Genomic DNA, 57671 nt, shown 5'->3' on the forward strand with positions numbered 1-57671 from the left:
GGGGGCGGAGAGCCTGAAGGCTCTTAGGTTGGCCTGACGGCCACCCCCCCCACGGGCCTGACGGCCCGTAAGGTGGCGCGTCATCATGCCTGGCGGCATGACTGTTAGTTGGTGTCAGGGTGGGCCCTGCCGGGCCCACGTGCATGGCTCCGTTAGAGCGGTTCCAGCCTGACGGCCCTAAAGCTGATGAGACGTCATGCCTGGCGGCATGACTGTTAGTTGGTAGTTGTGCTGATACCCGTCCCTGACGGGCCGGGGTTGAAGAGCATTGCTCATTGAATCTCGCTCGGGGGTGGTGATGTCCTAGTGGTTAGTTAGGCAGTTATTTGAGTTGGCCCTCCCCTGGCGGAGAGGGGTTAGTTGTGACGGTGCCTCATGGTTCGTAAGTCACCTGGAACCCGCGCTGAGTGACGGCTTGAGAGTTGTACCGGGTGGTGGCATGGCTGTGTGGCCTATCGGTCAGACGGGCTTTGGGTTGTTGGCCTGCCTGGCGGCAGGAGGCGAGTAGGCGGTTTCGTCGGAGGGTTTGACGACTGTGAGCTTGCCCTTCCCGGAGTCACTGCTTGGAATGGCTTCTCGGGTCGACTGAGATTCTGGCCCCTGGCTGAGCAACCGGCCGGTTCTGTACGCGGGATCCCGTTCTTCTGAGGCATCCCGAGCTGACTGTGGCGAGGGGGGAGCGGGTGCGATCGTCTGGTGTCGGCCTGGCGTGCCCTACGGAAGGTACTCAGCCTGCAGCAGAACGATGGGATCCGGTCAACTATGACCGGCCACGGTGAGACTCTATGGGACACAGGCGGACACCCATGGACAGTGATGAACGACGAGGGCCGCCGACTCGCCTGGCTTGACCTGGCCGGGTTACCTCTGGCTGTCGTTTCGAACCGGTGCCGATGCGCCACACTCCCTCGTATGCCGAGCTTTCAGCACAGGAAGGCCGTCGGCGACGCCCACGAGTTGCGCGTCGCCCAAGAACTCAACCGGCGCGGGTGGAGCGTCAACGCGTGGGGCCAAGGCATGTGGACCGACACCGTTCGATCCGCTCTTCGGGGAACCAGCAGCGCGTTGCGTTGGACACCCGACCTGATTGTGGCCCAAGGCAAGCAGATCGCACTGATTGACTGCAAGAGCCGGATGACCAGCCGCACTACCAATCGTCATGTCGTGGAACGCGCCGCAGTCACAGCCCACCTCCAGCTGGTGGCGTGGACTCAGCTCCCGGTCTACTACGTCTTCGACAATCTCGACGTGCTCACGCCCCATGACGTGTTGGTGGCCGGCCATGGTGGCCCGCACTCACGTGCTGGATCGGGCTCTCCCTACTATCTAGTCGCCATGGCACGCTCCGTTGCTTTCGACGACGCCTTCGGGTCCCTGCATCCCGGTACTGGACTACACGCCGCTGCCTGAGAAGACGGTCGTCGGTTTCGACCTGGCCTGCCTGGAAGTGCTTACGGGGTTCTCGTGGCATCGGACACGGATCGCGGCAACGGGCAGAAGGGCAGAAGGGTCCGTCAGCTCTTGGTATCACCGTCTGTGGGGTCGTGAGCAGGGGGCCTGATGCCAACGGCCTGCAGGGCCTGTCGGCGGCCGGGGGTGAGACTGCGCCAACGACGTCGGACGTTGCTAAGCCATTGGCCCAGTCTCATCGGCTCTGCATCCACGTCTTCGACATGGCGCTGCGGTACGTCGAGGTGCCCCTCACGTGCGCCGAACGCCTGCGCCGCGGCAAGTCCACGACGGAAGGCTCGATCGCGGGCTGAGAGCCCGTCGAGAGCCGGCTGCCGTCCTGGCAGGCTACCTCCGGTCAGACCCAGGCGGGTGAGAAGCTGCTGCTGTTCGGGGGCTCCTGGGGGTCGGTTGCGTTGGGTATAGAGCCACTCCCCCAGACGCAAGCCGTCGTCGGTGGAGTAGTCCCGGGGCAGTTCGGTCAGTGAATGGCCGGCTTCGCTGTGTCGGCGGGCAGCGTGGTAGGCACGCTGCCAGGTCAGTGGCCAGGGCGGGTTCCAGTGCGGATCCAGGTCTAGCAGTGCCTGCGTGCGGGCGGGGGTGAGCTGGTCAGCGCGTTTGCGCTGGGTAGCGAGCCAACGACCGAGGGCAAAGCCGTCATGGTGCTGGTCGACGGGCACGGCCAGGTGTCCGTAGGTTGCGGCGTAGGCGGCCGCGTGGGCGAGTCCACGGTCGAAGGCCTGCTGACGGGGGTTCCAAACGATGTTCAAACGTTCCAGGGCTGCGGTGCGAGCGGAATCCAGGGCGCCTGTGATGTGCAGGTGGCGCTGCCAGGCCAGCCACCGTCCCAGCGGGTAGCTGGTGTCGTCCTCGTAGGCCTGGGGGACGTCAAGGTGGCCGTGCTTGCGGTGGTAGCGGCGGGCAGCAGCCAGGCCGCGGCGCCATTCGGCGCTCTTAGGGTTCAGGACCCGCAAGGTCAGGGCGAGAGCGACTTCCTCTTCCTGGGTGGGTCGGTCGAAGCGGAGCCAGGCGCCGGGGTCGTGACTGGGGATGGTCGGGCGCTGGGTGCGGGGGTCGGCAAGGCGGGCGGTGAGGCGTTCGTCATGGGCACGCAGGGCCTGAATGGTGCGCCACAGGGGGGTGTAGGCGTCTGCGCCGAGGAGGTCGTCGGGATCTTCGTCGGGGGTGAGGTAGACGGGGACGATCAGGGTTGCTTTCTTGCCGGCGCCGGGTGGTTGGCGCAGGGCGCGGCCGACGGCCTGGACGGTGTCGATGGGGCTGTTCTTGGGGTCGGCGAAGACGACGGCGTCGATGGAGGGGACGTCGATGCCTTCGCCCAGGACTCGGGCGTTGGCAAGGACTGCTGGGGTGTGCGGGGCAGTGTGCTGAGCGAATTCGAGCAGGAGGCGGCGTCGGATGCGGGGTGGGTGGGTGCCGCTGATCCAGTTGGCCCATAGGCCGTCGGGCTGCAGGTCGGTGGGGAGGGCTGCGGCGGTGTTGGGGAGGGTGGTGGCGAAGGCTCGGGCATCGGCGACGCGGTGGTGGAAGGTGAGCACGCGGCGCAGTTTGTGGTCGTGGATGGCTCTGAGGACGGCGACCTGGCGGCCGGCCAGACGCAGGCCGTCGACGCCAGCGCCGGGTCCGGTGGCGAGCCAGTCGCGCAGGTCTGTGTTGTCGACGACGGGGACGAGGATCTGGTAGTCGGCGAGCAGGCCGAGGTCGATGGCGTCGGAGAGGGTCAGGCGCCAGGCGACGGGGCCGAAGAGAGTTTCATCGTCCATGGAGGCGACGGGGTCGTCGGCGCGGTCGCTGTCGGGGTCCCAGATGCGGGGCGTGGCGGTGAGGTAGAGGCGGCGGGCGGCGGGGACCTGATCGTCGTGGTGGATGGCGGCCCAGGCTTTGCCGAGGCGGCCGGCGGTGCGGTGGGCTTCGTCGACGACGATCAGGTCCCAGGCGGGTAGGCGGTGGGTGTGGTGGGCGGCGAGCAGGGTGGGCAGGGAGGCATAGGTGGCGTAGACGGTGACTGGTCCGTCCTCGGCCGGGGTGAGGGCTGTGAGGTCAGCCGGATTGGTGGTCATCGGGATGTCGCCGGCCGAGGGGTGCTCGACTGCCTGGCGGGCCGAGCAGACCGCCACGGCGCGGCCTTTGCGGCCGGCCGCATGCCAGGAGCGCACCGTCTGGGACAGCAGGTCCAGAGTGGGGACGAGGACCAGGACGCGGCCGCGGGCAGCCAGTCGGTAGGCGGTGCGGGCGGCGATGAGCGTTTTCCCGGTGCCGCAGGCGGCCACCACGCTGGCCCGCGGGTGCGTGCGCAGTGTTTTGGTGGCTGCGGTGACGGCCTCCTTCTGGTGCGGCCGGAGCTCGAGGTCTGCGGTCGGCATGCTCTCCTGCTGGGGGACGTAGGCTATGGGCGTGTCTGTTGGGGATTTTCCCTTCCCTATCTTCCTCGGTGACCTGGGCGCCGCAGGCAAGTCTGGGCTTGTAGGTATTCGAGCTCGTGTGAACAGGTGAACGAAGGGTCCGGCCAGGCGGTCCTTGCCGCGGGAGAAGACCTCGGCGCGGCAAGGGTGAACCCGGGGGTCACAGGTCAGTGTCGACTACGGGGCGCAGCGTGGACCCGTTGCGTTGCTTGATCACTCGGAGTTGGCTGGGGATTCGGCGGCCGAGTTCGGCGACGTGGCTGACGATCCCGACTGTCCGGTCTCCGGCGCGCAGTTGGTCGAGTACATCCATCACGTCCTGCAGGTTTTGCTCGTCGAGGGTGCCGAAGCCTTCGTCGATGAACAGGGTCCCCAGGGGACGGCCACTGGCTTCTTGGGTGACGACGTCGGCCAGGCCGAGGGCCAGGGCGAGGGAGGTGGTGAAGGTTTCGCCGCCGGACAGGGTGGAGGTCTCGCGTTCGACTCCCGTCCAGGTGTCCAGGACTCTGAGACTCAGTCCGGCCTTGAGGCGTCCGCGTCGGCCAGCGTCCTTTTCGTCGCTGTGGACGAGGAGATAGCGATCGGAGGTCATGGCTTGTAGGCGAGCGTTGGCCGCTTCTGCGATCTCCTCCAGGCGGGCGGCGAGGACGTAGGCCTCCAGTTCCATGCTGAGCGTGTTGGCCCCGTCGGTGGCCGATGCGATGCGGGCCAGGCGGTCGGCCAGGGTGTAGCGGGCCTGTAGGGGTTCGAGGTCGGTCAGGCGGGCGGCGAGGTTGTCGACGAGCCCGGTCAAGTTGGTGACGCGGTCGTGGGCTTGCTGCGACGCGCCGGCGGTGGTCTTTACCCGTGTCTCGGCTTCTTTGAGTGTGGCGGTGGCGGCCTTCGGGTCCGCGGGGGGCTGGAGGCTGGCCTCGATCAGGACGGGTGTCTTTAGGGTGCTGGTGACTACCGTGTCGTCCTTGTCCCACTGCTCGAGTTCTTCCCGCCACTGCTGCAGGAGGGCTGCGGGTTGCAGTGCGGCGGCGGCTTCCTCGCGGGTGGGAAAGCCGGCTTCGTGGGCCACGTGATCTGCGGCGGTGCATGCGTCGCCGTGGCGTTCGGCGGCAGCGACGGTTGCCTGTGCGGCGTCGATGGCGCCCGACAGGTGTTCCGCAGCACGGGTGAGCTCGATAATGCGGGCGCCGAGGGTCACGGCGCTGCCGCGGGCGGCGTCCACGGCGAGGGCTATGGTGCGCTGCTGCTGCGCCAGAGCCTTGTGGCGGGTGTGGCATTCGGTCAGCCGGTCTTTGGCCTCTTGGCGTAGCTGGGTGCGGGTGTCGCACTCCCTGCGGAGCCGGGCCAGTTCCTGTTGAGCAGCATTCAGCATTCCGGCCTGGTCGCAGGCGGCCCGGTGGGCTGTGTGAGCAGCCAGAAGCTGCGACTCGAGCTCTGCGACCGGGGTGGTTCCGGCGGCTCCGAGGGCTTGGGCGTGCTGTTCGGCGAGTTCACTGCGCGTACGTGCGGCTTGGCCGTGCGCAGCATCGGCTTGTTCGTAGGCGGTTCGGGAGGTCTGCTCGTCCTCGCGCGTGGGCTGGTCATCCTGTAGCTGTGCCGGGGTCGGGTGGACCGGGGAACCGCACACCGAGCAGGGTGTGCCTTCGGCAAGTTCGGCAGCTAGTTCGCCAGCCATGCCGTCCAGGCGACGCTCGCGTAGGTCGAGCCAGGACTGCTTGGCAGCTAGCGCTGCCTTCTGGCGTGTGGTCTCAGTCTCTTCGGCCTTGGTGAGATGGGTGGCCAGCGTGTCACGGCTGCGTGCGGCCTGGAGTTTCGTGTCCAGGGTTTGGGCGTCCCGTTCGAGTTGGGGGATGAGATCCGCTGCCTTGCCCAGGGTCTCTACGAGGGCGGTGTGTTCGGCCTCCGTTGCCGGCCATGTCTCTAGCCACCGCATGGCCTCGTCGTGGTCGGCTTGCGCCTGCTCCTCCTTCTCACTCAGTTCGGCCAGCTGGGCGCTCAGCTGTGCATGGCGTTCCTCGTCCGGGAGCAGCGCTTCGACGCGGCCCCGCTGGCTGTGGTGCTCGTCGTGGGCAAGCTGCAGCCGTGCTATCTCGGCGTGGTTGTGAGCGGCATCCAGCAGTTTGCGGGCGAATTCCTCGGTCGTTTGGAATTCCTGGAGTGCGAGCGCGGTGCGCTCCACGCCATCCAGCAAGGAGCGCAGCGGTTCGGCGCGTCGGCCCCGGTCAAGCTGTTCACGCAGTCGCGCATGGTCAGTGGCCTGCTGGTCCAGTGCGGAGCGCTGGGCGAGGGCTTGTTTGTACTGGTGTTGGTGGGCGGCGAGTTCGGTGGCTGCCTGGCGGTCTCGTTTGGCCGCCTGGTGGGCCTTGTCACTGTTCTCTTCCTCCGCCTGGGCGTTGGCGTGGGCGTCGCGGGCGCGGGTGAGCAGGCTTTGGCCCCATGTAAGAGCGTCGGCGGGGCCCCGAGCGTCGGGACGGACCGGCTGGCCCTCGGCGACGTCGTCCTGCAGGGACGGGCCGGCCGCCTGGTCGATGCGTTCACTGAGGTGCTGTACGGCGGTGGTGACCTTGTCCAGGTCGTCTTTGGCGTCCTTGCTGCGCTTGACGAGCCAGGTCTGCAGCTCTTGGAAGCGTCCGGTGTCGAAGAGCCTTCGCAGTAGGGAGGCGCGGTCCTTGGCGTCTGCCCGCAGGAATTTCGCGAAGTCGCCCTGGGGCAGGAGGACGACCTGGCAGAACTGGTCTTTGGACAGTCCCAGTGCCCCCTCGATCTCCCTGTCGGCGTCCCGGTGGTTGGCACAGACCGGTTCCCAGTCACCGGGGGTGTGTGAGCTTCCGATCTGCTCATGGAGTTGCACGGTGGCTTCGGCGGTGGCGACGCCGCTTTTAGCGCGGGAGCTGGGGTAGCGCTGTTTGGGGGTTCGTGTGACCTTCAAGCGGCGGCCGGCGACGCTGAACTCCAGAATGACCCGGGTCCGTGTGTGGGAAGGCGCGTGGTCGCTGCGCAGGCGGTGGGTGGGCCGGATTCCGGGCACGTTGCCGTAGAGGGCGAAGCAGACCGCGTCCAGGACGCTGGTCTTGCCCGCGCCGGTGTCTCCGCGCAGCAGGAACAGGCCCCCGCCGGTCAGGTCGTCGAAGTTGATGTCCTCGGTGTGCGCGAACGGTCCGAAGGCCTGGATGGTCAAGCGGTGGAGATACATCAGTTGGCCTCTCGCGCGGCGGCTTCGGTGCGGACGCGTTCCAGGCCCTTGTGCAGGAGGTCCTGCTCCGAGGGGGTGGCCGGGATGCCGGTGACGTGGTGGAGGAAACCCAGGGTGATCTCGTGGTCGGAGCGGCCGTGTACGCGGGTCCGGTAGGACTCGCCGTCGATGTGGCGCTCCTGGGAGAAGCTGAGCTTCAGGGTGTGCGGGAAGCGTTGGCGCAGGCGTTCCATGGCCATGTGCGGCCGGTCCGGGTCGGTCAGTGTGATGTGCAGCCAGCACTCCTCGTACGGGGTGTATTCCGTGCTGGTGAGTAGGGCCTGCAGAGCCCCGGTCAGCTCGTGCAGGGCACGGGGCACCGGGCAGGGGAGCTTGCGTGCTGTGAGGGCGGCGTCGGCGGCCAGGTCGATCAGCCACATAGCCTTGGGGTACTTGGCCTCAGAAAAGGAGTACGCCAGCGGGGATCCGCTGTAGCGGATGCGGTCGCTGATCTGCTGGCAGCGGTGCAGGTGTCCCAGCGCCACATAGTCCACCCCGGAGAAGACCGAGGCGGCGACGGAAGGTACGCCTCCTGCGGTGATATCGCGCTCGCTTTCGCTGGTGTCCGCCCCGGTGACGAATGCGTGGGCGAGGATCACCGAGCGGGTGCCTGCGGGTTGTCCGGCAAGGTCAGCGCGGACTCGGTCCATGGCCGCAGTGAGCACGGCCTGATGGCTGGGCCGCTCCGCGTCCAGGTGGGCGTGCACCAGCCCGGGCTCCAGATAGGGCAGGCCGTAGAAGGCCACCGGTCCGTGCTCGTCGTGCAGGATGGCTGGGCGGGCGCAGTCATCTACACCGGTGCGCAGGTGGATTCCAGCGTGCTCGATCAGCCGGGCATTGACGCCCAGTCGGCGTGGCGAGTCATGGTTTCCGCTGATCATGACGAGCGGGACACGCAGGTCTGCGAGTTCTTCGAGGACCCATTTGAACAGGTCTATCGCGTCCAGCGGAGGGATGGCACGGTCGAAGACGTCGCCCGCGACGACCACGGCCTCGGCCTGTTCGCGCCGCACTGTTTCCAGCAGGTGCTCCAGGAAGGTGCGCTGCTCGTCCAGCAGTGGCACTCGGTGCAGCGGACGGCCCAGGTGCCAGTCCGAAGTGTGCAGGAACCTCATGCGCACAGACCGTATTCACTCGTGGAGGGGGTGCGGGCGGCTTTCCCGATAAACGTGGCGGCTTGTGGGGCTATGCAGGTGGATGAGGAAACGTTTCCCCTCATTGCCCGATTGGCCTGATGGCCAGCGGGCGCGCCGGGTGATTGTCAGTGGCAGGAGGGAAGATGAGCAGTGGGGGAAGGGAGTAGGCCATGTCCTTACCGCGTTCTGCTCGGTCCGATTGTGTGCCGGCGCCCAGCGGCTGTCGGTGGTGCGGGATCGAGGCACGTGGGCATGCTCGGCAGTGGGTTGCGGACGTGGGCTGGCATGCCTATACGACGCCCACAGCCCAGCAACGCAAGGAACGCATGCTCAAGCGGCGTAAGGACCGCACGCATCCTAGTCAGTGAGCCAGCTCCTGCAGCTGAGTGAAAGCCTCACGCAGCTGCTGCGGAACATCCTGGTCCGTCGTGAGAGTAGTGACCAAGGCGTAGACCATGGCGGGCTTGCCACTGGGGCTGTCATCAGCCGCCTGTTCCTTGATCATACGCAGGGTGTTGCCACTGAACTTGCCACCTGCGCGGTGAGCGGTGAAGTCTTCTGCGGTCCACGTCTGCGGGGTAGGGCGGGGCCAGTGGGCGTTGGCGGCGGCGGCCCACTGTTCGTCGGTGAAGAGTTCCTCCAGTTCGTTGAAGCCCTCGGCTTCTCCCACGTAGGTGACTTGTGTGTCGAGATCGAGGCCGGCGCGGAGCAGTCTCTCGTCCTTGAGAAGCTTGTTGCTGCGACTGTCGGCGTCGATCATGAGCATGACTGTGCGCTGGTGCTTGACGAGGTAACGAGCCAGATGCAGTGCACCCTCGTTGTTCTCACAGGCCCACAGAGCAATACCGGCCGCCTGCAGGGACAGTCCCTGAGAGAGGCGGAAGAGCAAAGGCACGCTCTGCTGCTCGGTCTCTCCTTCCACTGCAAGGAAGCAGCGCTCGTGCAGCAGGACCGAGTTGCGCAGCCCCAGAGCTGCAGCTATCTGCCCCAGGTGGAAGTCGATGCCGTCGTGCGAGTCGTTGATGAGGCGCTCCACCACGGTGCGTCCATTGTCGTTGAGCTTGAGGTGGACGACGTCGGCGATGTCGACGCCGTCGATAAGGTTCATCGAGTGGGTCGCCACCATGACGCTGACGTGAGGTAACGCGCACTGCTTGCGGATGATGTCCATCACGGTGCGCTGGTGGCGGTAGTCGAGGTGGGTGTCGGGCTCGTCGTAAACGACGATCGTCTGGGTTGGCTCGTCGCCCGTCTCCCCTGCCGCAGCCAGTTCGGTGTTCTCCAGTAGGTCGCTGGTCCACTCCCACACGGCGAGGGCAATCCGTCGGGTGCTGCCCTGTCCTGAGCGTGTCAGGTCGACGGGTTCGCCATCGGCCCGGGAGACGTGCAAGGGGGCTCGCTTGAAGCCTCCTTTGAACGAGACCTCGGGTTTGACGTCCACTCCGACGAATTCGCTGCAGTGCTGGCGGATGTGGCTGCACAGGGAGTCGGCTTCCTTCTCCAGGCGCTGGGTGATCTCGGCTTCGAGTTCCCGTACGTGCCCTTGCAGAGTCTCATCCTCCAGATGCGCCTCGTAGCAGCTACTGAGTGCAGTGCGTACAGCGTCATCGGGGCTCTCGTCCTTGCCTCCGAAGGCCAGGAGCCTGGGTAAGCGGGTTTCCAGACCTTTGGGAAGCGGCAGCCACTCCGCGTTCTGGGGCAGGGTGGCAGCGTAGTCGGCGACCGCGGCGAGCAAGTCCTCCTTCAGTGCACCGGCCGGGGTGAGCCCGAACTCAGAAACGAGAGCGGAAAGAGCTGGCTTGAGCAACCTGTCCAGTCCGTGAAGGCGGCTATCGGCGGGCTGGCTGCCGAAGTACTCCCAACAAGCCGCGTCGCTCGAGCTGGCTCGGCGGCGGATTCTCACCTGATCGGGAAGACCACTGCTGTCCTGTTCGCCGGCGTCGAGGGTGAACCTCCCCTCCACCCAAGTCTCCAAGCAGCGCTGGCCCTTGGCGCCCTCGCCTTGCTCATAGGTCCGATCCTCTTCGGCCAGGCGGTACGTGCCCAGCAAGAACGCCAGCGCGGTCAGCACAGCGCTCTTACCGCCGTCGTTGCGGCCCGCGAGGATCGTGGGACGGCTGATCGGAATGTCCGTCACATGGGTCAGGGAGCGGAAGCCGCACGCGGAAAAACTGTCGAGGTGCACCGTGAGCTGCTCCGTATCTCCCCTGCTCACACCAAGCAGAGGTACGACCTGCGGGTAGCGCGCGCTGCCGAGTCAGCTGGGTCGTCAGCGCAGGCAGTCATACTAGAGGTCATCGGCCAACAGGACCGCACCTACTGGCTGTTGGAAGCCTTCCGAGCAAGTCTGCCGATGTGTCGCTCAAGGTCCGGGGAGGTATGTCGAGCTTGACGCTCGTGCCGTCTCTAGTGCGCCGTGACGATGAGAAAGGTGCTGTTCCGAACCCGGCCTCAACGTGCTCAGCAGCCTGCTTTGCTGAGCTGATGCCGGTTGCGGAGCGAGCGAGAAAGGAAGAAGTCCGGGATGGACGTCACGCTCGTGCTCTCGGAACATCAGTGGCAAACCCTCGTCGCCGCCCGCGATGCCTACGCCTCTGCGGTCAGCGAGTTCTACGACGAAGCCTTCTGGTACGTCGTCCGTTGCGTGCACGCCAGAGGAAGCTTCAGCAAGGCAGACATCGGTGCGCTACTGCTGTGGAAAAGACTGCGTGCCGACACCGTCTGGGCCAGCGACCTGATGGCCCTGCCGGACAGTCATGTTCGCGAGGTGACCGCCGCAGCGGTCAACGCCGTCCGCGATACATCTTTAAGCCGCAGATCAGCTGCAAAGTCCGGGAGGGCGGCCCTCGCAACGCTACCTGGCTTCCGCACCGGTGACGCCCTCGCCTCAGCCCTCCTCACCGCGGCCGCACCGGAACGCATGGCGGTCTACGACCGACGAGCACACGCCGGTCTGCATGCGCTCGGCATCACTCTGGGACACACCCCCGGCCGCTACGGCCGCTATATGGATGCCATAGATCAACTCCTGGCCATCGGCCCACGCCCCATCCACACCTGGACGGCCCGCGACATGGACACCGCCCTCTACTGGCTAACCCGCTTGACAATAACCAGTCCATGAGGCTGCTCTCTCGGCCTGTGCGACGATGGTGCGCTGACGGCCGCCGGCTGAGAGCTGGCGACCTCACCACGGTTGACTGAGGTCAGGGGTGGGAAAGGCCGAGCAGGGCGCGCAGGTGGACTCCACATCCCAGCGCACCACACCAGCACCCAAGGCCTGCGTGCCCCAGCACTCCAGCTGCGCGCGCCAGCCTCGCGAAGCCGCAGCAGGCAGTCCACGGGGTAGAGGTTCTGGTGGGTGAAGCCGCGGTGCAAGGAAGTGATGCGCCGAATGACAGGAGAGTATGGAGCACGACTGACTAGCTGTTCAAACCTGAGCTGCTGCGTGCCCTCAGAGTCGTGGTGTAAATAGATCCGCTGACACTGCGACGGAAGCGACGCCTGTCGGGCCGCCTATGTGCAGCAGCGGACGGGTCGTGCTATGTGAAGCCGCAAGGTTGGTCACGGGCGCGGCGGTCAACAGAGTGTGGACGAGCTGCCCAGTCCACGGATTCCAAAGTCGCACCCCGGTACCCCCGCCTGTGGCAAGCAGTGTATGGCCTGAGTCCAGATGCAGTGGGGTGAGCACCGTGCTGCTGTCGGATTGAGTACCGATGCTGGTCTGTACCGTCAGCGTTTCGGTGTTCCACAGGATTACCTCGTCGTTGGTGGCAATGGCCAGCAAGCCGTGGCGGTTTCGCATGCGGACCACGCTCAGCGCGTGGATACGGGAGCCGCGCGGAAGGTCGAAGTCGTGGATGCACTCTCCCGCCTTGAGATCCCATACAGCGAGGCGGTCACGCGTCGCGGCAGCCACTAGGGGGGAGCGCAGGGGCGAGGGCAGCATCTGCAGACTTGTGATCTCACGTGGAGGGAAGCGGCAGGGCAGCTCCAGTGGCGTCTCCATGGTCAAGCCGTGCACTTGGAGTCCCTGACCGCCTGCAGTGATCACTGCTGGATCCCCACCAGGCAGCCACCCAGTGGCCCATGTCTGGATGGAACTGGTAGACAGCACACCGACTTGTTGGTTCTCGCGCAGGCTCTGGACGATGATCTCCCGGGGAGTGGCCGCAGCGAACATCTCGTCGCTGAACCGTCGCATACGTGGATCCTTCATAGCGCAGATGGTTTGGACACCTGGTATGCGGATGCTTCCGGTCTCCCGGCCGCTGCTGGGGTCGAAGAAGCGCACGCGGCTTCCTGCTGCGACGGCAATCCTCTCCATCAGACCGTAGGAGTCGGCTAGCAGACACATACTGCGAGGTCGCGCTGGGGGGAAGGGCATGTCCTCAGTGCGCGTTCTGCGGACCACACGGCTGGCCTGTTTGGGGACGGTCAGGCGGATGCCCTCGTCGCCGGCTGTGGCTACTGTCCATTCCTGATTGGGCGCTGTGACACCAGCCACTGCGCGCAAGGTGTCGGCCGGGATCTCGGCGAGCGGTTCTGACAGGGAGCGGGTGACGTCCAGTACTGTCAGGGCCCGTTGCCGGACCAAGGCGAGGACTGTATGTCCGTTCGGCCCGTTGACGGATGCGAGATACTGCGCTGCTCCACCTAGGTGCCCTACTTGGTTGCCTGTTGCGGGATCCCAGATGTACAGACCATGTCTGAAGCCGTGTGAGGTGACCAGCACGTCATGGCCTTGAGGCCCCCTGACAGCGGTCATCGTTTGTCCGGTGAAATCACGTTGGAAGCCCAGGTACCCAATGGGACCGGGCTCGTAGGTCACGTCCCACATCAGCACGCCTCCCGGGCGATTACCCGGGAAGGCCAAGAACCGGTTGTTGGCGTGACCTTGGACAAGAACCGCCGAACGCACGTCACCCAGGTCCGTAGGATAAGCAACTTTCGTGACGCGGTCTTCCGTGGGTCTCCACCACAGCATCCGTTGACGGGTCAACACGGCTACGATCCATCGGGAGGAGCCTTCCCGCAGCACTCTAACTGCGAGTGCCCGGCTGCCGGGAGCTGGTAGATGTGCCACGCTCCGGCCTGACAGGGGGTCCCACACGTGTGCGCCGCTCTTGCTGGCCGAGACCAGGAACGTCCGACCGCTGTTGCTCTTGAGCGTTGTGAGGTCACTGACATGTGGCAGCGCGATGTGCACGAGTTGCTGTCCGTCGGCGCAGTCAAACACTTGGATTCCGGAGCGCGTGGCGCAGGCGATGATGGTACGTCCATCGGCGGTGGCGAACGCGCAAAGAGCGGTGACCGTTCCGCCCGGCGGGGCGACCACGTTGCTGCTGGGCTGCCACCGGGTCCACGCTGGATCCAGAGCGGGAGCCGTGTTGATGTGCGGTGCGGTGGAGGTGAACGGCAGTGTTCCTTCGGTGCTGAGTTCTCCGCCTAGAGCATGTCGCTGAAAGATGACACTGCTGAGCCGGGATTCGGCATCTACGGTGTCATCCAGGTAAGGCTCGGTGAGGGCAGCCGCGGTCAGGTTGCGCCGGCTGAGGTCATCGACAGGCAATGGAAGACGCAGCCGGGCACGTAGGGTTCCTGATGTCTCCTTGAGGAGCAGATCGAGGGGCAGGTGCGCGTCATCGAGCACTCCGCCCGCGGCAGCGTGCGCTGTGAGGTGACGCCGCACGTAGGGGTGCGGTGGATAGGGGCGGGCGGACACAACCAGTGCGCCGAGGGCATCGGTGATACTGCGATGGACCTGCCGTGGCTCGCGAATCGCAGCGAATCTCGACTGTGAGGGGGCATCGGCCTCGATGTCAGACGCTGGTAGCAGTGTGGCTGGCTGATTGATCAGTGCTTCGGCCACCCGCTGGTGCACGGGCCGGTAGGTAGCGCGACCGTCTTCCTTGCCGCTAGCCAGATACCCGACCAGGCTGCTGGAACGGACAGTGCGGATGGCCTCCTGAATCTGATCGAAGTTTTGCGGCTCACCTCCTGCAACGGCGCGGGCGACCGCTGGCCAGACTTCGGCCCACGGCAGACCGGCGCCGGGGGCGAAGGCTGTGGCCCGTAGCACTCCGAGCAACAACACATCCGAGATGTTGTGGTCGCGGGCGACGCGTTGGATGTCTTCCCGCAATAGGGAGGTCGTCCCTGACTCCAGTCGGTCAAGCCATGTCCGGTCCGCCAGGTCTTGCACTTCGGCCAGGGTGCGCAATTGCCTGGCCGCCAGGCGGGCATCAAGGAACGATGGCCACACCGCGCGGGCGATAATCTCCGCGGTAGCCTCTGTCTGCTGCGATGCCTGTTCGTAAGGGCTGGACTCCTGGCTGAGAAGAGCAGCGGCGTACTGCGCGATGTCGGAGACTGTATCGGTGTCGTCCGCGCGGAGCAGCTCCCACGGCACGTGCTGGCCAGCTTCCATCTCCAAGGATTCCAGCAGCGCGGCAAGCAGTCGATCGGCACTCGCATCTTTGAGTGGTTCGTCCCGGGGATGCCTGCCCTGACCAGAGCTGCGCACCCCGAGCAGCAGCCGCACCGCAGGTTGCCCTTCCTTATCCCGCAACCGGGCCAGCGGTGCCACCACATCACTGATGCATGCCAGCGGCTCCTGGGCTTCATCCAGCCCGTCGATCACCAAGGTCAGTGCCCGGCCCGCTCTGTCGGCGTACGCCTGCACATGCTTCAGCAGCGCCGGCAGCGGCAGGGCGCTGTCGGAGGTCTCCGGAGTCCCGCACGCCTGCAGAACATCCTGGATCAAAGTCAGGGATGTTTTTGCCCGGGCGAGGATTGCCGCGTCCACCGTTCCCTCAGGCGGACACAGTCCGTCGGGGAGGGATCGGGCCATCTCGGCCATCAAAGGGTCCGACAAGAATAATAGATCACTTAGTGTGACCAATCGGGCGAGCAGGGCTGACTTGCCCGATCCCGCTGCTCCGGTCACCACCAAGACCCCGGTGCCATCCGTGGCGAAATCCACCAGTTGACGCATCAGATCTGCGCGACCGCTGAAGTACCAGCCGGGGTCGCTCTCGTCCACACGACCCGATGCACGCGAAGCCCAGTACTGCTCCAGTACCGTCCGCGGCAACGACACCTCCTGGCGGGAGGCGGCAACCACCGGGCGAGACGGCCGGTAGTGCGGATTGGGCAGACACACGCTGGGCACATCCCGCCGTCGGTCAGGCCACAGCCACTTGGCCTCGATCAGGTTGGGATGCTCGTCAGCGACCTGCCCCAGCAGCTGCTCCCACTCAGCCAAGGAAAGGTGAGGGTTGACGAATCCAACGGCATCATCCGCCAGCTTGCTCAGGCTTCGAGAGATGACCTCGGTGAACTCCCCGACACGGGGTCTCTCGGAGAGATCGCCGCTGACCACTACACCGATGGTTGGGCACTTGCGCCGCCTATCAGCCAAGTCTTGGGCTGCTGCGACAAGTTCGGCGTGCAAGACCCCGGCGAAGCACGAATCAATCAAGACCAGAACATGTTCGGCCTCGGTGTCCAGCACTGCCGCGATCAGTTCCCGCGTCGGGAAGCCCGTACCCAGCAGGCGCTCCGGATCGGTGTGGGTGAAGGTGAGGTAGTGATGGGAGTTCGTCCTGCTCTCCACCCCATGGCCGGTGACGTAGACGACCAGAGCCTCGTCGTACCGCACCGCCTCCAGCTGCTCGTCCAAAAGAAACCTGCGAACATCCTGCACGCTGCGTAAATCAGTCGGCTGAGACAAGGAAAACCGGTGCTCCGGCGCCAGGTTCTCACCCGCCAACCAGCCAGTGATGGTGGCCACTTGGCTGGACATTCCCTTTTGGAAGGCCTCGTCCGCATCCCCGTAGTCGTCCACAGCAATGACGATCAGCCGCCGTGCCACCGTTCCCCCTACAGACCTGAGCTCTGACTCTAGCGACTGACCTTTCAGCCTGCCGGCAGCCCATTACAGACACGGGCGGAACCCGCGACCCTCCACTGGATACGATTCTTCCACGTAGTACCAGGTGTATCGGGGGAACGAATGAACAACCTGCACATCATCGGAGTTCACGGAATCTGGCAGGGAAGGACCAACAGCGAGAAGCTAACTGCGGAATGGCGCGCTGCCCTCACACACGGCCTGACCCGGCACCATGGACATGCCACGCCTGTGCCAGCCCTGACCGTCCCTCACTACGGGAACCTCTTCCGGCAACCCACCCAGCACCTCGGCCCTGCGGACGACCCTGCTGAAGAAGCGGCGATCACCGAACACGAAGAGGTATTCATCCTCGCGACCCTCGCCGAATACGTCCCCGAAGCACCGGAAGAACTCCCCGACCCGCACGGGACACTCGGGTTGGGGCTGCCACCTATGCCCCGCCTCATCAGTCGTGTTCTGGCAGTCATCGACAGCCGCGGCCGAGGCGTCGGTGCCTTCATCCTGCGCGCTGTGCGCCAAGTCTATCGATATCTCCATAACGATACCGTTGCCACACGTATCCGTGCCACGATCCGAGACGACCTCGAGCGCTCACCTGCCCACGTCGTCATCGCCCACTCCCTGGGCAGCGTCGTTGTCTACGACATGTTCCATCGCCGGGAAATGGCCACTTCACGTACCGGCGCGTCCAGCCTCCGGACACTGATCACCTGCGGGTCGCCCCTGGGATGGGCCACCGTTCGCCATGCCCTCGGAGAAGACCATCGCCAGCGCCTCCTGGTACCGGACGGCGTCACGTGGACCAACCTCTATGACCCAAGCGACCTCATCACACAGGGACGGGGGCTCGCCTTGGTGACCGCGGGACAGCTTGCTGACCAGGCCGTTGATAACGGAAGAGAGCCCCACTCCGCCATCCGCTATCTCGACAAGAAGCCACTCGCCGACGCCATCATCCAAGCCTGCACTTCCAAGCTCTAATTCTTCCACAGTGAAGTCGTTTACCGGTTCTGCGTGTCAGGGGAAGCCAGCGCATGACGGAGTGGTTCCGTGGAGTGGATTGGCGCTCCGTTGAGCGGACGAGTCCGCGCGGTCGCCCCGTACGGCTGTGCGCAGTCATACGAGGTGCCGTAACCCGGTCCGGGGACGCGCCCGAATGGAGCCGGTCCCGGCGATCCGAGCGCAGCGGACGCCGCCGGCAGAGCCGTCGCTTCCCACGTCCGAGGTGCTCTGCTGGAGAACGCTTTGTCCGCGTGACTAGGCATAACCCACTCAGCCCGAGAAGGCGAGGCCATCCCGCCACTCACTCGTGTCCATGCGCGCCTGCAGAGCGCGCGTGCCGACAGCCTCTTGCGCAAGCCGACAGCCGGTGGTGAGAAGGGACGCTGCCCGCATCGCCTGGGGCTCAGGGAGCCAGCTGGCGAGCTCAGCGGCTTTGACCACGGAGAGTGACCCTTGACCAGGCTGAGGCACCCCGATGTCGAGCAATAACCGGTACAGGCCTGTCGCCGGACGGACGGGAGGCAGTCCGTTCTCCGCGGCCTTTCGGTGTGCACTGGCCGGGATCCGGAGCCCATCGGCGTCGAGGTCGCCGAAATACGCGATCGCTCGCACCTCCGTCATATCGAGGACTGAGGCGACCGATGCCTCGAATGCCGCCCCTGCGCCCCAGGCCACCCAGCCGACGTCGCCGGGGCCGGCCGTCAGCACGCGAGTGAGGGTGTCGAAGGTGTCGGCGTTCTCCACCACGAGGAGCACGGGGCCGTCTCCGGTCCGGCGGGCCGACAGGGGTGGGTGCGCGCGGAAGGTGCGCAGGAGCTCAAGCGTGAGCCGGCCTGGCGCAAACAGGGAGGTGCCGAGCAGAGTATCGAGGCGCTTCTCGTGTCCGAGGACTTCGAGAGAACGTTCCCTCAAGGGTGAGACGTCGCCGTCGCGGCCGCAGTCACGCAGCCAGTCGTTGATTGAGCGCAGGACACCGATCTGTCCCAGCGTGAGCCGAGCTGAGGCGGCCCAGGCGAGCTCCGGGCGCCATGCGATCGTGTGGGCCAGTGCTGCGGCCGTGGAGGAGGGTTGCGGAGCTGGCAGCGTCACGCGAGTCGGCAGTGCGGGGGCTGCTGATGTGTCCCGGGTACGGGAGAGGTTGATCAGGCCCGTAGCGGCGAGCGCTTCGAGTGCCTCAGCGAGGTCTGTGCGGCGGCTGGGGCGCATTGCGGAGGCGGCGTCGGCGATCGCGAAGGTCTTCCACAGCTCGGCGAGGGTGAGAGTTCTTCGCGGCCATTCTTCCAGCGCTGCGGCGAGCCTCAAAGCTCGTGGGGACAGCATGACGTTGCCTGATGTCGAGGGGTTCATTGCGTCTCCGTGGGCTGGCGGTAGACACGGGTTGCAGTGACCGTGCCTGGTGCTGTGCCGGGGAGGCCGGATTCTTCGTCATCGTATGGAACGGGCAGTTGGGCGCGCACGGTGTCGGCGACTCGGATGTGCTTGAGTCCGGCCCGCAGGTCGGCGTCGTTGCGCATCCGGATCCACAGGGGGAACGCTGCTAGGGCGCGGTCGTCGGACAGTCCAGTGGTGTAGACCAGCTGCACACCCAGGGCCGATGCCACGCCTTGCTGCAGGTCGAGGAGGTATGACGCGCTTGCCTTGCCGATCGGGTTGTCGAGGAACAGTACGCCTGAGTGGCGGTTGCGCATCTGGCCTCGTTCGTTGGCTCGCAGGGCTGCCATGGTGCAGTACAGGATGATCGCGGCGGTGAGTTCTTGTCCTCCGGAGAACACGCTGTTCATCTGCTCGACGGGGACGCGCTCGTCACGCAGGACAGAGTCCGGCTTGAGTACTTCGACGGTGAAGCCTTTGGGGACGGCTACCTCGGCGGAGCGCAGCAGGAGTGTGATGCCGTCGCGCTTTGGGGCACTGCCGCGGGTTCCGATTTGGCGGGTCGCTGTGGCGGCAGCGATGTCGTCGACCAGTTCGCCGATGCGGGCGGCGAGCAGGCTGGGGTCGGGGTCGGTGAAGCGGATGCGGAGGAACTCCTTGTTCTCCCAGTCTCCGAGCCCGGAGGGCAGTCTCGACAGCCGTGATGCGGTGCGCAGGGTTTTGAGCGCCCCGTCCGTGAGCGCGGCGAGTCGCTCGACGATGAGTTTGCGGTGCTTGCTGGCGTTGTCCAGGTCGGTGTTCAGCGTGGCGAGCCGCTGTGCGAGCTGGTCGGCGAATTCTGTGGCGCGGGCGCCAAGATGTTCGCGTCCCAGGCTGATGATGGCCCGTCGGGCAACGTTCGTCATTGTGTCGAAACGAGTTCCGCTGACGAAGTGGACTGCGGCAGCGATGAGGTCGTTGAGCTCATGGTCGGCGGCACTTGCGGCGGCGCGGGCTTCACGCAGGTTGCGTCGCAGCCGGTCGGACTGCTCGCGAGCGGTCTCTACCGACTGTTCGTAGGGCTCGGCAGTGTTGGGGTTCCGTTCCGTGGTGAAGGACGGCTCCGCCAGTGAGCTGGGTGTGTCCTCAAGGGTGGCTTGCATGAGTTGGAGCACTTCTCGGAAGCTACGGGCGGCTTCACTTGCCTGCTGGGTCTGGTGTTGCAGGTCTGTGGCCTGCCGTGTCACGGTCTCCAGGGCCTCTTGCGCGGCACGATGTTCGGCCTGTGCGGTGGCTAGGAGCTGGCGTCCCTGCTCTACGGAGGTCGGGCGGCGTGTCTCGGGGAGAACGATCCACACGTTTCGGTCACGTTCGGCGCCGGGACTAGCGGCCCGCAGCTCACTACGGAGCTGTCCGAAGCGTTCAACCGCTGTGCTGATGGCCGTGGTTAGTCGCTGCTTCTCACGATTTGCCTGGGCGATTGCGGCCTGCCGGCTGGCGCGATCGGCACCGGCTGCTGTGGTGAGCAGTCGTTCGGCTTCGGTAGTCACTTCGGGTGTGAGGCTTTCAACGTCGGTGCGGCGCCGGGCCGCCTCAGCCGTGGCCTGGTCTGCCTGTGACAGCAGGTCCTGGCCGACCTCGAGGCTTCGGTAGACGTCGGCTGCTGCTGCGTAAGCCTGCTGGAGAGCCAGCAGGCTCTCCTTTGGAACGGCCGCAGCCACCTCGCCGCTGGAGGTGACGACTTCGGCTGCTGCGGCCAGGTGGCGCTCGGCTCGGTCGCGGGCGTTCTCTGCCGTCCGCACGGCCGCCTCGGCCTGCTCCAGCTGTTGTTCTCTCTCCGCCGTCGCCTCATCTACGGTGCGCCGAGCTGATTCTCTGGCCTGCTCCAGCTCTCCTGCTCTTCGCTGTGCGCCGGCAGAGCGCTCCGCTCGTGCCGCGAGGCGTTCGAGGGCGCTTGCGGTGTCCGCGACGACCCGCTCCTGTACGCGTAGTTCATTGAGTCGCGTGGAGCAGCCATTCTCGCGCTCTGCCCACGATTCCACTTCTGTAGTTGCTGCTGTTGTCTGTTCCTGGGCTGTGGTGACGGCGGCGTCAGCTGCGAGGGTTTGCTCGGTCAGCTCGGTGAGACGACCGGCTGGGCAGGCGTTGCGCCATGCAGCCAGTTCCGCAGCAACATCCCTGGTGCGGCGTAACGCCGTGGTGAGCGTCTTGATGTCTTGGCCGCGGCGGTTCATGTCCTCTCTCAGCTCCGCTCGGCGGGCCTCGGCCGCTACCTCGTCGAACATCGCCGGATTGGTGTCGAGGACGAAGCGGGTACCGGATAGCTCGGCTGCGGTGAGGAGCTGCATGCCGCTGCCGACGGCGATCGCGGCTGTGGGCAGTAGCTCTGCTGCCTCGATGGCGGTGCGGGCTTGCGAAAGCTGTGCGGCGTCGACGAGCACAACGCCGTCTGCGAGTTCGGGATGTGCCGCGATGAGTAGGGCGCGCTCGTCGGCGGCGGCGTTTTGTGCCAGGTACTGCCAGCCGGTATGGGCAGAAATCCCTGAATCGCGCAGGACCTCGACAGCGGCCTCGGTCTCGGGTCTGGCTGGTAGCAGGCCGCCTTCGCCTAGGGCGGTCAGCAACCGGATGTCGTTGTTCTGTGCGTCGCGCAGGCTGTCCAGGCGTTCCTCACGCATGTCAATGTCATCGGCAAGCTGACGGGCGAGTGCTTCGGCCGATGCGTCGAGGGCCTCGGTGTCGAGGTTGTCCACCGCCAGGGCTGCGAGGACTACTTCGTCCGCGGCGAGCTGGGAAGCCCGGATAGTCAGATGCTGCAACTGCTGTGTCAGCGGCTCCCGCTCGCGCTCTTTGCCCAGCAGTACCTCGGCGGCCTTCCGGACGCGAGCCTGGGCGGCCTTCAGCTCCCTCCCGACCTCGACAGCATCACGTTCTGTCGCGGCGAGCGCCTCCCCCAGCCGGGTTGCGTTCCCTCGCGCTTCCACAGCGGCAGCTGACACGTCAGTGCCGACCGGGAGAAGTCCCTCGGCGACGGCCTGGTCTACTGCGCGGGCAGTCTCTGTGACCTCAGCCAGGGCAGACTTCTGCTCACTGCGGGCCTTCTCTTCAGCGCGCAGCGCGGTGGTCCGCTGCTCGTCTGCCTTTCCAGCGGCCACCTTGTGCTGTTCGGCCTCCTGGTTGTGCAGCTGTGCTCGCGTTCGGTCGTTGGCTGCCTCGTCATGCAGCTTCGCCAGGACTTGGGCTGCCGCCGTGTCGCGTGCGGCCAGGGCGGGCCGTGCGTTCTCTTCGGCGTCGGTGATCTGTTGCGTCACTGCGTGGGCATCAGCGGCTGCTTGATCGCGTGCTTCGACCATCTCGCACGCCGCCCAGCCAGCCAGTTCGAGCTCGGTGGCGGCAAGCCCGTCTCGTGCGGCGTTCTGCTGTTCCTCTGCGACCGTGAGTTCGAGAGCAAGCGTCTGACGACGGATTTCGTTGACGACGTCACGCGTGCGGTCACGGTCGCTCTCGGACTTACTGGCTTCGGCTGCCGCGGATTCATAGTCGGTGTTCAGCCGTCGGGCAGCAGCCTGCTCAGCGGCGTGCCTGGCTCCGACTTGAGCGCTGAATGTCCGAACGTCCTGCTGTGTGCGCTCCAGCGTCGCTCGCGCCTGCGTGGCTTTGGAGTTCGCGGTGCCAACCGGGCGTAGGGCAGCCACGGTGCCGTCGGCGAAGTCGCGCTCCAGCAGCATCGCCGAGCGATCACCGACGGTCGTGGCATAGCTGTCGAAGTTCTCCGCCACGCTGACGGCATCGGCTGGGTCCATGACGACCGTGAGCAGCCAGTCGACGAACTCTTTGCTGCTCTTGAACTTGAATGCGCTGGCCGCTTCCCCTTCATCGGCGTTCATCTGTCGCTGGATGGCGAACAGGTCGGGTTCGATGCGCAGGCTGCGGAGATGCTCGAGCCACTCCCCCTGGTGGGATCCGATCCAGGCCAGCTGGGTGGCGGGGTAGCTGCGGTCAATCTCCTCCAGCGCTTCCTGAAAGCCTCCTAGCCTTAAGCGGCGGCCGTCAGCGGTGAAGGGCAGTGTGGCCACTTCTACGGCGGCGGTGGGGCGCAGCGACCACCATGCCTCGCTGAGCTTGCGGCCGTCGCTAGTGCTCTTGCGCCGCCACTGGTAGGTCTTTCCCGTCACGACCCGCTCACCGGTTTTGACGTGCATCCACTCCAGTACGACATGCCCGGCGTCCTCACCCACGACGAATTTCTCCAGGACGTCGGACGCGCCGCCAAGGGTGTTGCGTTTGCCAGGAAGGATCACGGAGAACAGCAGCTTGAGCAGCACACTCTTGCCGCCGCCGTTTTCCAGTAGGAGCAGGCTGTAGGGGCTGGGGCGGCGCGTCGGTGCGTCGAACAAGGTACCTGTGCCGATGGGCGCTCCCACATCGGCGAAGTTCAAGGTGACGTCGGTGAAGCGGGCTCCGCGCGGGCCAACGCCGAACATGCGCACTCGGTTGAGTTCGTACATAGCCATCCTCCCCTACAGCTTGGCGATGTCGTCGGGCGCCCATTCGACGGCGGCCAGCGTGCCCGTCCCGTCGGTGATTGCGGTGATGCCGAGTGCCAGAAGCTCCTCGAACATGATTGCGCCGGCCTCCCGGACCTGCGCCCGGTAGCGCGGTGTCGTGCGGTAGGTACCGCCCCGTGCGTCACCGGTGCGTACGAGCAGGCCTTGGTCGGCGAGGAAGGCGAGTGCTTTGCTGACGATGCCTGTGGTGGAGCTGGCGAGTTTGCGTCCGTCGCCGGTCGCTCCGGTCCGGGCGCGGCGCATATAGACCCGCCACACCGTTTCCAGTCCCGGTCGGTCGGTGGAGGGGTCGGTGTCCTCTCCTTCGGCCGTCGCGTTCTCGGCGAGCGCCGTTGCAGCCTGCCGTACGAAGGCCTCGACTCCCTCTACGGTGATCCGGCCGAGGTAGCTTTCGTCGGCCAGATCGGCCGGCCGGGGGAAGGCAAGTGTGGCAGCGCCCAGGTGAGCCAGGGCGTGGAGCACCCGCTCGTGCGCTTTCCCCTCCCCGCCGGTTCGGCGCGCGTAGTCGGACATCCGGATGGCGAACACGCTCTCTTCGGTAGAGGCGACGACCATTCCTGTGCGCTCGGTGACCTCGAGGATGACCATGTCCAGTCCCCGGGCAACGGCGGCAGTGACAGTGGCGAACTCGTCGTCGCTACGGAAGCGCCGCACGAGCCGCCGGTATTCCTCGTCGCGGGAAGGAACGAGTTTGGGCCGCAATCCGAACCCGACCAGGCGGGAGGCTTCGGCTGCGGTATCTGAGGCGCTCATGCGGCTCCCCTCTCACGCGTAGCAGGGATGAGGCCTGCGGGGAGGGCACCCGCTCCTGCACCTTCGCTGTCGGAGTCACCGACGTCGGCGGGGTAGGAAAGCCCGGCCCGGGCAACGATGAGGTCGGCGCCAGCGAATTCAGGGGCACTCAGCGGAGTACCGTCATCAACGGCGATGAGGACCGAGGCCGCACCGTGTCGGATGGCGGGGCCTATCTCTTGCGCCGCGAGTGCGAGAACCCGCACCACCACGAGCAACGGCAGCTCAGGGTGCAGTTCGCGAGCTTCCTCCAGCAGACCGGACAGGCGCCGCGGGGCCTCCACGTCCAGGTCCAGAAGCCATTCCAAGTGCTCGTAGCACTCATCCGGGAAAGCCGGCAGCTCTGCCTCGTCGGACAGATCCGGTTCCTCGATCTCACTCCCCACCACTTCTCGGACCACCGGTGGGGTCACCAGCAAGGTGAACAGGTCAACCAGTCGCAGTGCCGGGCGCACGCTCAGGCCGGCCACCCGCGTGAAGTACGTAGCAAGCACCCCCTCGGCGTCGCAGACGGGCAAGGCCAGTGCGGGCTGCAGTAGTTGAGCGTGCAGGTCGAGGTCGGCTCGTGTCGGCTGCGGTGCGAACGTCTGCCGATCCTGCTCGGCCCGAAAGCGCCGTCCCGCGTTCTGCAGCGCTGCCTGACAGTTGCTCGTGGCGCCGCAGGCAATCACGGACGATCCCGACGAGCGTCGCGGCCTGCTGCTTGCGGACCGGCGTATCGGCAGTGTCCCGCGCTTCTGTGATGTTCACTAAGATGGCGTTCTCTGCCCGACAACGGGCCTCGATGTGCTCAAGCGCCTCCTCGATGAACATCGGCATGGCGGTCAGCCAGTCCACAGTGCGCACGTCGCGGCTGGTCGCCTCGAGCCGCTGACGCAGCATCTCGCCATACTGGATCGTCCGGTACCGCGCGGCCTGAGCCGCAGCTTGGGCGTCGGACAGCCGACCGCGTCGAATCAGCGTCTCGAGCCGCACATCCGCGGCAATCTGCGCTGACTCAATGTCGACCTCCAGCGCGCCGACCAGGACGTTGACCGCCTCATTCGAAGCACGCAGGTAGATCCCGCCGTCGGCTCCGGGAACCTCCTCGAGAAGTTTGAAGTCGAAATCGCGCCGCTCGTAGCACCCGTCGGTACCCGTCATTCCGTAGACGGCGCGAAAGCCGCGATCGGCCGATCCCACGTTGAGCAGGTTCTCAAGCACCCATCCGGCAGCGTGCTCGTGCTCATCCGCAGAGCGGTCCGGTGCTTGTTCGGCGGCGTACCGGGACAGTTCCTCAACGGTCCGCTCCGGAGAAGCGCCGGCGTCGAAGTCCATCGCGAGGGTCACCAGATCGATCGCGTGCAGGGCGAGCTCGCTCATCTGGTAGGCGGTCAAGTCAGCTGTCTGTACAGATGACTTGCGGGCATCTAGGTCGTGCAGCGGTGCGGTGCACGCCAGCGCTTTGATGCGCTGCGCGAATCCGGTGTCTAAGGGTGCAGGTGCGGCATCCACTCTCCAAACGGTAAGGGGGAGCACTGACAACGGGGGCCACATGGCCGAAGTTGTCAGCGAGGCTGGCCGAGATCAAGGCAGAAAACCCCTGGTCATGGCCCTCGCCTTTCCATGCAGGCGCCACGAGCGTATAGAGGGGCGTGAGGTCGTTCTCTTCCGAGTCCAGCCTCCACTGCGCGTCGCAGCGATCAGGGCTCTCGTCCGCACTGGCAACTTCAGACGACTCTCTCAGGCGCGCTTGGGACCATGCAGGCTCCAGCCCTAGCAGGTCGATGTGGGCCTGCTCCATCGCTTCCTGCCAGCGACCTCGAGGCTCTTCTTCCTTGCGCGCCTGTTTCAGCGCCGTTCGTGTTCGACTTCGCTCGGTGATCGATTTCGCCCAAAATCTGGTGGAGCTCGCCCTCCGGGCGCCAGCGTTGTCGGCCTCCCCACCGATGCTGGCCGCCTCGATGGCCCCAGGGCGGGCTGGGCAACAGAACGTCCAAGCCGTGCGAGGGGCGGGTGATGCGCGTAGTCACCCGCTGCCAGGAGTACTGCGCGCTATCAGGTCAAGGTGCTTGGTGGTGCCCTCACTGAATCGCAGCGGGAAGGTGCGCTTGCTCCGGCGTCATGGACATACAGTTATGTTCGAACGTCGACACGCTCCACCTGCACTCATCGGCGCGGAAAGGCGTACAACACGATGCTTGCTTGGGAAGCTGATTCCTCGTCAGCGGGTGGCTGGCCCTGCCAACGCGTGACGACCTGTTCGATCTCTGTCAGCATGCGGTCCATATCCTGCGGCGACATACGCATCGCGTAGTCACGAGGGCCCGAGACGGCAGCCCACGCCGTCCCCCAGTCCCCCGCCGTGCGCTGGTACTCCTCCAGCAGCGACAAGTGCAGCTGCACCATTTCCCGCAGCAACGCGGCGTTGGCAGCGTTTTTCTCTTGATCGCCGAATGAGTCGAGGGACCAAGTGGTCTGGTCCGCTGTCGCCCGCCACCAGCTCTCCTTACGGTTCCTAGCCTTGTCCGGGGCCGGCTCCACGAAGTCGTACTTTGCCAGTGTGCGCGTGTGATAGCTCACCGCGGCCGTCGACGTGTCAAGTACCGCGGCGAGCTGCGTAATGGTCGCCGCTCCCCGCCTGCGCAGCTCACCCAGGATGCGCAGGCGCAACGGATGCGCCAGGGCTCGCATGGCCTGCGGAGACTCAACACTTTGCGACTTCATGCACGACAGACTAGCAGATTCCCAAGAAGTATTGGCAAAAAAATATTGCCAATACTTTTTTGACATCGTACGGTTGCCAAAAAATCTCGGCAACTGGAGAGTGTCATGCGGCTATCCGTCCTCGCCCCGCTCCGGGGCACCGCCTACCGCCAACTGTGGACTGGGCAGTTGGCCGCGCTGCTCGCAGACGGCGCCTTCTCAACGGCGCTCATCTGGACCGCGCTGTCCTCCTCGGGTGCGGCGGGCCTCTCCGTGGTGGCTACTGCACGCCTGCTTCCCCGGATGCTGCTCACGCTAGCCGGGGGCGTCATCGCCGACCGTGTCCCCAAGCCCTTGCTGCTGCGGGCCACCGCGCTGGCACAGGCAGCCGCTGCGGCCGTGCTGGCAGCACTCGCGGTGAGCGGCCAGCCGGCCATCTGGGAGCTGGCGCTGTTGGGTGGTGCGGCAGGCGCAGCTAGCGCCCCTTTCTTCCCGGCGCTCAATGCGCTGCTGCCCGCCACGGTCGATGCCAAGCTTCTCCCTGCGGCCAATGGACTGGTTGCCACGGGGCGTTTGATCGGCCTGCAGTTCTTTGGGCCGGCCCTGGGCGGAATGCTCGTTGGCTTCTGGGGGCCAGGCGCTGCCTTTGCAGTGATGGCCTGCGGATATGGCCTGGGGGCGTTCTTATTGGGCCGGGTCACCACCATCGCGGTCACATCGCCCGAGGGGGATGCGCCGCCCGTGCGTCAGGCTATGTGGGAGGGCCTTGTGTACGTGAAGTCCCAGTGCTGGCTGCTGAGTGTCCTAATCGCGTTCGCGGCGATGAACTTTCTCACCTCAGGGCCGGCAGCCACGCTGGTGCCCGCACTAGTCAAGTCCCAGCTGGGTGGTGGGGCCACCGGCCTGGGGGCGCTGATGGCCTGCTACGGCATTGGCGGAGGTCTTGCGGCATTATGCGTCGGCCGTGCCGTGCCTTCCTCAGCAAAGCGCCTGATGCGTCGGCTCTACCTCGCCTTTGGGATCTCCAGTGCGTGCCTCGCCGGGCTGGGTTTAACCAGCACACTTGTTGTTGCGATGGTGCTGTACACGGCATCAGGTGCCGCCGCCGAGCTGGGCAACGTCATGTGGATCACCCTGATGCAACGCCGGGTGCCTGAACAGTTCATGGGCCGGGTCTCTTCCTTCGACTGGTTCCTGTCGCTGAGTCTCATACCGCTATCGACGTCACTTTCGGGAGTTTTCGCCGCGAGCGTGGGCGCCGGTGCGCTGCTCATGTGGTGCGGCGGACTATCAGTGCTGGTACTTACCCTCAGTGCGACGCTTGGGCTGTCGACGCGGGCACGGCAGCTTGCGTCTGAACAGAGCTAGGTCGAGTGCCATGCGCCGATGTCTCCGCCAGCTTTAGGGAACTCGCTTATGCGGCTGACGATCACCTTGTATCCCCACAGCCGGCTCCTGCCCCAGGTACGCGCGATCCAACGCTAAGCGGCCTCCTTGTCACCTCAACCCACCCCGAGGCGGCAAGGAAGGCTCAGCAAAGGACGTCACAACGACGGCGTGCGGCCGTGTCGACCTGGGCCCAGGTGAAGTGTGGTGAGGCAGCGCTGCCGAAGACTTCGGCATCTCGTTCTCGGTGGACAAAGCAGGGCTCCCTGCACGCGCCCTATCAAGGGCGCGCAGGTGTACCTACCGTGGGTGGTCGGCGTGGTGGACTCTCACGCGGGGGGCAGATGAGCACCGAGGTGTCCTGGACGTTGTCAAAGTGCTCCATCATGGCTCCTCTCCGCCGTACCTTCGGGCATCCGCCCTAGCGTGGACATGATCCAGCCGCCCGCCCGTATAGACCGCCGGACCTCCTACCGCTCCGTGCAATCTCATATGCAATTGCACGGCTGGTGGGATGCTGAAGATATTAGCCTTGCCAGCACATGCTCGAACTCCCCCGATCGAGTGCTCCGTTGAGGACTTCGGTCTCTGCTCAGGAGAGAAGTGGGAGATAGTTCAGGCGAGTCGGCGAGAGGACAGATGTTGACATCAAGCGAGCTGCCTTCGCGTCCTGCGGCCACACCTGTTCTGGCCGACTGGGGGTTGGCGATGGGGCTCGGCGTTCCTCGCTTCACTGCACGTCGCTTCACGGCCTGCCCGGCCGGCCTTCAGAAGATTCGGCGCTACACACGGTTGACCATGCGGGACTGGGGGCTTTCGTCCTGCGCCGAGGACGCTGTGATGGTGGTCAATGAACTGGTGACCAACGCACTTCGCCATGGCCTGTCCAAGCCGTCTGCCGACGTCGGGTGGCTCGGACTCATGTACACCGCCGACACGGTGACATGCACTGTCAAAGATTCCAGCGCCACCGTTCCCACCACACCAGCAACCCATCTGCTCGCCGCGTACGGACGCGGACTGTGCATCGTCAACACATTGAGTTGCGGTTGGGGTTACTCAATCACTGACGGCCCGGGGAAAACCGTTTGGGCACGCCTGTCGACAGGCGGCAGCTCCGATCACTGGCCCGGGCCATAGCCCTGTCTGGGGTGGTCTGTCGTACCAGTGAGGTTCGCCTTTCCACCTCGATGAGGGTCCTTTGGAATGGCTGCGAACGGGCCACCGGATCAAAGCTGTGGGAGAGGTCTGAGCCAGCCTCGAAGGTCAGGCGCCACGCCTCAGTAACTGAGAGAGTCGAGAAGGACGCCTCCGTCGGCAAAGCAGTACTGTGAATGATCCTGACGTGCTGATGTTCACGCCTTGGCTAGGGATGGCTTCTCTGCGCCGGCGAGTGTCGTAGCGCGGACACCGCCCGCATCCATCTGCACATCCTGCTCTGTCTCGGTTGATGGACAGGTACGGTGACTGCGATCACGTTGATCGCAGTGAAGGTGAGGAAAGCACATGACTGACTCCGTACTCCTTCAGACCATCGAGAACCTCGAACACACACTGCCGGAGCTCGAAGAGCAGGAAAGGCAGCTGCGAGGACAACTCAACGACGTGATGCGACGCGTCACTGCAGCCCGCACCGCCCTGGAGCACCTGCGTGTCCTGACCGGCACCGCTGCTCCCAGCAGACAGCCTGCATCCACCACCCCACCGGATTCAGTACCCGGTGAGCAATCCCCCGTCGAGCCGACAGGCGACTCAAGCCAGGACTCCCCCGGTCTCGAAACCCCTGTCGCGCCTGAGTCGACCGGTGCGCAAGAACGAACAGCTTCTGCCGTGCCACAGCCACGTACGGCAGCATCTTCAGCCGCCGGGTCCGGCACTGCCAGGAAACGCACTGCCAAGAAGGCTGTGACACCTGTTAAGTCGAAGGCGAGGAAGGTGGCTTCGAAGCAGACCGCCACCACTCAGCCAGCTGACAAGGGCGCAGGAAAGCTTATCGATGCGGCGCTGGCTGTGCTCAAGAAGTCCAGCGTGCCGATGCGTGCCCATGAGGTCAACGCGGCCCTGGGGCGGGAGGCCACACCAGGACAGATCGAATCCGTCCGCAACACCCTCGACCGTGTCGCAAAGCAGCAAAACAGGGTGACCCGTCCAGGACGCGGCACCTACGCAGCGGTCTGACGCCACTCGGCTGCAGTTCTGGTCGGGCTTTCTGTGGAGGGGCGGATCCCCACCGACGGCCGTGGGCAGCCTGTGTGTCTTGACACAGAAATCGTTGTCCTGTTGGGCCGGGACCGTGTCGCCTGGCTGTCAGGCGACCAAACGTTCCTGGGGTCACAGGTACCTAGTGCTGTGACCGCATAGGTTCGCCGGGTGAATGATCAAAGCCATGACGACGAGCGGTTGGGCTCCCTATCGGATCTATGGACCTTGACGCGTTCGCGTCGCCGGCACGGCAGTAGGGTGAAACGGTGACCTGCTTACCGGAAGACTCGCCGCCGCTGATCGGCGAAGACGACCGCGATACGGCCGTGCGGCGCCTGCAGGAGGCGTACACCGAAGGGCTCATCTCACACGAGGAGTTGGACGGACGCCTCCACCAGGTGCTCAACGCCAAGGCCCACAGCGAGCTCGTGTCTGCTTTGGCCTCACTCCCGGAGAAGCACTCGGGCACCGTGTCAACCATCGCCGCCGCCAGCGGACGGATCCAGCGGCGAGGTGCATGGCGGGTACCTCGGATCCTCAAGGTCGATTCCGCATTCGGAAGGGTGCGCCTGGATCTGTCCCAAGCGGTCATCGAGCATCCGGTCGTCGATATCGAGCTGCAAGTCGGGACCGGCGGGGCCCGAATCACGGTGCCTCGCGACGCGGTCGTTGACGTCGAGGGTTTGCGCACCGAGTGGAAGGACCTGCGCTACAAGGCCCCGCGGCGTTCCCGCCCCGGCGGGCCGACGATCCGCATCTCTGGGACCATGGGATTCGGACGATTGAAGATTCGTCACGCCCGGCGTTGAGGCTCCATCCGGCTAGAACCACCCGCCCGGCACTACGCCCCCACCGACTGCGGAAGCCGTGGCGGCGTAGGTTCGCCGGGGTGGTCAGGCGATGGCTTTGAGGAGGCGTCCGCCCCAGCGGTTGCCTTTCTCGCTGCGGATGCGGGCGCGTTCACGTCGTTCGGCGGCCAGGACGTCGCGGTGGCGGGCGTTAGCGTTGCGCCAGCGCAGGTAGACGTGCAGGGCCCGGGTCTGCGCCGGCTGGTTGGGGTGGTGGGAGTTGGCGATGGTGAACTACCTCAGCGGTCCGAAGTGCGCCTCGATCGAGTTTGCCCAGGAGGCGTAGGTCGGGGTGAAGCACAGCTCGACCTTGTGTCTCTTCGCCCAGCGGCGGATGTCGGCGCCCTTGTGGGCGGACAGGTTGTCCAGGATCACGTAGATCGGCGCGCCGTCGGGCCGGGTGGTGCGGATCGACTTGAGCTGGATACGTGCTCGCGTGCGGCCCTGGCCGGCGGACGCACTCGGCTGGAGCGCGCGCACCACCGTGAACTGGCCACCGTCATCGGGACGGTGAGGGTGACCCGGTGCGCGCTCAGGTCACCGGGCCGGCACAACTGCTATCCGGCCGACCAGGCGCTCGGCCTGCCGCACGAGCGGCACAGCCTGGGGGTGCGCAGGCTGGCGGTCCTCGAGGCGGTGCGCGGCTCGTACGACGCCGCGATGGAGGCGATCACCCTGCGGGAAGGTCGTGGGCAAACGCCAGGTCGAACACCTCGTGCGGGCAGCCGCGGTGGACGTGGCCGCGTTCTACGCCGCCCGGATCCCCGCGCCGCAGAGCGCGGAGATGCTGCTGGTGCTGTCCGTGGACGGCAAGGGCGTCGTCATGCGCCCGGGTCATCTGCGCGAGGCCACCCGCAAGGCGGCCGAGCGCGCGCAGCGAACCTTCCGCACCCGCCTGGCCACCGGTGAGAAGACCGGGCGCAAGCGGATGGCGACCCTGGCCGCGGTCTACGACGGCGACCCGGCCGTGCGCCGCCCGCACGACATCATCGCCCCGCCCGGCGGCCGCAGCACCGTCCGAACCCCGCGCCCTGGGCCGAAGGCCCAGGCCAAGTGGCTGACCGGCTCGGTCGAGTATGACCCCGAGCACGTCATCGCCGCCGCCTTCGACCAGGCCCAGGCCCGCGACCCGCAGCACATGAGGTGCTGGGTGGTCCTCGTCGACGGCGCCCGCCACCAACTCGACCTGATCCAGGCCGAGGCCAAGCGCCGTGGCGTGACCATCCACATCGTCCTCGACCTGGTCCACGTGATCGAGAAGCTCTGGACCGCGTCCCGCTGCTTCCACACGCCCGCCGACCCGGACGCCGAGGACTGGATCGCCGTCAAGACCGCCCGCATCCTACGCGGATGCGCACAGCAGGCCGCCGACGAGATCCGCACCGAAGCCGACCGTCGCAAGCTGACAGGTGATCAACGGACAGCCGCCGACAAAGCAAGTCAATACCTCAACAACAACGCTGACTTCGTCCACTACGACCAGGCACTCGCCGCCGGCTGGCCGATCGCCAGCGGCGTCATCGAAAGTGCAGCACGCCACCTCATCGCCGACCGACTCGACATCACCGGCAGCAGATGGAGCGTCCCAGGTGCCGAGGCCCTCCTCATCCTGCGTGCTGTCATCAGCAACGACGACTTCCCGGCGTACTGGCGCTATCACGTCGCCGCCGAGCACCAGCGTCTCTACCCGGCCCACGACGAGGGGGAATACGCACTTTCCGCGTGATCACAGGCCCCGGCCGAAGGCGCTGGCGTGAGGCACGGCGCCTTCTATGGCCTGCCGGCTTCCGGCAGTTGGGGGTGATCAGGTGCGGGGCGTCGCCTTGACGAGGCGTACGGGCTCACCATCGAGCAGCACCTCGTCCAGGAAGGCATCGGTGATCCTGTCGTCCTCTCCTCGCGGGAAGTCCTTCGTGACGTCCAAGGTGAGATGGAAGTCGCGGAACGCGGTCCTGATACGGGACGCCAGATCCGCGTAGTTCGGAGTCTCCGCGGGATCAGCGGCGATCTGGACACGGGCCTCCCGGGGGGCGTCGATCCCCGTCACCCGCACATCGAAGGCATGGGCGAGGTCTGCCTCCTGTAGCGCCTTGCGGGCGGAATCGTGCAGCGCGACCGCACTCAGGTACTGCGTCACCTGGTCACGGCTGAAGGCCCGCGCAACGCTCAACGCGATGGCCTTGGCGGGCGTGCCGTTGCGGAACTCGCGTGTGATGGCGTCGATCAACGCGCGCTTCTCGCCGAGATAGTTCTCAAGCTCCACCTCAATGTCCATGGGCACACACTATCGATCGGACTGAATTACGTCCAGACTGAATTCAGTCTCCTGTGGTCGAAAGCCGCCAGCACGCATCCGCCCTCGGGCGTGAACCCGAGCGTCAGCTCACTTCAGGGGAGCCGCACCCAACCTCAAATGGCGTAAAGAAGGCCGCGTTCGAATGTGCTCAAGCTGGCACTGCGCACCCGAGCCGGCCAGAACGGAGTGTGGTGTCCCGCAGGTGCGGGCCGGGTGTGCCGTGTGTCGCTCCGGGAGCGCAGCTCTATGACAACAATCGCGACAGGAGGTAGAGCACCGCCAAGACCCCCAAAAGTGCTCCGGTAATCTGCCACATCCGCTGCGACGAGGGCAGGATGAAGACCTGCAGCTTGGATTTGCCGGGATAGACGTAGTAGACGCGGTGCCGGTGCTCGGGCACGACCACTCGGGCCAGCGGCAGGTACCGCAGGTCGGCCTCTCGCGCGATCTCACCGTTGCGCGGCTTGAGGCGAGGCTTGAGCAGAGCCTTGAACTCGGCCTCGAGGCTGTCAGGGACTGAGTCCTTGTGGGTGAGGAAGGTCTTGCGCCAGTTGCCGTACTCGCGTGCGTGCTGACGCGCCACGTATGACAGTCCCGACTCAGGCCACTTGATCTTGCCGGTTCGTGGTTGCCGACTGATGATGCCTTCGGTCCACGCCACAGTGTGGCCGGTGCCAGCGCATCGCTTGTGGGGCTCGGTTCCCTCGCCATCGCATTCGGGACACTCTCGTACCCCCTGCCTCGGCAGGTCGAGCAGGGGACGTGTCCGCGGCCTCGGCATGTGGAACATGCGGCATCAAACGCCCCGCACTTTTTGCAGGTGACGCGCTCGTCCGCTGCCTGCCGTGTTTCTTCGAGGGCCTTGTGGGTGCGGTGGCCTGAGCCGTCGCAGCGTAAGCAGGCGTCGGTGCCGCGGCAGTCGCTGCAGGTGGTCGTTGCCGCACAGGGTAGGTCCCCTCGCCCGTGGCAGCGTGAGCAGGTCACTTTCCCGTTGCCGCACGGGCAGGGGTCCTCTTTGACCGAGCCTCGTTGCACCAGGTGCAGTGTCGTCGCGACGGCAGGGTCCTTTGGTGGGACGAGGGAGTAACGTTCCAGCCTGTCGTACTGCGGACGGTCCGATAGATCGATTCGACCTCGGTGAAGCTGCCTGTCTTCGGTGCGGGTCTCTATGCAGCGCACGACCGTTCCCTCGAGGAGCGAGCGCCAGGTGATCTCTCCGGAGGCCGGCAGGCCCATCTTTGGTGCTTCCCCGCGCTCGGTGACGTGCTGTCGTACCGCTTGCAGGATGTCCGTGTCGCTGAGCATGGGCCTCCCCTGTTTCAGCCGCAGGTCCCTTCTCCGCGGCCGTGGTTGGCACCGTAGCCAAAACGCATGGCGGGCAGCCGAACCGGTCAACAGGGACAGCCGGCCGACGTGCCGACGCGCTTGCGGGGTGTCAGCGGGGTCTCCAGGTGCGGATCTCGAGGTGGGTGATGTGGGCGCTGGGGTGGATGCGGCCGGTCTCCAGGAGCCATTGTGTGACGGCAGCGGTGACGTCTCCGCCTGCTGCATCTACACGCTGCGCAAATTCGACGGCGTCGAAGCCTCCGGTAGTGGCGGATCCGTAGGAGCGTTCTTCGGTGTGGTCGGCACGTTGGATGACGTCGCGGCGGATGCCGGGTGAGTCCGCGCGGCTGCCGGAGGCCAGGGTGAACCCGCTCTTGGGCATACGCACCGTGAAGGCGAGGCGCAGTCTTTGGCGGGCTGCTTCGGCGATGAGGGGACGTAGGCGGGCTGCGCCGGAGGCGATGGCTTGGGCTCCGGCGCGGCCGGTGCCGGTGCCGGTGGGGGTGATGAGGACGGCTTTGGTGCGGACGCGGGCGCGGGTGCCGGCGGCGGTGGTGCGGCGGGTGATGTGGGGGGCTGCGAGGGCGGCGAGTTCGGTTGTGTCGGTGATGCCGGCGTGGATGGCGGTGAGGACGTGGCGGAGTGCGGGGACGAAGGCTGCGCCTTTGTGGCGTGTGTAGAACTGGGAGACGAGGGAGGGGTCTCGGTTGATGATGTGGGCGATGTCGCGTTTGGTGTAGCCGGTGGCGCGGAGTTGTTCGGAGAGCTGGGCTGCTTCGTTCAACTCGGCTGAAGTTTTGCGGTGTTGGGGTGGCATCAGGCGTCACCGTGGGTGGGGGTGCGGTGGAGGGCGTGGCGTCCGGCGTCGCGCAGGGCGAGGAGTTCATCTTCGGTGGTGGGTGCGGTCAGGGGGCCGCTCAGGTGGCCTTTGTAGAGGTATTCGCCGGGCTGACCGTGGTAGGGCCAGTTCTGGGGTGCGGTGAGGTAGACGGCGTCGGTGCGGAAGGCGACGACGGAGCCGGGGGGTGCGTGGAGGGCGCCGACGTGGGTGTTGTCTTCGCGCATGCGCATGGATAGCAGTGCGGCGCGGGCGCCGGACCAGATGGTGGCGGCCCATTCGGGGTGGGCGTTGGGGTCTCGGGCGAAGCCGGTGGGGCGTTGCCAGGTGACGTGTTCGTCGTCGAAGCCGATGATTTCGGCGTCGGCGGGGATGTCGTGTTCGGCGGTGCGGGGGGTGGTGCCTGTGACGGTGCGGGGGCGTTGGGCGAAGGAGCCGATGCCGTACAGGAGCAGGGAGCGTACGGCGCGGGAGGCGAGGTGGGCGGCTTGGCGGTGGGTGGGGTCGCCGTGGAGGTCGGCTTGGGCGGAGAGGGAGGCCCAGGCTTCTTTGAGTTTTTTGGACCAGTCGTCGAGGGGTTTGCCGTCTTCCCAGAGGAGGCCGTCGAGGATTTCGATCTTCCAGGGGGCGAGGGGGTTGGACAGGGCGGTGTAGATCTCGGGGCCGCCGGCCCAGGTGCTGAAGGTGGTGCCGGGTGTGCGGGGGTAGTGCCAGGCGCGTTCGCCAGGTGCGGGGGCGGGGAGGATGCCGACGTGGTTCCAGCCGTCGGGGACGGTCACGCGGATCTGCCAGTGACCGCAGCCGAAGAGGGCTTTGGTCTGCTCTTTCTCGCTCCAGGAGGCGAAGGTGGAGGCGGTAATGCGGTGGGGGGTGCCGACGGGGGATTTCCAGGTGTGTTTGGCGTAGGCGAAGGTGCGGTCGTATTCGACGAGGGCGGGGAGTTGTTCGGGGACGTCGGGTGGGGTGATGAGTTCGGTGCGGCCCTGGCCTGCGGTGGCGTGGAGGAGGCCGCGCAGTTCTTCGGACAGGACGGGGTAGCCCTCGGCGAACTGGCCGCGGGCGGGGATGGTGCGGGTCCACAGGTCGCGGCCGGTCTGGGAGGGGGATCCCATGATGACGGCGTCGGGCCAGTGGGCGCGTAGCGCCTTCCATAGCAGGACGAAGGCGTCGCGGATGGTGGTGGCGTCGGCTCCTTCGGGGTCGAACCACTCCCCCACCGAGCGGATCTCGACGTGCTGCTGGTCGCCCTCACGCTGGAAGCGGGCGACGGGGTTCCGTGCGTGGACGAAGTGGCCGGCCATGCGGTCCTTGCCGCGGCCGGTGTCGGTGCGCCACCCCGGGGTGGGGGCGTTGAGCCAGGCGGCGACGGCGTCACGCAGGAACGGGTAGCGGCTGGCATCGTGGTGCCAGGGGTCGCCTGCGGTGATGTAGATCCGCTCGACACCGGCCTGACCCACCTCGGCGCCCGCGAATACGACGTGGACACCGGCCGATTCATCTCCGTCGACCCGGTCACCGACTCCGACCCTTCCGGGATGCTGTTCGCCGACCCCGACGGCTCGGGACGCGGCACCGGCGTCGTCCACAACAGCCACGGCGGCATGCGCCTCTCCGGCTCACGGGACTACATCCCCGGCCCCGGCGCCTGCATCCAGCCCTACTGCCACACCCCCTACAACGGCCCGACTCGCTACGAGATCTACCCGGGAGTTGAGGCCCCACTCAGCTGGGACAAAGCCCCTGAACTAGAGCGGCAGTTCAAGGAAGTCACCAGCCTCTTCAAGCCGTGGGGCAACCCGCGCTTCGAAGACGGCCCGATGGCCGGCGTGCGCATCATGCACGCCCTCAGCGAAGCCTGCTACCGGATCGAAGGCGGCTGCCCCGACGAGGTCTACAGCTTCAGCAAACTCTTCGCCACCGCAGCGCTAGCCGCCGCAACAGAAGGAGATATCCCCGGTCGGATCGTTGGACGTCTCGCCGGCAAGGCCAGCAACTGCTTCCACAGCTTCACTCCGGACACCGAAGTCGCACTCGCCGACGGCAAGCGAAAGCGCATCGAGTACGTAAAAACCGGTGACAAAGTCATAGCCACCGACCCGGAAACCGGCAAGACCACCACCCGCCCCGTCGTCGCCACCATCGTCACCAAGGACGACAAGCACTTCACCGACCTCACCGTCAAAACCCCACCCGGCGACTCCAGCATCATCGCCACCGACACCCACCCCTTCTGGTCCGTCGACAAGAAGAAGTGGATCAACGCCAGCGACCTTCGCCCGGGCACCAAACTCCGCACCCCTCAGGGCGCAACGGTCAAGATCACCGCGGTCCGCCACTTCCGCAAGCAGCAGCAGACACACGACCTGACCATCGCAGGCACGCACACGTACTATGTGCTGGCAGGTCAGACGCCAGTGCTCGTTCACAACAGCACATGCACGAAGCCGGTCAACCTTCCAGGGTGGCGGAAAGTGGACATCGATATGGATCATGTCCTCGACCGACACACCGATGCAGGCAAGACGTACAAGCAGAGCGGAATCAAGACGAAGTTCCCGGACTACATGTCTCCAAGGGAGATTGAGTCCACGATTCGCCAGGCATATAGGTCATCTTCGGCCGCAGGGCGCTCTCAGGGGGATCGAGTCTTCCTGCGAGGCTCGGCAAATGGGCTCGACGTCGAGATGTGGGTGAACAAACAAACGCACATGATTGAGACCGCCTACCCGGTTTGGAGGTGAGATTGATGGAGTTCGAACTGTTCTGTGACGTGGAATCTCTCGATCTCGCTAGATCGGGCTCTATCTGGGGTAACGTCTGGATCGGTATCTCCGGGTGCCCCTTTCCGGAATCGAACTGGAACGACATGCCAGTCGCATTCCTCGTGGAACTGAGCGACGCGGTCTCTTTTGTCCGCCAGGCTGAGGGAAGACACAGGAGAGTCAGGTTCTTCGACGGTCCATTCTGGATCGATCTGGTCGGTCGGGGTGATGGTGCCGTGAGTGTTTCGGCTAACGCCCACGACGCAGACAAGAAGGTGACGGTCAGCGCTCACGACATGGCTCGATCATTGACGGCGGTTCGGATCGAGTTGATCCGCGCGTGCCTGGAGCGCGGATGGGGTGATCAGATGGACGTTCGCCGCTTGCAAGCTCAGTAACAGGCGTCCGACGAGACTCCTGATGAATTCAGAAGTGCAAATCTGAAGCCCTGCCAGGTACGTCCTGGCGGGGCTTCTGCACGGGGTGACGGCAGTAGTCGACGGCAACATCAGCGGACGAAGGCGGTGCAGGGTGGCGATTCATCGCCGTCGCTGTTGCCCGTCTCGGTGATCGGGCTCCCGAGTGCAGTGCTGAGGGTGTCGCTGGAGGCGGAGTCGGACGTGGGCGTAGACGCTGTCGGTGACGCCGATGTGGGCGTGGCCGAGGAGTGCCTTGATCACGACGAGTTCGACGCCCTGTTCCAGGAGCAGGGTGGCGGAGGTCGTGGAAGCGGATCGTCCGGAGTCCTGCGCGGCGGAGGAGGCGGCGGTACGAAGAATCGGGCCAATTCACGCATCGACGAGATCAGTAATCGCATCGAAGCCCGCGCTGCGCGTCAAGACCGGGGTTGGTGAGCTGGCGGCCGCGTGCGAGCGTGCCTGAAGTAGCAAGATCCCTGACCTGCGTAGGCAATGTCCACACCCTAGGTAATGCACGGGGTACGGGCCTGCACCATGAGTGTGCCGAGCTTCCCTGTTTCGGGGGCTGACAGTACACGGGCGTCGATGCTGATGAAGCCGTGGCGCTTGAGAAGGTCGGTCCAGATCTGTGGGCTGTACTGCCAGCGTAGGACGGTCAGTTCGCGTGCGCCGCCTTCGAGCCACTTGCCACGCATGGGCTGCGGACCGTATGCGCCGGGCATCGGCTCGGCTTGGCTGAAGGCGAACGTGCCGCCGGGTGTCAGGCTTTTGGCGACGAGTGGGGGCAAGTGCTCGGGATCGGTGAACCAGACCGCGCCCCATATCGAGTAGACCGCGTCGAAGGGTTCGTCGTTGGTGGTCAGGAAGTCGCACACGTCGGCGTGGACGAACCGCAGTCCCGGTTCGTTGCTCCACCATCGGGCGGCGCGCGTGACCTGTACTGCGGAGAGGTCCACGCCGGTCACTTCCCATCCCTGACGGGTGAGGAAGACCGCTTCCTTGCCCTCGGCCGGCCCGAGGTCCAGTGCACGGCCCGGGTGACCCAGGATCTCGGCTCCTGGGCCGTGCCCGGGTTGCGTCCACTCGAACCGGTCGACCACCGGGGGCGGTTGTTCTCCTTCGTCGCGGTGGGGTTTGTAGGTGTCCCAGTACTCGGCCGGGGTGTGGGGGGTGCGGGGCACGGTGCTCCTCGGGTGCGGTGGCTGGCGGGGTTGGCCACCGTAGCGGGAGCGTCCATCGCGTGCGGGCGTTTGCTACGTCGAGCTCCGTGTCTGCACAGGCGAGGCCCGGAGACGCTCATGGCGTCCCCGGGCCCGATCGTCGATGACGGTTCAGTGGCAGTTCGAGCCCGGCCTGCAGGGGCCGCACTTGGCGTAGTCGGCCTCCCACAGCTTCCAGTCGACGTCGAAGCCGTTGTCGGCGATGATCTGTGCGGTGTGCTCCACGGAGCCGTCGTATTTGAAGTCGATCTCGGGAATGTGCTCCAGGAAGCCGCCGTCGAAGTGGCGGTGGCAGAACTCGCGGTAGTTCTTGGTGTCGAGGATGAAGACGTGGACGGCGATGTCGACGGTCCGGCCGCAGCACATCTCCAGGCCTTGGCCCCACTTCTCGATGGCTGTGATCAGGTACGAGATGGCTGCTCCGAACAGGCGGGTCGCCATTACCTCGTCGAACGGGTAGTCGCGCATCAGGAGCTGGATCTCGCGGTCCCAGACTTCGGGCGTTACGAACACGCGCGGGTTGCGGACCTTGGTCTCGACGGCTGTTGCCATGCTGCCCTCCGTGGTCTTGAGCCCCTCTTGTGAGGCTCGGCTCTTGGAGGAAACCGCGCTGGGATCTCTCCGGGTGATCGCTTGCCGTGTCGTGCACGTCGTTTGCAGATCCTGCACGCGCCCTATCAAGGGCGCGCAGGTGTACCTACCGTGGGTGGTCGGCGTGGTGGACTCTCACGCGGGGGGCAGATGAGCACCGAGGTGTCCTGGAGTTCCGGCATGATCCGTTCCCTCGTGGACGATCGGAATCCTGGCGGGCTGATCCGCTTCGGCCGTCGGACCCGTGGGTGGCGGCAAGGTGACCTGTTGAGCATCGTGCTCCGTCACCAGGATCAGGCGGCTGCCGCGCAACGGCACATCGCCGACGCCGTCACTGCGGTGGAGGGCACCGGTCTGGTGACAGATGCGCAAGCCTCGGCGTACGCCCAGATGCTGTGCACCACCGCCTACACCGCGGCGCGCACCGACGACCGGGACCAGGCTCTTGCCATGATCGCAGAAGCGCGGAGGGCTGCCCGTTTCCTGCCGCACCAGGCGCCCGAGGGGCGGTTGTTTCCCGTCACTCCGGCCGCTGTCGACCTGTATGCCGTCAGCGTGCACTGGGCCCTGGGAGACGCCGGGGCTGCGCTGAAAGCCGGCCGTCGTCTGCACGCCGGACAGTTTAAGACCGCCGAGCGCAAGGGCCGGATGCACACCGACCTCGGGCGGGCGTGGTGGCAGTGGGGTAAGGCCGAGCAGGCGGCCGCCGAACTCCTGTCAGCCGCGCGGGCCTCGCCGAGCGAGGTACGCGACCGGCCGGCGATCCGCACCATCGTCGCCGAGCTGCAGTCCAAGCACCCCCGCACAGTGGGCGTGCGCGAGCTGGTGGCAGTCTCGGGGATGCAGCGGGTCTCACCAGGCTGAAAGCCTCTTCCGAGCTCACGGCACGATGCCCGAGACCTTGTCGGCTCCAGGAAGCTGCGCTGTTCCCAGACCTACGGCGCCGGCCGGAAGACGACCCTCGCGTTCTTGCAGCCGTCGGCGACCGTGCGCAGGGCTTTGGCCTCGGCTCGGTCGGCGGTCAGCTTCCACCGGAGCCTTGAGGCGACCCAGTCGGTGGCGTAGGTACATGCGGCGCCCTTGGCGGGCGGCATCCACTCGGCTGGGTCCTTATCGCCCTTGGTGCGGTTTTCCCCGAGGCTGACGGCGACGAGGCTGCGGTCGGCGTCCAGGTCGTTGGCGTATCGCTTTCGTCGCTCGGGTGTCCATTTCGAAGCGCCGGAGTCCCACGCTTCGGACAGGGGTACGACGTGGTCGATGTCGAGCTTACGGGCGTCGGTGACGGTCTTGTCATCGTAGTAGGAGCGCCACTTGCCGCCGGTGAGCTTGCAGTTCTTGCCCTGGCGGGGCTTGGCCACTGCCTCGGACAGGAGGACTTCCTTGCGGGTATCGCAGCCATCGTGATCCGCATCGATCCGCAGGTGGACTTGTCCCGTTCGTAGGCCGGCCTATTGCCTCCTCCAGCCGGAGCACGCCGTTCTTGTCCCCGTTGGAGGACGATGCACTCGGCGCCGACGTCGGCTTCGAGTCCTGGTGAGAGCTGCCGGGTGTTCACGCGGCCGCGGACAAGAGCAGCAGCGGACAAGCCAGGGCGGCCAAGCGGCGCGCGGAATACATAGAGCTCCCAGGTCAAACGAAGTGACGTCAGCCCCATGGGTCTACCCATCGCGCCTGGGCTCGTCAACTGAGGAACGAAGCTCGAGGCCGTTCCGTCGCGCGCCCCCGCGCTCTGGCGGTCGGCGGGGGGCGGCCGCCCCCCGTCCGGGTGACGTTCATTCCCGCGACGAACTCCCGGGACGGTGAGCGGCGTCTGCCATGCCATGAGGATCTTCGAAGAGCACCTGAACAAGCCGGGCCGGATCGTCATCGACATCACCGCGGCCGACGTAGCAACCGCCACGGAGGCTGCGACCTCGCTCGGCGGAATCTGGCTCTCCAGCGGGCCCTCCGCGCCCTGGCGCTCCCTGGGCCGGCCCGGCGTCACCGTCCGCGCCTACGCTGACCTGCGCCGGCCCCCCTGACTGCGGGCTGTCTCGACCCCACCAGCGGCTGAAACTACTCGCTGCGCCTACCGGGCCGTCATACGAAGCCGGCACCGGCATGTTCCGGCTCGCGGTGTGGCTTCCCACTGTCCGAGTGCAGATCTACCGGCGCAGGAGTGATCGATGGTGGCCGTGGCCTCGGGGTTTCGCAGGTGTGGGCTCAGCTGGTTCTGTCGAGTTTGTAGTCGTAGTAGTCGGTCGGTCCGGTGAGGACGGCCTGGAAGTAGAGCGGTTCGCCGTCTATGTCGAGCGGTACCTCGTGTCCGGCTGTGCGGGTGAAGCCGAGCGAGAGGCGGGGCACGACCCAGTAGCTGGGCTCGTCGTGCAGGAAGGTGAAGCCCATGTCTTCGATCTGCCGGATCAGCTGGAGGGCCGGGGTGCGGAAGACGTCGATGCCACGGAAGCGGACCGTGATCTCCTCGGGGCCGGGGCGGGGGATCCACAGTTCGGCGTACTCGAGGGTTGTGGCGTCTTCCATGACGAAGTTGATCTCGAACTGAGGGTGCAGAGTGAGGATCCGCATGGGGTGGAAGAAGTCCGGGGCGTCCTCGTCCCGGACTTTGATCTCGCCCAGTTCCGCGGCTGCCGCTTTGACGGCTTCGGCAGGCATGCCCAGGGGAAAGCCTGTGATGCCGTTCGGCGGGTCCAGTTCGATTTCCATGGTCGTCATTGTAGGAGGCAGGTCCTGATCTTCCAGCCGTTGTCTGCCAGGTACTTTTGGAACTTACGGTTGTGCGGCAGGGAGTCGACCATCTCTTTGATGGCTGCGTCGTACTTGGTGCCGTGCTTCCTTCGGATCTCGTCGATGTCCTTCTTCATTGCCTCGTCGAACTTGCCCTGCCTGATCAGGGCCTCTTGGTCCCTTCGCCACTTGTCGTTGATCTTGCCGGATCCGGTGCTGATGAAGTCGCGGTGGTCGTCGTACTCCATGCGGATGGCGGGCCCGGTGGACTCCTTGAGGTCGGTGGGGAGCCCGAGGTTGAGGTAGCAGTCCTTGGCCGGGAGATGGTTGATCTCGTAGCGGGTGTTGTCGCTTCCGTCGGTCCAGTTGGCGGGCTGGAGCTTGCCGTACCAGCCCCCCATACCCGAGGGCTGCTTTGCCAGACCGAGGGGGTCGATCCAGTACAGGGGGTTGGGAACGTATGCGTGCGGGTTGGGGCCGGCCTGCACGCCGAGAGGGTCGGTGCTCAGGTAGCGGCCGGTGGCCGGGTCGTAGTAGCGGTAGAGGTTGTACTCGAGGCCCGTCTCGTCATCGTGGTACTGCCCGGGCCTTCCCAGGGGGCAGACCCGCTGGGCACCGCGCCCCGCTCCCCAAAGGTCTTCCTCGGCGGTCCATACGACGCGCCCGTCTGTGGTGACCAGTTCGCTGGGGGTGTCGGCGAGGTCGGTGACGATGGCGAAGAAGCGCTCGTCAACGTCGCTGTGGGCGTTGTCCGCGTCCGTGGCCCATGTGCGTTCGGTTTGCGAAAGGGGCCGCCACGAACCGGGTTCCCAGTCCCAGGTGACCGTGCGGCGGTTTCCTTCATCGTCTGTGCTGAACTGTTCGATCAGCTTTGCGCCTTCCCAGGTGAAGGCGACGGTCGCGACGGCGATGGTCTGGCCGTCGCGCTGTGCGAGACGGCGCTTGGCTATGCGACGGCCCAGCGGGTCGTAGTCGTAGACCCATGAGCCGCGGCTGGGGGTGTCGACCCTGACCAGCCGGTCCTCTGGGCCCCACCAGTAGCGCCACTCCCGGCGTTTCCCGGAAAGGGTGCGCACCAACATGCGTACCAGGCGCCCCTGGTCGTCGTAGTCGTAGGAGGTGCGTCCCGCGGTGCGCAGCAGCGATCCGGTGTAGGCGCGTTCGCCGGCGGTCGTGGCGTCGGGTTCGCGGGTGTCGTGGGCCTGTGTGATGTTGCCGAGGGCGTCGTAGGCGTAGGTCTCGGTCCAATTGTCGGCCGTGACGCGGGTGATGCGGCCTGCGGGTGTCAGCTCGAATCGGCGGCGGCCGCGGCGGCGGTCGGTGACGGTGCTGGGCAGGCCGTCGGTGCGGTAGGCGTAGGTGCGTTCTTGGATGCTGGTGTATGCCTGGTCAGCGGATTGCGTGGTGTGCTCGAAGGCCCAGAGGGACTGGGCGCTCAGGCGGTGGCAGGCGTCCCAGGTCTGGGTGAGGGCTGCGCCGTTGCCGAGGAAGCGGGTGGTTTCCTGTCCGGCGGGGTCGTAGGCGAAGGCCAGGGAGCCGAGGGTGCCGGCGAGGTGGGTGGGCTGGTTGTTGGCGTCGTAGGACCAGTTCGAGGTGATGCCGGTCGGGGTGGTGCGGCTGGTGCGGCGGCCGAGCTGGTCGTAGGTGTAGGTGGTGGAGCGTCCGTTGACAGTCTCGGTCAGGACGCGGCCGAGCCGGTCGTATTCGTAGTGCAGGGCGATGCCGTGGCTTGCGATCTGCTTGAGCAGGCCGCGTGTGTCGTAGCTGAGGGTGGTTGCCGAGCCGTCGGGGTTGCGGCGCTCAACGAGCTGGCCTAGGACGTCGTAGGCGAAGGTGGTGGTGCGGCCGGCTGTGTCGGTGGTTTCCAGGAGCTGGTCGGCGCCGTCGAGGCGGTAGGTGAGGCTGTTGCCGTTGAAGTCCGATTCGCCGACGAGGTGTCCGGCTTCGTCGTAGCGGTAGTTCCAGGTGGCGCCGCTGGTGCTGACCGAGAGGAGCCGTTGCTCGGTGTCGTAGGTGAAGTGCTGTTCCTCGCCGTCGGGAAGGGTGCGCCCCGTCAGCCGGCCGAAGGGGCCGATGGTGAAGCGGGTGAGCGCTCCGGCTTGGTCGCGCTGCTCGGTGACGTTGCCTTCGGGGTCGTAGGTCCAGGTCTCGGTGGTGCCGTCGGGGTGGTGGCGTTCGGTGATCTCGCCTTCGGGGCGCCGTGTGAGGCGGGTGGTGGCTCCGAGCGGGTCGGTGAAGGCGATGGTGCGGCCGAAGGCGTCGTAGGTGAGGCGGGCGGTGTTGCCCAGGGCATCGGTGACGGCGGTGATCAGACCTGCGGTGTTGGTTTGGAGGTGCCGGCTCTGGCCGAGAGCGTCGGTGACCGTTGTCAGGCGGCCCTGGGGGTCGTACTGGCGGTGCGTGCGGGCGCCGGTGGCGTCGGTGGTGGTGAGCAGGTTGCCGTTGCGGTCGTAGGTGAACGCGGCGATCTGCTCGCCGTCCTGCCGGATGGCTGAGACCTGGCGCAGTTCGGTGTAGTCGAGTTCGACGGTGCCGCCGGCGGGGTCGGTGATGCGGACCGGATCACCGTGCTGGTTGAGGTCGAAGCCGGTGGTGCGGTTGATCTCGTCGGTACGGGAGACGATGCGGCCCAGGGCGTCGTATGCGGTGTAGGTGGTGTTGCCGAGCGGGTCGACGGTAGTGGTGACGCGGTGCTGGTCGTCGTAGTGGTATTCGGTGGGATGGCCGAGGCTGTCGGTGACGGTGGTTATTCGGCGGGCGGGGTCGTAGTGGAACTGGGCGGAGAGTTCCCCGTTCTCCCCTATGCCGCGGATGACCCGGCCGCCTTCGTCGTAGACGTAGGTGTAGGTCTGGCCGTTGCGGTCGGTCCAAGCGGTGATACGGTCCGCGTCGTCGTATTCGTACTCGTAAGGCAGGCCGGAGGAGTTGACGATCCCGGCCAGGCGGCCGTCCGGGTAGTACTCGTAACCGACGATTGTGATGCCAGGTCCGGTTCCTGTGCTGTTGAGGAGCCGCAGGCCCTCGATGCGCAAGCCGGCCGAGGTGGGGATGGTGTCGACGGCGATCCGGTAGCCGCCGCTGTGACGCACCTCCGTCGGCACCCCCATCTCGTCGCGGACGAAGGTGATGCTGTGGCCGTTGCGGTCGGTGATCTCGGTGATCGCGCGGGTGGTGTGCTCCAGGCCGGCCACTGTTCCCGAGACGGCGAAGTGGCGGGTCCAGCCGCGATCGGGATCCTCGATGCGGATGGTGTCGGTGTGCCGGTCCCAGGTGAGCGGCCAGCGTGCACCTGCCTCGGGGTGGACTTGTTCGCCGGCGTGGGTGGGCAGGGGGTAGTGCAGGATCTGTGCATCGTCGCCGGCGTAGTGGATGCCCTTGGTGTCGATCTCGATGCGCTGGTCAATGGTGGAGGACCAGCCCGGACCGTGCAGGCGGCCTGCTGTGTAGCCGGACGCATATGCGCGGCGTAGGACCAGGGTCAACAGGCCGGGGAGTTCCAGGTCTCGGGCGTTGGTGATCATCTGGCCGGAGACCACATCGACCGGGTCGCCGGCGGTGTGGCAGCCGATGTTGCCGTTCGAGGGCTGGCCGCTCTTGCTCGGACCTGCGAGGGACGGATTCCCCTTGCCCTGCCGGTCGGGGCCCTTGCCCGCGGAGTTGAGGGAGGTGTGGGGGGCCTTCGGGTCGGACTTGCCGCCCTTGCCGAGACCGGCGAAGTGATCGGAGAGCGCGCGATCGTTGTCGCGATGGTTCTTGGCCATCTGTTTGACGCCGCGTGTCATGTTGTCGTCGAGGTGCTTGGCGGTCTTCTTCATGCCGTCCTCGATGCCGTCAATGACCTTGTCGAGCATCGCGTTCGCCGCATCCGCAATGGCGTCCTTGCCGCGGGTGCGGCCGTGGTGGCTCCTGGCCCGGCCGATCTTCCCGCCGGCCTTGTTACGGAACGTGCCGCCGGCGCTCTGCAGTCCGGTTACTGCACGATCATGCTCGTCCGGGTCGAAGCTGAACCCGCCTGCGGCGCCGGCTCCTCCGCCCCCTCCCCCGCCACTGCTACTGCCGCCGGCGCTGAGGAGTTCCATCGGGTTCCCGGCAGCCGATTTCGCAGCGTCCTTGGCGTTCTGCACGCCCTGGTTGAAGCCTTCCTTGCCTGCGTTGGCCGTCCGGTTCAGGTCCACGCCGTCCTGGACGCCCAGTGCATTGGCGCCAAGTTGGACTACGAGGTCACCGACCATCGCCCCCAGCGCTTCCTCGACAGGCGTCAGCGCGATGCTGATGACCTGTTCGGCGACCTGCTGACAGACCTCCTTGAACAGCCGCTTCACGATCACGCGAGTGGCCTGGGTAGCAGCCAGCGCGCCGACCTCGGACAGCCCGAGGGTGAAGGGTGCTGCCGCCTGAGCGGCGATCACCTCGGCAGCGAGAATTCCCAGTTGGACCAGAGCACCAATCTTGGCACCCTCGATGAGAACCGCGACGCCGTCCAGCGCGGTGGCCGCCATACGGCCGCACTCGCCCAGATTCTTCAAATGCGTGCCGTTGATCTTGCCCCAGTGGGCATTGAGCGCCTCCACGGCCAGCGAACCGCCCGCCGAGCCCACCAGGCCCTGGACAGCCTGATGCGCCTCGTTCGCACCCTCGTCGATGTCGTCGGCGAACTCCCGCATGGCCGTCGCCATCTCGCGGTAATCGTCCTCATCCACGTTGGGCCAAGAGACCCCGATGAGGTCGAGAACCTCGTCTGCCCACCCAGGCAGCACAACACCCATACGAAACAGCCCCCGTAACCGATAATCAGGTGATCACACGCTCTCACCTGGGCAGACGGTTCCTCAAGGCGGAATCAAGTCGGCCGTTCCTCTCTTCACGGTGCCGTGAGCCCTCGTCCGTCGCCCGGCCGCTCTGGCCCGTGCGTCGTTCCGCCGCCACACGCACGAGGGCGGGCGGTGGTGCGGCCTTGGCGGAGTCGCCCAGCTCTCCGTCTTTCCTGGATTTCGCGGATGTGTCGGGAGTGCACACGACCGCGGACACCATCACCAGCGGACAGGCCAAGGCGGCGGCGCGGCACCTCAACGTCCAGGCCCAGCTCGTACAGCACGCACTCGAAAAAGTCCGGCGCCTCCAGCTCTTCGTTGCGGTCGAGGCCGGCCAGCATCGCCACGGACTCGCTATCGACCCCGGCGAGCAGTGCGTCCAGACCGATCTGAGTGAGGGTGTCGGACCCGAAGTATCCGCCGAACGCCCTCTCGTGCGTGATACGGCTCAGCTCCTTGAGCGCCTCCTCATGAGTCACCAGGCCTCCTGTCGGCACACTGAACCCTCACCCTCAGCCTTCTTGGAGCCGCGTCAATGACTTCCTGCCCTAGGAGGTCGATCCGGTGGAGCTGATGTCGTATCACGGGCCTGTTGTCTCCAGCCGCGACGCCTGCGGGTCTCCTGCTACGTGATGCGCCATCAGTTTCCTCAAGGAACTCGATAGGGAAAGCCCAGGTGGCCGGTCGACTATCAGCTGGTTGAGTGACCTCGGGCCGTGTCCCTACGCTGCACATCGAGAAAGCCTCATCATGTCTAAGTGTCGCAGTCATTCTGGAGCGAGCTGGTCAGTGCAGTTCCCGGAATCCTTTGGGTAGCATTCGCCAGCTTCGTGTTTCTCGTGCTACGAAAGCCAATCATTCAACGCTTTCCGCAGATCAAGACATTCAAGGGGTACGGAATTGAGGTTGAGCTTACAGAGGAGCTGCTCGACCGTGCAGCAAAATGCAGCAATGCGGCCCTCGACAGCGGGGCCATGAAGGGCGTCGTCCGCAGGCTGGAACACGCGTCTGAGTTCCTGCTCGGGGGCAGGATTCTCTGGGTTGACGATCACCCCGAAGGAAACATGTATTTGGCTAAGGTATTCCGCTCCGTCGGCATGACCGTAGATACGGCCCAGTCAACCGAGGAGGCGCTGGCGCGGCTACGCACAGGAGAATACGACATCATTCTCAGCGACGTTAGACGTGATGGCGATGGACAGGCCGGAATCAATATGCTGCGAGACTTGGAACGCCATCGGATCCTTACCCCAGTAGTAATTTTCGCGACAGGCTTCAACCCACAACGGGGCGTCGACTACCGGATCTTCGCCAGTACGAATAACCCGAGCAAGGTTGTCCACTATGTGATCGACCTGATGGAGAGGGCCAGGATGACTCCGGATTGACGACTTTCCTCGTTTGACGGAGCCGATGAGATCAGCGAATCCGCGCGGGTCGTGGCCCGCGATTCTCGACGTACCCGACGAGGTGGACGCCTCCGTCTCCCGGCTGTGCGACCTCACGGTAGACGGCGACTACGCCTACTACGTCGACATTGCCCACTTCATGGCCGGCTTTCCCGTCCCACATGGGACCGGCTCACGGGCGCAGTGGCTCGACGGGGCACAACCTACCCGCGACAGCTGGCGCGACGTGGTGATCTCCCGCCGTCGCCGCCTGCACTCGGCCGATGGCCAATGACAGGCACCTCCCGCCTGAAGGTCAGTCACTACCCCGCCAACTCGGCCTCCAGCCGCGTTCCACCAGCGCCCTGCGCAGCATGGCGACAACTGACTGTCAGCCGTGATCCCGCTCATAGCATCAATGTCATGGATGAACAGAGCAGTGGTGACGGTGAGAACCGTGGCACGGCCGGACGTATTGTGCCGGCTGTCCTCTGTGCGGTCCTGGTCATGGGGCTACTCTGGGGGATTGCGTGGAAGCTTGAGTGGTGGAATCCCGGGTTCGGCGTGTTGTCGGCGAAGCTGGCAGCTGCGGCATCCGTCGGGATCGTTGCTTTGGTTGGCTGGATCGCAAAGTGGCGCTGATCTGCGCCGCTTTGCACGTGCAGGTCGCGAGCTGAATGGATCTGTACGTCAACCCGGGGCGCAGCATCGCGGCGTGACCAGGCGGTGGCCGCTGCGCCGTACTTCGTTCGCCGTGTTGCGGTCGAGTCGTTGAAGGCCAGCCGAGCGCGTGGAGTGGACGGCAGCCGTCACCACGACGACGTCTTCGTCATCGGCGTTGAGCAGGCGGGACGGACTACCGCCACAGAAGTAGGCGGGCCGCAGTCGATCTCGTTGGACCGACGGTCGCGTCCCACAGCCTCGTCGGCGTGGCGCGGCTGATGAACTGGGTCGCTCGCCGTCTTGGCCGGCGAGCGTGCCCGCCCGGGCCGGCTTCCCCTACCCTCAACCCGTCGAATCCCTATCCGTTCGACGGGTTGCCCGGCTGCCCGTTGGGGGGAAGCGGCAGCCTCTACTCGACGGCGCTCATAGGGCGCGCAACGCAGCGCCCATGGTCCGTCGTGTCCGCGTCGGCTGCCCCACGTGGCTCTTGGCTCTGGTCCACACCTCAGCGGTCTACGGCCACCGCTGCGATGCCAGCCCTACGCAAGGTGCGGGCGAGGTGTTCCACCTCGGGTGGCGTCCCTGTGTACGTACCGGCCAGGACCTGGTCCGTGAGGGCTGTGATGTCTGTCAGGTCGGTGCCGAGCTGCGCGCGCAGGATCTGCATGAGGACGACACGGCAGACCGACGTGTCCGTCAGGCTGAGCGCGGTCGGCCCGCGCTCAGCAAGCAAGCGAGCTCTCAGCTCGCGAGGGATAACATGGCCGCACGCGGCTGTCGCCTGCCCGCACGCCGCGCACGTGGACTCCACATCCCAGCGCACCGCACCAGCGACCAAGGCCTGTGTGCCTCAGCACTCCAGCTGCGCGCCGCAGTTCTCGCATTGCTGCAAGCTGGCCGGGTCCCGAGGTTTGGTGGGCCGGGTATGACTTGCCACTCCCCCGAGTGACCGTCATCCGCATTCCCCCCGGCGGCCGTTGATCCGGCGATATCAACACACCATGATCAAGACGACTGGCCGCGCGCTCGCCGTCGCGGCCCTCGCCCTGCTGCCCCTGGCCACCACTGTTCCCGCGCATGCCGCCGAGACGCTCAGCCTGCACTACGCCGTCGAAGCCCTCCCCCAGGCCGCCGAGTCCCGCGACGGCTACGCCCGTTCCAAGTTCAAGCACTGGATCGACGAGGACAAGGACGGCTGCAACACCCGAATTATCTCTATGCTTCCCGCCGTGATCGCGATTTTCTCGCAGCGTATCCAGGTGGCGGTGGGCTGTGCGTACTGGGAGGCACATGAGCCACAGGTGCGCCGCGCGCACGCGCTGGGTTCGTCCGGCCCTCGCGCTGCTCGCTACCGCACCACTCGTCATGGGGTGCGATGCCATTGGTGCCGGTGGCACCTCATCGAGCTCCGGACCAGCTGTGTCCGCGGGGCGGGCCGTCAGCCCGCTGGAGAATCCGAATGGGACGAAGCCTGGGCTGTCGCCTGTCGCCTCGGACGCGGAGAGGGCCGAGGCCCGGAAGCTCATCGAGGATCTGTTGACGAAGGGGCGTGGGCCGAAGACGGGCTACGACCGTGACGAGTTCGGCTACGCGTGGATGGATACGGCCGACGGCCGCTGGCGCGGAATGATTGTAACACGCGGAATGATCTTATGAAACGCGATGGCCAGGAGCTGCGCTTTCGTTCCGGCTCCGACTGTGTGGTCATCTCCATGACGCTGCACGACCCGTACACCGACGAGACGATCGAGTGGCGCAAGGAGCACGCCATGGAGGCTCAGATCGATCATGTCGTGCCGCTCTCGTACAGCTGACAGCTCGTTCCGCCCGCTGGTCGGATAGCGAGCGGGAGAAGTTGGCGAACGACCCGCTGAACCTCCTGCCCGTGGACGGGCCGACGAATAGCAGCAAGAGCGATTCGGGTCCGGCCTCGTGACTACCGCCGAACAAGGAGATCCGCTGCGCGTACGTGGTCCGATTCGCCCAGGTCGCCGAGAAGTACGGGCGGCCGGTGACGGCGGCGGACAAGCAAATGATGCTTGCTCAGTGCGAGTGAGGGGGCACGCGCATAGGCTGGTTTCTCTGACGGGGAGTGGGGGATGAGGCGTCGTGCCAGGAGCTGGAAGTACAGGCTGGGACAGGTCGTACGGGGCCGCCGTCTACAGGAGTGCCGCCGCCCGTCGCGAAGTCGAGGACTGGTGCGGGGACCAGCTCAGCCGGTGGTCGGTGCGACACCGAACGTCGATGGTCACGACCGGGATGGGGCCCACGCACGTCGTTGCCCCGGGAGACGATGCCGGCTCGTCGAACGGCGCGCCTGCGGTGGTGCTGGTGCCCGGGACCAACTTCAACGCCGCCACCAGTCTGCCGCTCGCGACGGCATTGGCTGCGCGCTGGCCGACTTACGTCGTTGATGTTCCGGGGCAGCCGGGGCTGAGCTCAGCCGAGCGCCCGCGTCGGGACCGACTTGTTCAGTACGGCGCATGGCTGGAGGAGGTGCTGAACCAGGCGGTAGCACGCCCGGCCGTGGTGGTCGGACACTCACTCGGCGGCGGAATCGCGCTGGCATGTGACTCCGCCTGGCTCCTGGGGCGGGTACTTGTCTCTACAGCGGGGCTGGCACGGCTAAGGGTCACGGGCCGTGTGATGGCAGCCACACTGCCTTGGCTCGTGAACCCCACGCAGGCACGCAGCGCGCGTGTGCTGGGAGTGATGTCGGGCCCTGGACATGCGCCGTCTGCCGAACTGAGTGAGTGGATGACTCTGGTCGCTAGGACATGCCGCACCAGTCTTGCCCCTTCTCCGCTGGCCCGGCGGGTGTTTGGGCCCTGCCGACGTGTACCGAACGTCGTGGCCACCGGTGAGCACGACGTCTTTTTGCCGCCGCAGCGGCTCGCCTCGGCCGCTGCTCGGCTTCTCGCTGCGGATGTGCGGCCCCTGCCGGGCGCTGGACATCTCGTCGCCGAGGAACACCCTGGCGAAGTCGTCGAGCTGGTGGCAGAAGTTCTGGGCAGCGGTATGCACGAAGGGCATTGAGGCAGGGGCCGCCTTCAGCGGTTCGGTACTACCCTCATGGCCCTGCGCAGGCTGGCCCTGGCAGCGGTGAGGTCGTCCTCGGTTACCTGCAGGCGGCGCTCCAGATCCGCCTGACGGTTCCGGGAGTCCGCCAGTTCGCCGTTCAAGGCGGCGTTCTGCTGTTCGAGCTGATGCACTCGCTCGAACAGTCGGCCGCGGTCCACGTCGTCCAATTCCGCGCCTAGGGAAAGCCGGACGCGCTCCCGGAGCCGGTCGTGCTCCCTTTTCAGATCCTTGATCTCCTCGCGGACGAGAGCGAGTTCGGTGTGCAGTCCGGCGGAGGTTACGTGTTGCCCGCTTGGCGCTGACGACGCTCTGCGGCTGTGCTCCCGCTGTTCGCGCATCGCGGCCTGGACAGCGTCCCGGACCTGAGTAGGTGTTTTTCAACTCTGGTCGTGAGATGCGTACGGCCGGATGATCCGGTGCATGGGGGCTGGCGGGACGCCCCGGCGGTACTGCCGGGAGTGTGGTGAGCCGCTGCCGGCGACGATGGCGGCGGCAGCGGAGTTCTGCTCGGGTCGGTGCAGGTCGCGGCGGTGGCGAAGGCGCCAGCAGACCCGGCAACGGGTCATCGCGATGCAGCAGGGGGAGCAGGCGGAGTGCCCGGTGTGCGGCCGGTCGTGGACGGTGGGAGTGGAGCGGTCGAAGTCGGCGGTGTACTGCTCGAACCGCTGCCGGGTCCGGGCTTGTCGGCAGCGGCAGGCGTCACGGAACGGTGTTACTGAAACGCCGTAGCGCAACGCCTCACGCACATCACCAACACCCCATGACTTGCAGGGGAATTGGTGGCGATCGGTGGGTACTTCGAGCGCCCCCGGTTCACGCCTTGCCTCGGAGTGTCGCGCTCGCGCCACCGTGGACAGTGACCGGGGCCGGCTGCCTCTTGACCGGTCACATGCTGGGTGGCCGGGCCGGCCCGGGGCAAGAGGTGGTGGTCATCATGACCGACCAGATCGGGAATGTCACCCGGCAGCGTTACGACCAGCTCGTCACCCAGGCCCGTGAACTGATCGCGCAGGTCACGAGGGCACAGTTCTCTCTTGGCGACATGGCCCTGGAGATCGAGCCCATGCGTCCGGTGGGCGGGTCGATGCCCAATGGCACGGACGACCTGTTCACCGTCACGGAGTCGCTGCAACTGTTCGCGGACGACATCGGCGTCGCCCTGGCGACGGTTGAGGACTGGCGATGGACCGCCTCCCGATGGCCAGCGGCCAGGCGCAAGGAGGGCGTGTCGTTCACCGTTCACCGCATCCTCGCATGTCGCGGACGAGGCTGAGCGGTGGGCGGCGATCGAGGACGCGCCGTTCAACCCACGCACCGGCAAGCGGCAGTGGACGCCGGATGCCGCGAAGCGGGTCGTCGGGCAGCGGGTGGACCGCCCCGTCACGGTCGATGAGAAGGTCCAGGCCGTCGCTGACCTCACCCGGGACGACGAGGTCGCCGCCCAGGTGGCCGTCGGCCTGGTCAAGCGCCCGGAGGTCACCGAGCACGTCACCCCGGCGGACCGCATGCGCGTGGTGACCGAGCTGACCAGGGATGACACCGTGGCCCAGGAGGTGACCACGGACCTGCTGCGTCGGTCGACGGTGGCCCGGTCGGTGATGCGGGACGACACCGCGCGGATGCTGGTCAACCGGGCCCAGTTCGACAACTCCGAGGAGACCCGCGAGCGGATCAGGGAACGCACCCCGGCCGTCCGCAAGATCGAGCACACCATCGAGTACCTCGACCTGGTCGGCTCCTGCCACGGCTTCGTGGCCACCCTCGGCCGCGTGGTCCCCCAGATGCGGGGCCAGGAATTCACCGACGACGAACGCGAGACCGTCCGTCGGCAGATCAGCCGGGTCCGCGCGGCGGCGGACTAGCTCGAAGGCGCCATCGACAACGGCGGGTTCACCCTCGACGAGCAGCTGGCCCAGCTCCTCAAAGGCGAGTAGCCATGCCGCGGCGCCGAGAGGCGCGGCCGCTGGCCGAGCACTACGGCGACCTGGTCCGCGTCGCCCTGATGGAAGCACGACCCGCGGGCCTGCACACCTACCAGCTCATGTCCGCCACCCGGCTGACGAAATCGCAGGTGGGGTGGGAATCAGACACGTGCGGGACGTCGTCGCCGCTGAACAGCTGACCCCGATCACGTGGACCCGCAAGGAGGGCTACATGTTCTCCGAGGAGCCCGCGGACTGGATCGAGTACGACAAGCGCCAGTTCCGGCAGATCCTCGGCCGGCTCACCCGAGTGATCACGGGCACGCTCGACCCACACCTGGCCCGCTACCCCGACGACGAATGGGCCCAGCTGGCCACCGCCCAGCTCACCGGCGTCCGCGCCACCCTCGCCCAGCTCGCCAAATAGCCCCAAACCCCGTCGATCACCTCGTCTGCTGGACCCGCCATGTCTGCTGCTTCCCGTCGCCGCCGCTACCCCTCCGACACGACCGTTGCCGAGTGGGCTCTGCTGGAGCCCCTCCTACCGGTCCCGGCCTGCGAGACCAAGACCGGCGGGCACCCGGAGAAGTGGCCGCGGCGGGTAATCGTGGACGCGATCCGCTACATCGTCGACAACGGCGCAAAATGGCGGGCTCTACCTACGGATTTCCCCCCATGGGAGACGGTTTACGGGTTCTTCTGGAGGTGGAACCCGGGCCGGGGTCATCACCTACATCCGCAACCAGCTCCGCCGCCGGATCCGTACGGGCAAGGGCCGCTGCCCCCACCCCGTGAGAGGCCGCCTCCACCGTCGGCAAGAACAGCCGCGGCTACGATGCCGGGAAGAAGATCAATGGACGCAAGCGACATATCACGGTCGACACGCTCGGCCTGCCAGTGATGATCACGGTGACGCCCGCTGACATTCAGGACCGCGACGCCGCCCGCGACGTGTTCTGGCGCCTCCGCCTCACCCAGCCGCAGATCACCCAGGTCTGGGCCGACCGCGGCTACGCCGGCGACCTCGTGGACTGGGTCCGCGAACGCCTCTGGCTCACCTTGCGCATCGTCTCCAGGCCCAAGGGCACCAAGGGCTTTGTCGTCTTGCCCCGCCGTTGGAAAGTCGAGAGGACGATCGGCTGGTGCATGAACGCCCGTCGCAATGCACGCGACTACGAGAGGCTGCCCCAGCACTCCGAGGCCCACCTGAACTGGGCACTCATCACCATGATGACCCGGCGTCTGACCCGCAAAGGCTCCCGCACCAGCCAGTGGACGAAGAAGCCGCCGACCGCCCGCTGACCTTGCAGCCAAGAGCAAGCGCCCAGACCTTCACCAGGGGCCGAGAGCAGCCTCGCGGTAGTGCTTGAAGAAGGCGTTCACCTGGGCTTCGATACCGCACCCCGTGGTGGGTCTACGCGCTCAAGCTTGGTCCAGCCGCTCCAGCCTCGCTTCTTCAGCAGCTCGATCAGTCGACGGGCCGGCGGCGCGGTGTCGAACGCCAGGGTGTCCATCAGCGTGACGAACAATGGCTCGATGTCGGCATCGTCGACGTAATCCTCGCCCCGCTCGTCGGCCATCTGCGTGATGTAGGCGGCCAGTTTGTCAGCTAGCTCGATCAGCCGTGGGTCGTCGTCGGTGCGGTCGAGCGCCTGGCTCAGGGAGAGATAGAAGTCGATGAGGTGCGGGCCAGCGATCTGGTCCCGTTTGCGTGCGATCCATTCAGGGACTCGCTCGGGTGAGTGCGCGGCCAGTGGGATCCAGCCGTCGCGTTCGACTTTGACGATCCGCTCGTCGATTCCTAGCGCCCGCAGTCGGTCGAGAAACTCGACTACCTCCGGGGGCAGCGCCAGATTGTCTCCGGAGGTGAGGCGGGCGATCCGCTCGCGGTGCCGCTGCCGATCCTGGATCTCCGCCTGCAGTCGCCTGTCGATATCTGCGACCGCCGCGGCGAACTCCTCCTCGTCGGCCTGGAGCAGTTCCCGCACGCGCGCCAGGGGGACCCCGGCCTCGGCGAGAGTCCGGATCTTGATCAGCTCGACTACGGCGCCGGCGTCGTACCTCCGGTAGCCAGAGTGGTCCCGCTCCGGCTCCGGCAGCAGCCCCTTGGCGTGATAGTGCCGCACCGCACGCACTGTCACTCCGGCGTACGACGCCAGCTCGCTGATGGTCAGCATCGGACCAGTCTCCCAGGAGCTGTTCAAGACGTTGGCCTGCCGGCTGGATGGTGTGCGCTCCGGATGATCTGGGAGATTTCCGGGGCGTGGGTGAAGACCAGCCGGTGGTCGGCGTCGACCCAGGACGTGGAGACGTGCGGCCGCTCGCGGACGAGCCGCTCGATGCCGGCACGCCAGAGCTGGTTGTGCCGCGGTGCACGCCCTTCGGTGCTGTAGCCGGCGATCGAGGTAGACATGATCAGGCTTATCGGGCGGTCGATCTTCCGGTACTGGTCGAGGATTCCGGACCGACGCACATCGAGCTCGAGATTCAGGTCGAGGATGTCCTGTGCGCTGAGCATCACCTGACGCGCGGTGCCCTTGGCACGCTCGGCCTCTTGCCGCGCCGCCTGTTCCTCCCACATCGCGCGGAACTCGGCCAAGTCTGCCTCGGTGATGAATGGTTCGGGCACCGGGTTCGCCCCGTCGATG

At 66.1% G+C, this 57671-nt stretch carries 40 protein-coding genes and 8 pseudogenes (1 of these 48 running past the window's edge); 22 read left to right on the forward strand and 26 right to left on the reverse strand.

The genetic code is table 11. From position 1 onward, the window contains the following. Positions 1-912 precede the first annotated feature (912 nt). Positions 913-1410 (forward strand): hypothetical protein, encoded by a 498-nt coding sequence (locus tag ACZ4NB_RS32980; RefSeq protein ID WP_467666711.1) that lies wholly within the window; start codon positions 913-915, stop codon positions 1408-1410. Between the two features lie 104 nt (positions 1411-1514). Here the strand turns inward: ACZ4NB_RS32980 and ACZ4NB_RS32985 are convergent, their stop codons facing one another. The 4 genes from ACZ4NB_RS32985 to ACZ4NB_RS33000 all read right to left on the reverse strand — a co-directional run bounded on the left by ACZ4NB_RS32985 (position 1515) and on the right by ACZ4NB_RS33000 (position 10416). Continuing rightward, on the reverse strand, positions 1515-3830 hold the full coding sequence (locus tag ACZ4NB_RS32985) for a helicase associated domain-containing protein (protein WP_467666712.1): 2316 nt from the start codon (positions 3828-3830) through the stop codon (positions 1515-1517). A gap of 199 nt (positions 3831-4029) precedes the next feature. Beyond that, positions 4030-7041, reverse strand: coding sequence for an AAA family ATPase (locus tag ACZ4NB_RS32990; protein WP_467666713.1), 3012 nt, complete (start codon positions 7039-7041; stop codon positions 4030-4032). Positions 7042-7055: 14 nt separating this feature from the next. Continuing rightward, entirely contained in the window at positions 7056-8210 is a 1155-nt protein-coding gene (locus ACZ4NB_RS32995; RefSeq protein WP_467666714.1) for an exonuclease SbcCD subunit D, read from the reverse strand. Between the two features lie 382 nt (positions 8211-8592). Next, positions 8593-10416: an ATP-dependent nuclease gene (locus ACZ4NB_RS33000; protein WP_467666715.1), complete on the reverse strand. Its 1824-nt coding sequence runs from the start codon at positions 10414-10416 to the stop codon at positions 8593-8595. A 339-nt stretch (positions 10417-10755) separates the two neighbouring features. Between ACZ4NB_RS33000 and ACZ4NB_RS33005 the strand changes: the two genes are divergently transcribed. Further along, complete coding sequence (locus tag ACZ4NB_RS33005) at positions 10756-11355, forward strand: hypothetical protein (protein WP_467666716.1); 600 nt, start codon at positions 10756-10758, stop codon at positions 11353-11355. A gap of 330 nt (positions 11356-11685) precedes the next feature. Here ACZ4NB_RS33005 and ACZ4NB_RS33010 read toward each other — a convergent pair whose 3' ends face one another. Further along, entirely contained in the window at positions 11686-16107 is a 4422-nt protein-coding gene (locus ACZ4NB_RS33010; RefSeq protein WP_467666717.1) for an AAA family ATPase, read from the reverse strand. Positions 16108-16248: 141 nt separating this feature from the next. On the opposite strand from ACZ4NB_RS33010, the gene ACZ4NB_RS33015 reads away from it, so the two are divergent. Then, positions 16249-17130, forward strand: a complete 882-nt coding sequence (locus ACZ4NB_RS33015; protein ID WP_467666718.1) for a hypothetical protein — start codon at positions 16249-16251, stop codon at positions 17128-17130. Positions 17131-17421: 291 nt separating this feature from the next. Here ACZ4NB_RS33015 and ACZ4NB_RS33020 read toward each other — a convergent pair whose 3' ends face one another. From ACZ4NB_RS33020 to ACZ4NB_RS33040, 5 genes and pseudogenes are all read right to left on the reverse strand, one after another. Next, complete coding sequence (locus ACZ4NB_RS33020) at positions 17422-18498, reverse strand: Wadjet anti-phage system protein JetD domain-containing protein (protein WP_467666719.1); 1077 nt, start codon at positions 18496-18498, stop codon at positions 17422-17424. Beyond that, positions 18495-23009: a coiled-coil domain-containing protein gene (locus ACZ4NB_RS33025; protein WP_467666720.1), complete on the reverse strand. Its 4515-nt coding sequence runs from the start codon at positions 23007-23009 to the stop codon at positions 18495-18497. The genes ACZ4NB_RS33020 and ACZ4NB_RS33025 overlap by 4 nt, the downstream gene beginning before the upstream one ends. Positions 23010-23021: 12 nt before the next feature. Then, complete coding sequence (locus tag ACZ4NB_RS33030) at positions 23022-23822, reverse strand: hypothetical protein (RefSeq protein WP_467666721.1); 801 nt, start codon at positions 23820-23822, stop codon at positions 23022-23024. Then, a pseudogene (locus tag ACZ4NB_RS33035) lies at positions 23819-25397 on the reverse strand (hypothetical protein). The gene ACZ4NB_RS33030 and the pseudogene ACZ4NB_RS33035 overlap by 4 nt, the downstream one beginning before the upstream one ends. Before the next feature lie 612 nt (positions 25398-26009). Next, entirely contained in the window at positions 26010-26567 is a 558-nt protein-coding gene (locus ACZ4NB_RS33040; protein WP_467666722.1) for a helix-turn-helix domain-containing protein, read from the reverse strand. 105 nt (positions 26568-26672) lie between these two features. On the opposite strand from ACZ4NB_RS33040, the gene ACZ4NB_RS33045 reads away from it, so the two are divergent. The 4 genes from ACZ4NB_RS33045 (at position 26673) to ACZ4NB_RS33060 (ending at position 30943) form a co-directional block, all read left to right on the forward strand. Continuing rightward, positions 26673-27914, forward strand: coding sequence for an MFS transporter (locus ACZ4NB_RS33045; protein WP_467666723.1), 1242 nt, complete (start codon positions 26673-26675; stop codon positions 27912-27914). Positions 27915-28571: 657 nt separating this feature from the next. Next, the gene (locus ACZ4NB_RS33050) at positions 28572-29072 is read left to right on the forward strand and encodes an ATP-binding protein (RefSeq protein WP_467666724.1); all 501 of its coding nucleotides are present in this window, start codon (positions 28572-28574) and stop codon (positions 29070-29072) included. Positions 29073-29438: 366 nt separating this feature from the next. Further along, complete coding sequence (locus ACZ4NB_RS33055; RefSeq protein ID WP_467666725.1) at positions 29439-30110, forward strand: hypothetical protein; 672 nt, start codon at positions 29439-29441, stop codon at positions 30108-30110. A gap of 290 nt (positions 30111-30400) precedes the next feature. Then, complete coding sequence (locus ACZ4NB_RS33060) at positions 30401-30943, forward strand: DUF1707 SHOCT-like domain-containing protein (protein ID WP_467666726.1); 543 nt, start codon at positions 30401-30403, stop codon at positions 30941-30943. Positions 30944-31027: 84 nt separating this feature from the next. Here ACZ4NB_RS33060 and ACZ4NB_RS33065 read toward each other — a convergent pair. Continuing rightward, positions 31028-31405: pseudogene (locus ACZ4NB_RS33065) on the reverse strand (transposase); the annotation flags it as partial. Between the two features lie 33 nt (positions 31406-31438). On the opposite strand from ACZ4NB_RS33065, the pseudogene ACZ4NB_RS33070 reads away from it, so the two are divergent. Continuing rightward, positions 31439-32708 (forward strand): annotated as a pseudogene (locus ACZ4NB_RS33070) (ISKra4 family transposase); the annotation flags it as partial. A 78-nt stretch (positions 32709-32786) separates the two neighbouring features. On the opposite strand, the gene ACZ4NB_RS33075 reads toward ACZ4NB_RS33070, so the two are convergent. The 4 genes and pseudogenes from ACZ4NB_RS33075 to ACZ4NB_RS33090 all read right to left on the reverse strand — a co-directional run. Next, positions 32787-33257 carry a hypothetical protein gene (locus ACZ4NB_RS33075; RefSeq protein WP_467666727.1) on the reverse strand — a complete coding sequence of 157 codons (471 nt, stop codon included), beginning with the start codon at positions 33255-33257 and terminating at the stop codon, positions 32787-32789. A 265-nt stretch (positions 33258-33522) separates the two neighbouring features. Next, positions 33523-33939, reverse strand: coding sequence for a hypothetical protein (locus ACZ4NB_RS33080; RefSeq protein WP_467666728.1), 417 nt, complete (start codon positions 33937-33939; stop codon positions 33523-33525). Between the two features lie 774 nt (positions 33940-34713). Beyond that, on the reverse strand, positions 34714-35421 hold the full coding sequence (locus ACZ4NB_RS33085) for a helix-turn-helix domain containing protein (RefSeq protein WP_467666729.1): 708 nt from the start codon (positions 35419-35421) through the stop codon (positions 34714-34716). Then, positions 35421-36887: pseudogene (locus ACZ4NB_RS33090) on the reverse strand (hypothetical protein); the annotation flags it as partial. The gene ACZ4NB_RS33085 and the pseudogene ACZ4NB_RS33090, both read right to left, overlap by 1 nt. 390 nt (positions 36888-37277) lie before the next feature. Between ACZ4NB_RS33090 and ACZ4NB_RS33095 the strand changes: the two are divergent. Beyond that, the gene (locus tag ACZ4NB_RS33095) at positions 37278-38183 is read left to right on the forward strand and encodes a polymorphic toxin-type HINT domain-containing protein (RefSeq protein WP_467666781.1); all 906 of its coding nucleotides are present in this window, start codon (positions 37278-37280) and stop codon (positions 38181-38183) included. A gap of 5 nt (positions 38184-38188) precedes the next feature. After that, positions 38189-38602 carry a hypothetical protein gene (locus tag ACZ4NB_RS33100; RefSeq protein ID WP_467666730.1) on the forward strand — a complete coding sequence of 138 codons (414 nt, stop codon included), beginning with the start codon at positions 38189-38191 and terminating at the stop codon, positions 38600-38602. A gap of 110 nt (positions 38603-38712) precedes the next feature. Here the strand turns inward: ACZ4NB_RS33100 and ACZ4NB_RS33105 are convergent. From ACZ4NB_RS33105 to ACZ4NB_RS33115, 3 genes and pseudogenes are all read right to left on the reverse strand, one after another. Beyond that, a pseudogene (locus ACZ4NB_RS33105) lies at positions 38713-38978 on the reverse strand (tyrosine-type recombinase/integrase); the annotation flags it as partial. 148 nt (positions 38979-39126) lie between these two features. Next, positions 39127-39804: a class I SAM-dependent methyltransferase gene (locus ACZ4NB_RS33110; protein ID WP_467666731.1), complete on the reverse strand. Its 678-nt coding sequence runs from the start codon at positions 39802-39804 to the stop codon at positions 39127-39129. A 150-nt stretch (positions 39805-39954) separates the two neighbouring features. After that, positions 39955-40395, reverse strand: coding sequence for a glycine-rich domain-containing protein (locus ACZ4NB_RS33115; protein ID WP_467666732.1), 441 nt, complete (start codon positions 40393-40395; stop codon positions 39955-39957). A 306-nt stretch (positions 40396-40701) separates the two neighbouring features. Between ACZ4NB_RS33115 and ACZ4NB_RS33120 the strand changes: the two are divergent. Continuing rightward, a pseudogene (locus tag ACZ4NB_RS33120) lies at positions 40702-41298 on the forward strand (transcriptional regulator); the annotation flags it as partial. A 71-nt stretch (positions 41299-41369) separates the two neighbouring features. Here the strand turns inward: ACZ4NB_RS33120 and ACZ4NB_RS33125 are convergent. Further along, positions 41370-41792, reverse strand: a complete 423-nt coding sequence (locus tag ACZ4NB_RS33125; protein WP_467666733.1) for an HNH endonuclease family protein — start codon at positions 41790-41792, stop codon at positions 41370-41372. Between the two features lie 462 nt (positions 41793-42254). On the opposite strand from ACZ4NB_RS33125, the gene ACZ4NB_RS33130 reads away from it, so the two are divergent. Then, on the forward strand, positions 42255-42455 hold the full coding sequence (locus tag ACZ4NB_RS33130; protein WP_467666734.1) for a DUF6207 family protein: 201 nt from the start codon (positions 42255-42257) through the stop codon (positions 42453-42455). Positions 42456-42636: 181 nt separating this feature from the next. On the opposite strand, the gene ACZ4NB_RS33135 is transcribed toward ACZ4NB_RS33130, so the two are convergent. The 3 genes from ACZ4NB_RS33135 to ACZ4NB_RS33145 form a co-directional block, all read right to left on the reverse strand. Beyond that, on the reverse strand, positions 42637-43137 hold the full coding sequence (locus tag ACZ4NB_RS33135; RefSeq protein ID WP_467666735.1) for a hypothetical protein: 501 nt from the start codon (positions 43135-43137) through the stop codon (positions 42637-42639). 5 nt (positions 43138-43142) lie between these two features. After that, a complete protein-coding gene (locus tag ACZ4NB_RS33140; RefSeq protein ID WP_467666736.1) occupies positions 43143-47924 on the reverse strand; it encodes an RHS repeat-associated core domain-containing protein in 4782 nt (1593 codons plus the stop codon). Positions 47925-48019: 95 nt separating this feature from the next. Continuing rightward, positions 48020-48448: a hypothetical protein gene (locus tag ACZ4NB_RS33145; RefSeq protein WP_467666737.1), complete on the reverse strand. Its 429-nt coding sequence runs from the start codon at positions 48446-48448 to the stop codon at positions 48020-48022. 279 nt (positions 48449-48727) lie between these two features. On the opposite strand from ACZ4NB_RS33145, the gene ACZ4NB_RS33150 reads away from it, so the two are divergent. The 3 genes from ACZ4NB_RS33150 to ACZ4NB_RS33160 all read left to right on the forward strand — a co-directional run bounded on the left by ACZ4NB_RS33150 (position 48728) and on the right by ACZ4NB_RS33160 (position 49999). Continuing rightward, positions 48728-49357 carry a response regulator gene (locus tag ACZ4NB_RS33150; protein ID WP_467666738.1) on the forward strand — a complete coding sequence of 210 codons (630 nt, stop codon included), beginning with the start codon at positions 48728-48730 and terminating at the stop codon, positions 49355-49357. 25 nt (positions 49358-49382) lie between these two features. Further along, the gene (locus ACZ4NB_RS33155) at positions 49383-49652 is read left to right on the forward strand and encodes a hypothetical protein (protein WP_467666739.1); all 270 of its coding nucleotides are present in this window, start codon (positions 49383-49385) and stop codon (positions 49650-49652) included. Between the two features lie 128 nt (positions 49653-49780). After that, positions 49781-49999, forward strand: a complete 219-nt coding sequence (locus ACZ4NB_RS33160) for a hypothetical protein (protein ID WP_467666740.1) — start codon at positions 49781-49783, stop codon at positions 49997-49999. A 526-nt stretch (positions 50000-50525) separates the two neighbouring features. On the opposite strand, the gene ACZ4NB_RS33165 is transcribed toward ACZ4NB_RS33160, so the two are convergent. Further along, a complete protein-coding gene (locus ACZ4NB_RS33165; RefSeq protein WP_467666741.1) occupies positions 50526-50753 on the reverse strand; it encodes a hypothetical protein in 228 nt (75 codons plus the stop codon). A 557-nt stretch (positions 50754-51310) separates the two neighbouring features. On the opposite strand from ACZ4NB_RS33165, the pseudogene ACZ4NB_RS33170 reads away from it, so the two are divergent. Both ACZ4NB_RS33170 and ACZ4NB_RS33175 read left to right on the forward strand, forming a co-directional pair. Then, positions 51311-52076, forward strand: a pseudogene (locus tag ACZ4NB_RS33170) (HNH endonuclease family protein). Between the two features lie 188 nt (positions 52077-52264). After that, positions 52265-53056: an alpha/beta fold hydrolase gene (locus ACZ4NB_RS33175; RefSeq protein WP_467666742.1), complete on the forward strand. Its 792-nt coding sequence runs from the start codon at positions 52265-52267 to the stop codon at positions 53054-53056. Between the two features lie 14 nt (positions 53057-53070). Here ACZ4NB_RS33175 and ACZ4NB_RS33180 read toward each other — a convergent pair whose 3' ends face one another. After that, entirely contained in the window at positions 53071-53439 is a 369-nt protein-coding gene (locus ACZ4NB_RS33180; protein WP_467666743.1) for a hypothetical protein, read from the reverse strand. Positions 53440-54035: 596 nt separating this feature from the next. On the opposite strand from ACZ4NB_RS33180, the gene ACZ4NB_RS33185 reads away from it, so the two are divergent. From ACZ4NB_RS33185 to ACZ4NB_RS33205, 5 genes and pseudogenes are all read left to right on the forward strand, one after another. After that, positions 54036-54374 (forward strand): hypothetical protein, encoded by a 339-nt coding sequence (locus ACZ4NB_RS33185; protein WP_467666744.1) that lies wholly within the window; start codon positions 54036-54038, stop codon positions 54372-54374. Beyond that, positions 54271-54963, forward strand: a complete 693-nt coding sequence (locus tag ACZ4NB_RS33190; RefSeq protein WP_467666745.1) for a DUF6192 family protein — start codon at positions 54271-54273, stop codon at positions 54961-54963. The genes ACZ4NB_RS33185 and ACZ4NB_RS33190 overlap by 104 nt, the downstream gene beginning before the upstream one ends. Before the next feature lie 74 nt (positions 54964-55037). Beyond that, the gene (locus ACZ4NB_RS33195; protein WP_467666746.1) at positions 55038-55223 is read left to right on the forward strand and encodes a hypothetical protein; all 186 of its coding nucleotides are present in this window, start codon (positions 55038-55040) and stop codon (positions 55221-55223) included. Between the two features lie 32 nt (positions 55224-55255). Beyond that, entirely contained in the window at positions 55256-55450 is a 195-nt protein-coding gene (locus tag ACZ4NB_RS33200) for a hypothetical protein (protein WP_467666747.1), read from the forward strand. Positions 55451-55489: 39 nt separating this feature from the next. Next, positions 55490-56325, forward strand: a pseudogene (locus ACZ4NB_RS33205) (IS5 family transposase). Positions 56326-56402: 77 nt separating this feature from the next. Here ACZ4NB_RS33205 and ACZ4NB_RS33210 read toward each other — a convergent pair. Continuing rightward, positions 56403-57200 (reverse strand): MerR family transcriptional regulator, encoded by a 798-nt coding sequence (locus tag ACZ4NB_RS33210; RefSeq protein WP_467666748.1) that lies wholly within the window; start codon positions 57198-57200, stop codon positions 56403-56405. Between the two features lie 23 nt (positions 57201-57223). After that, positions 57224-57671: the 3' portion of an alpha/beta fold hydrolase gene (locus ACZ4NB_RS33215; protein ID WP_467666749.1), read on the reverse strand. 518 nt of this gene lie beyond the right edge of the window; 448 of the gene's 966 nt are visible here — the last part of the coding sequence; its start codon lies off the right edge, out of view; its stop codon occupies positions 57224-57226.

This window comes from Streptomyces sp. NPDC026575, from assembly GCF_055567415.1.

Excerpts from the sequence above, each read along its gene's own strand:
- ACZ4NB_RS33100 (WP_467666730.1), top strand. The coding sequence starts at position 38,189 with ATGGAGTTCGAACTGTTCTGTGACGTGGAATCTCTCGATCTCGCTAGA.
- ACZ4NB_RS33040 (WP_467666722.1), bottom strand. The coding sequence starts at position 26,567 with ATGAAGTCGCAAAGTGTTGAGTCTCCGCAGGCCATGCGAGCCCTGGCG.
- ACZ4NB_RS33030 (WP_467666721.1), bottom strand. The coding sequence starts at position 23,822 with ATGAGCGCCTCAGATACCGCAGCCGAAGCCTCCCGCCTGGTCGGGTTC.
- ACZ4NB_RS33085 (WP_467666729.1), bottom strand. The coding sequence starts at position 35,421 with ATGCCACCCCAACACCGCAAAACTTCAGCCGAGTTGAACGAAGCAGCC.
- ACZ4NB_RS33135 (WP_467666735.1), bottom strand. The coding sequence starts at position 43,137 with ATGGAAATCGAACTGGACCCGCCGAACGGCATCACAGGCTTTCCCCTG.
- ACZ4NB_RS33185 (WP_467666744.1), top strand. The coding sequence starts at position 54,036 with ATGACCGACCAGATCGGGAATGTCACCCGGCAGCGTTACGACCAGCTC.
- ACZ4NB_RS33200 (WP_467666747.1), top strand. The coding sequence starts at position 55,256 with ATGTTCTCCGAGGAGCCCGCGGACTGGATCGAGTACGACAAGCGCCAG.
- ACZ4NB_RS33015 (WP_467666718.1), top strand. The coding sequence starts at position 16,249 with ATGAACAACCTGCACATCATCGGAGTTCACGGAATCTGGCAGGGAAGG.
- ACZ4NB_RS32995 (WP_467666714.1), bottom strand. The coding sequence starts at position 8,210 with ATGAGGTTCCTGCACACTTCGGACTGGCACCTGGGCCGTCCGCTGCAC.
- ACZ4NB_RS33140 (WP_467666736.1), bottom strand. The coding sequence starts at position 47,924 with ATGGGTGTTGTGCTGCCTGGGTGGGCAGACGAGGTTCTCGACCTCATC.
- ACZ4NB_RS33195 (WP_467666746.1), top strand. The coding sequence starts at position 55,038 with ATGCCGCGGCGCCGAGAGGCGCGGCCGCTGGCCGAGCACTACGGCGAC.
- ACZ4NB_RS33025 (WP_467666720.1), bottom strand. The coding sequence starts at position 23,009 with ATGTACGAACTCAACCGAGTGCGCATGTTCGGCGTTGGCCCGCGCGGA.
- ACZ4NB_RS33005 (WP_467666716.1), top strand. The coding sequence starts at position 10,756 with ATGGACGTCACGCTCGTGCTCTCGGAACATCAGTGGCAAACCCTCGTC.
- ACZ4NB_RS33055 (WP_467666725.1), top strand. The coding sequence starts at position 29,439 with ATGACTGACTCCGTACTCCTTCAGACCATCGAGAACCTCGAACACACA.
- ACZ4NB_RS33095 (WP_467666781.1), top strand. The coding sequence starts at position 37,278 with ATGCACGCCCTCAGCGAAGCCTGCTACCGGATCGAAGGCGGCTGCCCC.
- ACZ4NB_RS32980 (WP_467666711.1), top strand. The coding sequence starts at position 913 with ATGCCGAGCTTTCAGCACAGGAAGGCCGTCGGCGACGCCCACGAGTTG.
- ACZ4NB_RS33075 (WP_467666727.1), bottom strand. The coding sequence starts at position 33,257 with ATGGACATTGAGGTGGAGCTTGAGAACTATCTCGGCGAGAAGCGCGCG.
- ACZ4NB_RS33160 (WP_467666740.1), top strand. The coding sequence starts at position 49,781 with ATGGATGAACAGAGCAGTGGTGACGGTGAGAACCGTGGCACGGCCGGA.
- ACZ4NB_RS33155 (WP_467666739.1), top strand. The coding sequence starts at position 49,383 with ATGAGATCAGCGAATCCGCGCGGGTCGTGGCCCGCGATTCTCGACGTA.
- ACZ4NB_RS33180 (WP_467666743.1), bottom strand. The coding sequence starts at position 53,439 with ATGCGCGAACAGCGGGAGCACAGCCGCAGAGCGTCGTCAGCGCCAAGC.
- ACZ4NB_RS32985 (WP_467666712.1), bottom strand. The coding sequence starts at position 3,830 with ATGCCGACCGCAGACCTCGAGCTCCGGCCGCACCAGAAGGAGGCCGTC.
- ACZ4NB_RS33210 (WP_467666748.1), bottom strand. The coding sequence starts at position 57,200 with ATGCTGACCATCAGCGAGCTGGCGTCGTACGCCGGAGTGACAGTGCGT.
- ACZ4NB_RS33130 (WP_467666734.1), top strand. The coding sequence starts at position 42,255 with ATGAGGATCTTCGAAGAGCACCTGAACAAGCCGGGCCGGATCGTCATC.
- ACZ4NB_RS33115 (WP_467666732.1), bottom strand. The coding sequence starts at position 40,395 with ATGGCAACAGCCGTCGAGACCAAGGTCCGCAACCCGCGCGTGTTCGTA.
- ACZ4NB_RS33050 (WP_467666724.1), top strand. The coding sequence starts at position 28,572 with ATGTTGACATCAAGCGAGCTGCCTTCGCGTCCTGCGGCCACACCTGTT.
- ACZ4NB_RS33045 (WP_467666723.1), top strand. The coding sequence starts at position 26,673 with ATGCGGCTATCCGTCCTCGCCCCGCTCCGGGGCACCGCCTACCGCCAA.
- ACZ4NB_RS33175 (WP_467666742.1), top strand. The coding sequence starts at position 52,265 with ATGGTCACGACCGGGATGGGGCCCACGCACGTCGTTGCCCCGGGAGAC.
- ACZ4NB_RS33020 (WP_467666719.1), bottom strand. The coding sequence starts at position 18,498 with ATGAACCCCTCGACATCAGGCAACGTCATGCTGTCCCCACGAGCTTTG.